This window comes from Kaistia terrae (genome assembly GCF_026344005.1).
GTDB classification, from domain to species: Bacteria; Pseudomonadota; Alphaproteobacteria; order Rhizobiales; family Kaistiaceae; genus Kaistia; species Kaistia terrae.
The window spans coordinates 228,525-284,032 of the sequence record NZ_JAPKNH010000007.1 but is presented as its reverse complement, the minus strand read 5'-3'; the positions used below and the strand labels follow the sequence as shown (position 1 = coordinate 284,032).

Annotated in this window: 56 protein-coding genes (2 of these 56 cut by a window edge); 32 read left to right on the top strand and 24 right to left on the bottom strand. The window is 62.8% G+C overall.

Annotated features, from left to right (window positions below):
- A protein-coding gene (locus OSH12_RS19640) for a carboxymuconolactone decarboxylase family protein (protein ID WP_266345300.1) crosses the window boundary here: on the top strand, positions 1-608 show its 3' portion. It extends 163 nt beyond the left edge of the window; only the last 608 of its 771 coding nucleotides appear in the window; its start codon lies off the left edge, out of view; it ends in the stop codon at positions 606-608.
- Positions 605-1,192 (top strand): hypothetical protein, encoded by a 588-nt coding sequence (locus OSH12_RS19635; protein ID WP_266345299.1) that lies wholly within the window; start codon positions 605-607, stop codon positions 1,190-1,192. The genes OSH12_RS19640 and OSH12_RS19635 overlap by 4 nt, the downstream gene beginning before the upstream one ends.
- 36 nt (positions 1,193-1,228) lie before the next feature.
- Here OSH12_RS19635 and OSH12_RS19630 read toward each other — a convergent pair whose 3' ends face one another.
- Together OSH12_RS19630 and OSH12_RS19625 are read right to left on the bottom strand one after the other, a co-directional pair.
- A complete protein-coding gene (locus OSH12_RS19630; RefSeq protein WP_266345298.1) occupies positions 1,229-2,983 on the bottom strand; it encodes a hypothetical protein in 1,755 nt (584 codons plus the stop codon).
- A 322-nt stretch (positions 2,984-3,305) separates the two neighbouring features.
- Positions 3,306-3,599, bottom strand: coding sequence for a hypothetical protein (locus OSH12_RS19625; protein WP_266345297.1), 294 nt, complete (start codon positions 3,597-3,599; stop codon positions 3,306-3,308).
- Positions 3,600-3,911: 312 nt separating this feature from the next.
- On the opposite strand from OSH12_RS19625, the gene OSH12_RS19620 reads away from it, so the two are divergent.
- From OSH12_RS19620 to OSH12_RS19605, 4 genes are all read left to right on the top strand, one after another.
- Positions 3,912-4,085 carry a hypothetical protein gene (locus tag OSH12_RS19620; protein ID WP_266345296.1) on the top strand — a complete coding sequence of 58 codons (174 nt, stop codon included), beginning with the start codon at positions 3,912-3,914 and terminating at the stop codon, positions 4,083-4,085.
- Between the two features lie 188 nt (positions 4,086-4,273).
- Positions 4,274-5,905 carry a sensor histidine kinase gene (locus OSH12_RS19615; RefSeq protein WP_266345295.1) on the top strand — a complete coding sequence of 544 codons (1,632 nt, stop codon included), beginning with the start codon at positions 4,274-4,276 and terminating at the stop codon, positions 5,903-5,905.
- A 33-nt stretch (positions 5,906-5,938) separates the two neighbouring features.
- A complete protein-coding gene (locus OSH12_RS19610) occupies positions 5,939-6,352 on the top strand; it encodes a response regulator (RefSeq protein WP_266345335.1) in 414 nt (137 codons plus the stop codon).
- Positions 6,353-6,355: 3 nt separating this feature from the next.
- Complete coding sequence (locus OSH12_RS19605; RefSeq protein ID WP_266345294.1) at positions 6,356-7,390, top strand: histidine kinase dimerization/phosphoacceptor domain -containing protein; 1,035 nt, start codon at positions 6,356-6,358, stop codon at positions 7,388-7,390.
- Positions 7,391-7,485: 95 nt separating this feature from the next.
- Here OSH12_RS19605 and OSH12_RS19600 read toward each other — a convergent pair whose 3' ends face one another.
- A complete protein-coding gene (locus OSH12_RS19600; RefSeq protein ID WP_266345293.1) occupies positions 7,486-8,532 on the bottom strand; it encodes a DNA topoisomerase IB in 1,047 nt (348 codons plus the stop codon).
- A 307-nt stretch (positions 8,533-8,839) separates the two neighbouring features.
- Here OSH12_RS19600 and OSH12_RS19595 point away from each other — a divergent pair, with 307 nt between their 5' ends.
- The 6 genes from OSH12_RS19595 to OSH12_RS19570 all read left to right on the top strand — a co-directional run bounded on the left by OSH12_RS19595 (position 8,840) and on the right by OSH12_RS19570 (position 12,387).
- On the top strand, positions 8,840-9,361 hold the full coding sequence (locus OSH12_RS19595) for a YciE/YciF ferroxidase family protein (RefSeq protein ID WP_266345292.1): 522 nt from the start codon (positions 8,840-8,842) through the stop codon (positions 9,359-9,361).
- 89 nt (positions 9,362-9,450) lie between these two features.
- Entirely contained in the window at positions 9,451-9,744 is a 294-nt protein-coding gene (locus OSH12_RS19590) for a PepSY domain-containing protein (RefSeq protein WP_266345291.1), read from the top strand.
- Between the two features lie 23 nt (positions 9,745-9,767).
- A complete protein-coding gene (locus OSH12_RS19585; RefSeq protein WP_266345290.1) occupies positions 9,768-10,355 on the top strand; it encodes a general stress protein in 588 nt (195 codons plus the stop codon).
- Positions 10,356-10,403: 48 nt separating this feature from the next.
- Entirely contained in the window at positions 10,404-10,580 is a 177-nt protein-coding gene (locus OSH12_RS19580) for a hypothetical protein (protein ID WP_266345289.1), read from the top strand.
- Between the two features lie 465 nt (positions 10,581-11,045).
- Positions 11,046-11,489 (top strand): MaoC/PaaZ C-terminal domain-containing protein, encoded by a 444-nt coding sequence (locus OSH12_RS19575; protein ID WP_266345288.1) that lies wholly within the window; start codon positions 11,046-11,048, stop codon positions 11,487-11,489.
- A 19-nt stretch (positions 11,490-11,508) separates the two neighbouring features.
- The gene (locus tag OSH12_RS19570) at positions 11,509-12,387 is read left to right on the top strand and encodes an amidohydrolase family protein (protein WP_266345287.1); all 879 of its coding nucleotides are present in this window, start codon (positions 11,509-11,511) and stop codon (positions 12,385-12,387) included.
- Positions 12,388-12,454: 67 nt separating this feature from the next.
- Here OSH12_RS19570 and OSH12_RS19565 read toward each other — a convergent pair whose 3' ends face one another.
- A complete protein-coding gene (locus OSH12_RS19565; protein WP_266345286.1) occupies positions 12,455-13,435 on the bottom strand; it encodes a LacI family DNA-binding transcriptional regulator in 981 nt (326 codons plus the stop codon).
- 165 nt (positions 13,436-13,600) lie between these two features.
- On the opposite strand from OSH12_RS19565, the gene OSH12_RS19560 reads away from it, so the two are divergent.
- The 7 genes from OSH12_RS19560 (at position 13,601) to OSH12_RS19530 (ending at position 21,159) form a co-directional block, all read left to right on the top strand.
- The gene (locus OSH12_RS19560) at positions 13,601-14,809 is read left to right on the top strand and encodes a CaiB/BaiF CoA transferase family protein (protein WP_266345285.1); all 1,209 of its coding nucleotides are present in this window, start codon (positions 13,601-13,603) and stop codon (positions 14,807-14,809) included.
- 50 nt (positions 14,810-14,859) lie between these two features.
- Positions 14,860-15,837: a substrate-binding domain-containing protein gene (locus tag OSH12_RS19555; protein WP_266345284.1), complete on the top strand. Its 978-nt coding sequence runs from the start codon at positions 14,860-14,862 to the stop codon at positions 15,835-15,837.
- Between the two features lie 183 nt (positions 15,838-16,020).
- A complete protein-coding gene (locus OSH12_RS19550; protein ID WP_266345283.1) occupies positions 16,021-17,022 on the top strand; it encodes an ABC transporter permease in 1,002 nt (333 codons plus the stop codon).
- Between the two features lie 53 nt (positions 17,023-17,075).
- A complete protein-coding gene (locus OSH12_RS19545) occupies positions 17,076-18,041 on the top strand; it encodes a sugar ABC transporter substrate-binding protein (RefSeq protein ID WP_266345282.1) in 966 nt (321 codons plus the stop codon).
- 51 nt (positions 18,042-18,092) lie between these two features.
- Positions 18,093-19,568 carry a sugar ABC transporter ATP-binding protein gene (locus OSH12_RS19540; RefSeq protein WP_266345281.1) on the top strand — a complete coding sequence of 492 codons (1,476 nt, stop codon included), beginning with the start codon at positions 18,093-18,095 and terminating at the stop codon, positions 19,566-19,568.
- A gap of 14 nt (positions 19,569-19,582) precedes the next feature.
- Positions 19,583-20,074: a D-ribose pyranase gene (gene rbsD / locus OSH12_RS19535; RefSeq protein WP_266345280.1), complete on the top strand. Its 492-nt coding sequence runs from the start codon at positions 19,583-19,585 to the stop codon at positions 20,072-20,074.
- A gap of 20 nt (positions 20,075-20,094) precedes the next feature.
- Positions 20,095-21,159: a Gfo/Idh/MocA family protein gene (locus OSH12_RS19530; RefSeq protein ID WP_266345279.1), complete on the top strand. Its 1,065-nt coding sequence runs from the start codon at positions 20,095-20,097 to the stop codon at positions 21,157-21,159.
- A gap of 328 nt (positions 21,160-21,487) precedes the next feature.
- Here OSH12_RS19530 and OSH12_RS19525 read toward each other — a convergent pair whose 3' ends face one another.
- A complete protein-coding gene (locus tag OSH12_RS19525; protein WP_266345278.1) occupies positions 21,488-22,225 on the bottom strand; it encodes a ChuX/HutX family heme-like substrate-binding protein in 738 nt (245 codons plus the stop codon).
- Positions 22,226-22,661: 436 nt separating this feature from the next.
- On the opposite strand from OSH12_RS19525, the gene OSH12_RS19520 reads away from it, so the two are divergent.
- From OSH12_RS19520 to OSH12_RS19510, 3 genes are all read left to right on the top strand, one after another.
- On the top strand, positions 22,662-23,918 hold the full coding sequence (locus OSH12_RS19520; RefSeq protein WP_380224985.1) for an NAD(P)/FAD-dependent oxidoreductase: 1,257 nt from the start codon (positions 22,662-22,664) through the stop codon (positions 23,916-23,918).
- A 152-nt stretch (positions 23,919-24,070) separates the two neighbouring features.
- Positions 24,071-24,487, top strand: a complete 417-nt coding sequence (locus OSH12_RS19515) for a nuclear transport factor 2 family protein (protein WP_323180695.1) — start codon at positions 24,071-24,073, stop codon at positions 24,485-24,487.
- Between the two features lie 364 nt (positions 24,488-24,851).
- Positions 24,852-25,136, top strand: coding sequence for a hypothetical protein (locus tag OSH12_RS19510; RefSeq protein ID WP_266345276.1), 285 nt, complete (start codon positions 24,852-24,854; stop codon positions 25,134-25,136).
- Positions 25,137-25,530: 394 nt separating this feature from the next.
- Here the strand turns inward: OSH12_RS19510 and OSH12_RS19500 are convergent, their stop codons facing one another.
- The 4 genes from OSH12_RS19500 to OSH12_RS19485 all read right to left on the bottom strand — a co-directional run bounded on the left by OSH12_RS19500 (position 25,531) and on the right by OSH12_RS19485 (position 27,338).
- Positions 25,531-25,953: a DUF6678 family protein gene (locus tag OSH12_RS19500; protein WP_323180696.1), complete on the bottom strand. Its 423-nt coding sequence runs from the start codon at positions 25,951-25,953 to the stop codon at positions 25,531-25,533.
- Positions 25,954-25,984: 31 nt separating this feature from the next.
- Positions 25,985-26,371, bottom strand: coding sequence for a DUF2750 domain-containing protein (locus OSH12_RS19495; RefSeq protein WP_266345274.1), 387 nt, complete (start codon positions 26,369-26,371; stop codon positions 25,985-25,987).
- 76 nt (positions 26,372-26,447) lie between these two features.
- Positions 26,448-26,852 (bottom strand): DUF7674 family protein, encoded by a 405-nt coding sequence (locus OSH12_RS19490; protein ID WP_266345273.1) that lies wholly within the window; start codon positions 26,850-26,852, stop codon positions 26,448-26,450.
- Positions 26,853-27,035: 183 nt separating this feature from the next.
- The gene (locus OSH12_RS19485) at positions 27,036-27,338 is read right to left on the bottom strand and encodes a hypothetical protein (protein WP_266345272.1); all 303 of its coding nucleotides are present in this window, start codon (positions 27,336-27,338) and stop codon (positions 27,036-27,038) included.
- A 616-nt stretch (positions 27,339-27,954) separates the two neighbouring features.
- On the opposite strand from OSH12_RS19485, the gene OSH12_RS19480 reads away from it, so the two are divergent.
- Together OSH12_RS19480 and OSH12_RS19475 are read left to right on the top strand one after the other, a co-directional pair.
- Positions 27,955-28,302 (top strand): hypothetical protein, encoded by a 348-nt coding sequence (locus tag OSH12_RS19480; RefSeq protein WP_266345271.1) that lies wholly within the window; start codon positions 27,955-27,957, stop codon positions 28,300-28,302.
- Positions 28,303-29,065: 763 nt separating this feature from the next.
- Positions 29,066-30,262 carry a M14 family metallopeptidase gene (locus tag OSH12_RS19475; RefSeq protein WP_266345270.1) on the top strand — a complete coding sequence of 399 codons (1,197 nt, stop codon included), beginning with the start codon at positions 29,066-29,068 and terminating at the stop codon, positions 30,260-30,262.
- A gap of 85 nt (positions 30,263-30,347) precedes the next feature.
- Here the strand turns inward: OSH12_RS19475 and OSH12_RS19470 are convergent, their stop codons facing one another.
- The 11 genes from OSH12_RS19470 to OSH12_RS19420 form a co-directional block, all read right to left on the bottom strand.
- Positions 30,348-30,608: a BrnA antitoxin family protein gene (locus tag OSH12_RS19470; RefSeq protein WP_266345269.1), complete on the bottom strand. Its 261-nt coding sequence runs from the start codon at positions 30,606-30,608 to the stop codon at positions 30,348-30,350.
- Positions 30,609-30,835: 227 nt separating this feature from the next.
- The gene (locus OSH12_RS19465; RefSeq protein ID WP_266345268.1) at positions 30,836-31,969 is read right to left on the bottom strand and encodes an amino acid ABC transporter permease; all 1,134 of its coding nucleotides are present in this window, start codon (positions 31,967-31,969) and stop codon (positions 30,836-30,838) included.
- Positions 31,966-33,132, bottom strand: coding sequence for an amino acid ABC transporter permease (locus OSH12_RS19460; RefSeq protein ID WP_266345267.1), 1,167 nt, complete (start codon positions 33,130-33,132; stop codon positions 31,966-31,968). The genes OSH12_RS19465 and OSH12_RS19460 overlap by 4 nt, the downstream gene beginning before the upstream one ends.
- Before the next feature lie 13 nt (positions 33,133-33,145).
- Positions 33,146-34,117 (bottom strand): amino acid ABC transporter substrate-binding protein, encoded by a 972-nt coding sequence (locus OSH12_RS19455; protein WP_380224981.1) that lies wholly within the window; start codon positions 34,115-34,117, stop codon positions 33,146-33,148.
- Between the two features lie 241 nt (positions 34,118-34,358).
- Positions 34,359-34,697 carry a hypothetical protein gene (locus tag OSH12_RS19450; protein WP_266345265.1) on the bottom strand — a complete coding sequence of 113 codons (339 nt, stop codon included), beginning with the start codon at positions 34,695-34,697 and terminating at the stop codon, positions 34,359-34,361.
- Positions 34,694-35,488, bottom strand: coding sequence for an ABC transporter ATP-binding protein (locus OSH12_RS19445; RefSeq protein ID WP_266345264.1), 795 nt, complete (start codon positions 35,486-35,488; stop codon positions 34,694-34,696). Before OSH12_RS19445 ends, OSH12_RS19450 begins: the two co-directional genes overlap by 4 nt.
- A complete protein-coding gene (locus OSH12_RS19440; RefSeq protein ID WP_266345263.1) occupies positions 35,482-36,480 on the bottom strand; it encodes an ABC transporter permease in 999 nt (332 codons plus the stop codon). The genes OSH12_RS19445 and OSH12_RS19440 overlap by 7 nt, the downstream gene beginning before the upstream one ends.
- Positions 36,481-36,487: 7 nt before the next feature.
- A complete protein-coding gene (locus OSH12_RS19435) occupies positions 36,488-37,522 on the bottom strand; it encodes an ABC transporter substrate-binding protein (protein ID WP_266345262.1) in 1,035 nt (344 codons plus the stop codon).
- Positions 37,523-37,569: 47 nt separating this feature from the next.
- Complete coding sequence (locus OSH12_RS19430; protein ID WP_266345261.1) at positions 37,570-38,880, bottom strand: O-acetylhomoserine aminocarboxypropyltransferase/cysteine synthase family protein; 1,311 nt, start codon at positions 38,878-38,880, stop codon at positions 37,570-37,572.
- Positions 38,881-38,919: 39 nt separating this feature from the next.
- Positions 38,920-39,963: an isopenicillin N synthase family dioxygenase gene (locus OSH12_RS19425; RefSeq protein ID WP_266345260.1), complete on the bottom strand. Its 1,044-nt coding sequence runs from the start codon at positions 39,961-39,963 to the stop codon at positions 38,920-38,922.
- 303 nt (positions 39,964-40,266) lie between these two features.
- Positions 40,267-41,697, bottom strand: coding sequence for an aldehyde dehydrogenase family protein (locus tag OSH12_RS19420; RefSeq protein WP_266345259.1), 1,431 nt, complete (start codon positions 41,695-41,697; stop codon positions 40,267-40,269).
- 452 nt (positions 41,698-42,149) lie between these two features.
- On the opposite strand from OSH12_RS19420, the gene OSH12_RS19415 reads away from it, so the two are divergent.
- The 8 genes from OSH12_RS19415 to ku all read left to right on the top strand — a co-directional run bounded on the left by OSH12_RS19415 (position 42,150) and on the right by ku (position 51,738).
- On the top strand, positions 42,150-42,239 hold the full coding sequence (locus OSH12_RS19415; RefSeq protein WP_266345258.1) for a K(+)-transporting ATPase subunit F: 90 nt from the start codon (positions 42,150-42,152) through the stop codon (positions 42,237-42,239).
- A gap of 52 nt (positions 42,240-42,291) precedes the next feature.
- Positions 42,292-43,995: a potassium-transporting ATPase subunit KdpA gene (kdpA, locus tag OSH12_RS19410; protein WP_266345257.1), complete on the top strand. Its 1,704-nt coding sequence runs from the start codon at positions 42,292-42,294 to the stop codon at positions 43,993-43,995.
- 238 nt (positions 43,996-44,233) lie between these two features.
- Positions 44,234-46,306, top strand: coding sequence for a potassium-transporting ATPase subunit KdpB (gene kdpB / locus OSH12_RS19405; protein WP_266345256.1), 2,073 nt, complete (start codon positions 44,234-44,236; stop codon positions 46,304-46,306).
- Positions 46,307-46,317: 11 nt separating this feature from the next.
- A complete protein-coding gene (gene kdpC / locus OSH12_RS19400; RefSeq protein ID WP_266345255.1) occupies positions 46,318-46,887 on the top strand; it encodes a potassium-transporting ATPase subunit KdpC in 570 nt (189 codons plus the stop codon).
- Positions 46,888-46,953: 66 nt separating this feature from the next.
- Entirely contained in the window at positions 46,954-49,656 is a 2,703-nt protein-coding gene (locus OSH12_RS19395) for a sensor histidine kinase (protein ID WP_266345254.1), read from the top strand.
- A complete protein-coding gene (locus OSH12_RS19390; protein WP_266345253.1) occupies positions 49,653-50,345 on the top strand; it encodes a response regulator transcription factor in 693 nt (230 codons plus the stop codon). The genes OSH12_RS19395 and OSH12_RS19390 overlap by 4 nt, the downstream gene beginning before the upstream one ends.
- A 63-nt stretch (positions 50,346-50,408) precedes the next feature.
- Complete coding sequence (locus OSH12_RS19385) at positions 50,409-50,861, top strand: PTS sugar transporter subunit IIA (RefSeq protein WP_266345252.1); 453 nt, start codon at positions 50,409-50,411, stop codon at positions 50,859-50,861.
- A 76-nt stretch (positions 50,862-50,937) separates the two neighbouring features.
- Positions 50,938-51,738: a non-homologous end joining protein Ku gene (gene ku, locus OSH12_RS19380; RefSeq protein ID WP_266345251.1), complete on the top strand. Its 801-nt coding sequence runs from the start codon at positions 50,938-50,940 to the stop codon at positions 51,736-51,738.
- A 58-nt stretch (positions 51,739-51,796) separates the two neighbouring features.
- Here the strand turns inward: ku and OSH12_RS19375 are convergent, their stop codons facing one another.
- The 4 genes from OSH12_RS19375 to OSH12_RS19360 form a co-directional block, all read right to left on the bottom strand.
- A complete protein-coding gene (locus tag OSH12_RS19375; RefSeq protein ID WP_266345250.1) occupies positions 51,797-52,843 on the bottom strand; it encodes a Gfo/Idh/MocA family protein in 1,047 nt (348 codons plus the stop codon).
- Positions 52,844-52,850: 7 nt separating this feature from the next.
- A complete protein-coding gene (locus tag OSH12_RS19370) occupies positions 52,851-53,684 on the bottom strand; it encodes a carbohydrate ABC transporter permease (protein WP_266345249.1) in 834 nt (277 codons plus the stop codon).
- Between the two features lies 1 nt (position 53,685).
- Positions 53,686-54,600, bottom strand: coding sequence for a carbohydrate ABC transporter permease (locus tag OSH12_RS19365; RefSeq protein ID WP_266345248.1), 915 nt, complete (start codon positions 54,598-54,600; stop codon positions 53,686-53,688).
- A 150-nt stretch (positions 54,601-54,750) separates the two neighbouring features.
- A protein-coding gene (locus OSH12_RS19360) for an extracellular solute-binding protein (protein ID WP_266345247.1) crosses the window boundary here: on the bottom strand, positions 54,751-55,508 show its 3' portion. 691 nt of this gene lie beyond the right edge of the window; only the last 758 of its 1,449 coding nucleotides appear in the window; the start codon falls outside the window, past its right edge; it ends in the stop codon at positions 54,751-54,753.

Sequence of the window (55,508 nt, the reverse complement as noted above, 5' to 3'; positions counted from 1 at the left end):
AGCTCATCAGCCTCGCCATCAACGCCGCCGCCACCAATCTCAACGCGGACGGCACGCGCCGGCATATCCACTCGGCGCTGGCGGCGGGCGCCAGCCGCGACGAAATCCTCACGATCGTGAAGATGGCGTCGGTGCTTTCGATCCATAGCTGCAGCCTGGGTGCCCCCATCCTGCTCGAGGAAGCTCGAGCCGCCGGCGTGCAGCCGGCACCACGCGAGGGACCAGCGCCTCCAACACCCGCCTGCGACCGGATGCGCGAGCTCGGGCAATGGAACGAGGCCTGGAACCCGTTCTTCGAGCTCGATCCCGTCTGGACCGACGAGTTCATGGCCGTCGGCGCAGCGATTTACGCCAGCGGCGTCCTGGAGCCAAAGCTGGTCGAACTGCTCAGCATCGCCTTCGATGCCTCCTTCACGCACATGTACGCGCCCGGCACGCGCCGGCACATCAAGGCGGCATTGAGGCTCGGGGCGACGGTCGAGGAGATCATGGAGGTGCTGAAGCTCTGCGTGGCGCAGGGTGTGCAGGCCTGCAATCTCGCCATTCCGATCATGGCGGAGGAACTGGTGCTGAGCTCCAGCGAACGCCGCGGGATCGGCCAGCCGTGACCCTCGATCCCGCCCCGCGCGACGACGGCGAGGCTCCTGAGCAGAGAGGCCGGCTCCGGCGCCTGCAAACGCGCGCCGTCGACGAGGTGAAGCGGTTCCTCGTCCTGTTCCTCTATCTCTGGATCCTGTTCGGCCTTTTCGTCCTCAACGAGCGGATCATTCTCCAGGAGCACGGGATCAATTTCCGGGCCCAGGGCTTCGCGATCATCAACGCGTTCATCCTGGCCAAGGTCATGCTGGTGCTGGAGGAGATCAACCTCAGCCGGCGGTTCTACGAGAGGCCGCTGATCTTCACTATCCTGCGTGATGCCGGCCTGTTCGCGGTCCTGTTCATCCTCTTCCATATCGTCGAAGAAATGATCGTCGGCCTCGTCAGGGGCGAGACCATCGGCTTTCCGGCCATTGGCGGTGGTGGCATTGCCGGCCTCGCCTGCGTGTCCGTGATCCTCTTTGTCGCCCTCATCCCATTCTTCGCCTTCCGCAATTTCAGCAACGCTCTCGGCCCAGGACGCATGAAGGCGATGCTGTTCCAGACGGCAGCAAGGGTGCAGACCCATTCGCGCGGGCCTCGGTCGAACGCTTGAGGCGGGACGAAAAATGAAGGGGCTTGCGTCCCTGTCCTAGTTGGAAATGGGGCTCTCGCTGGAAGGTGGGGCTATGCCGGCTTTTCGCAGCGATTGCATCAGGTGCTCGACGTCCTCGGGACGCACCACCCGGATCGCGATTTCGGGCCTGAGGTTGGCCAGCAGCTTTGGCACATGCGCCTGCAGCCATTCCCGCTCGCGGGCGGCTTTCTCGGTCTGCCCGCTCTCGCCGTAAATCGCCGCGGCGATGATGTGATAGTTGGGGTTCCCGGGCGCCGGTGTCTTGGTGATCCACATCTCGGCTTCGTTGAAATCGCTGCGGAAATAAGCGCAAAGCGCCAGCGCCGCCTCGTAATAGGCGAGCGGCCCCGGATTGCGCTGGCGCGCGCCCTCGATCATCGCGCAGCCGCGCGTCCACTCGCCGGCCAGCGCGAGGCGGAAGCCATATTCGCCGACCAGCTCCGTATCGTTCGGATTGAGGCGGAAGGCCTGCTCGCCGACCTTCAGCGCGGCGGCGAACTCGCCATGGAAAAAAAGCGCGAACATCTCCGCCTGGAGCGCGCGGATGTTTTCCGGGTCCAGCTCGACGGCCCGCCGGGCGGCCTCCAGCGCCCTGTCGATCGACGCCGGCGATGACGAAGGCTCGATCGGATAGCGAAAGCGGATCTCGTCGACATAGGTCTGGGAAAGCAGCGCCCAGGCTGTGGCGTAGTTTGGAAACCGCTGGACGGCGTCCTCCAGGCATTTGCGAACGGCCGGATGCGTCTTGGCGTCGAGGCTGGCGCGGTAGGCATAATAGGAGAGAGTACAGGCATAGGCCTGCCAGTCGTCGGGGGCGTTGTCCTGCCGCCGCGACGCATCGGCCTGGTAGATCACGCCATAGGGCTGGCCCAGCGCGGTCGCGACCTGGCGGGCGATCTCCGCCTCGATCCCGATAAGCTTCGAGGCCTGCAAATCGCCCTCATAGCTGTTCGCCCAGATCACCGAATTCTCGCCGCGCGTCAGCACGCGGGCGCGGACATGAAACTGGTTGTCGGCCAGGTTGATGTCCCCGGCCAGGATGTAGCGCGATCCCTCCGGCGTGGATCCGGCAGGTGCCCCTTGTGGATCGCCCTCGATGGTGACGATGTCCTTGAACTTGGCGAGTTGACCGATGATTTCGCGCGTCAGCCCGCGCGCGATCGCCTTCGAATTCCCTACATCGGTGAGGTCGTCGAAGGGCATGACCGTGAGGCGAGGCAGCGCCGGCGCCTGGACCGCCGCGCTCCGCGTCCAATCGACCGCCAGCCATGTGAAGAGGGCCAGCGCTAGCACGGAAGCGATTACAACTCCCGCCGCGCGCGGCCAGAGGGAGGGAGCGACGCTCGGACTTGCCATTCGCGCCGTCGGACGCGCGTCAAACTTCGGGACGTAGCTCCCCTTCGGGATCGAGATGATCAACGGATCCGACATACCGCCGGTGACGTAATAGAGGTTCAACGCACGGCGAAGATGGCCCGCCTCGATCCGGACGACAGGATCGGAATGGGCATCGAAAGAAGCATCGCGCCCAAAGACATCGGTTGCGATCGCATAGGCCTTGATACGGTCGGCACGGCCCGCGATGGCCTCCTCGACGACGTAGGTCAGGAACTTTCGCGACCGTTCGGTGACGTCGAAATCCGGGCTTCTCAGGATTCGATCGAGTTGTGATCGAATATCGTCAGCACCGGCCTCACTTGCGCTGCCGTCCTCGGTCCCTTCGCCCGTCGATGCAAGCGGTAGGGAGACTGAGCTACTCCACCATGACATGAGCTGCTCCGCCAAGAATGATGCCGGACTCGTCGGCTCATATTCCCACAAGAAATGCTCGGCCGTGCTTCGGCTGAAGTCAACTGGGATTTATTTTGAGGTCGCAGCCTGTTGATCGGCTTACGACTTGCCTCTTCTCTATGTACGAAGAGTGGCAGTAGAAGGAACGATGCTCCTAGTTGGAACCGTAGCGTTTCCACTGCGGACCACCCGCCATACAGCTCAATATGAGCCATGGGGAGAGCAGTGCCACAACGAGCCAAGTGAGCGGTGCTTCCAGTTAGCCCTGGCTTCGGAAGAGAGAGCCAAGGGACAAAGAACGTCACAATAAGGCTCGGCAGTCGACCTTCCGCTTCTTGATGGCCGTGAGCCAGTCAAAGAGCGCCTTCAGGTTGGACAACGTATGGACGACGGAAGAGGCCGAAAGCGTCTCGGCGCCGTCCTTGGAGAGGCGCTGGTGCAGATAATCGGTGAATACCTTGGCCTGCGACTTGGTGCAGATTGTCGTCAACTGCTCGAATAGGCAGTAGAAACGAGTGCCGTCCCTTCCTAGCTGACCCACCTGTTGTCCCGTCCCAAGATCGACCAGGAATTGGAAGCTCGCGAAATGAAGCATCTTTCTACCCGCGCTCTCGCAGAGGCAGGACGTACGAAGTCTCAAAGGAAGATGCTTGAAAGAGGCGCGGCGGCCCTGGAGCGTTCCGCCGTCATCCTCGACCGCCTGGAATCCACGTTGGAAAGGGTCGCAGACGATGAGGGGCGGTTGGAGCCCCGCGCTGATGCCGACCAGCAGCCGAATGACCGCCAGACGGCGAGCAAGGTCGGCAGCGTTATGACGAAATGGGTATCAAACCGTATTATATGACCCCCATGAAACTTAACGCATCCCCGCTGCGTAAGTGCCCTGGATGGGCATGAGGAGGCGGGGTTGGAATTGAAGATTCACAAATCGGGGGAAGACGAAGCTCGGACGGACAACACCGTCGATCCGACGATCGAGCGTCGTTTGGAGACGTCCATGAAGAAGGGATCCGCGGCACTACGCCGTTCGGCCGCCGCGCTCAAGAAGATCGAAGACATCCTGAAATCCCGCCAGCTCTAGAACACCGCATTGATGTCCATCGCCAGCCTGACGACAGCCCGCCAGAGCACCATCGAGCGGTGGTTCTGCGATGAGGGCGAGGCGACCTCGTCGGGATGGCGGGGCGGGACTGAAGACGGCAGCGGTCTGGGGGCTGGCTGACGGACCCACCTCGTAAATTCCAGTCGACGCGCCATGCGCACTTCCGGATGGGCAAGAGCCTGTGGGAGATCCGCGGCGCTATTCGCAGCTTGCTGTCCTCGGGCCCCAACGATAGCGTGCGGGCCAAGATGTCCAGCCACCGACTGGGCCTAAAAAGTGATCCCATGCCGATCTCAAAAAATGCTCTGGTCCGCTCGACTGTCCTGTTCATCCTGCTCGGCCTGGCCGCGCTTCTGGCCATTGTCGCGGCGATGTTCTGGCTCGTCGGCGAGACAGACGTCAACTCCAAGAATCTGATCAAGGCGCGTTCCGAGCGGTCGTCACTCATCACCCTGCGAGGTCTCGGTCAGGACGCGGAGACCGGCCAGCGTGGGTATTTGCTGACGGGAAACCCGCTCTATCTCGCTCCATTCGAGGATGCTCGAGCCAAGTTCCCGGAGCAGATGGACAAAGTTCAGGCAGCGTTTGCCGACAACCCTGAACTAGCCGGTCTGACCGCCCGCCTGCGCGAAACGCTGACGGCGAAATTTGCCGAGCTGGAGCGGACGATCGAGTTGTTCAAGAGCGGGCAGCGCGACGCGGCGCTCGCCATTGTCGACGCTGATAGTGGTCGCGAACTGATGGACGAAGCCCGTCAATTCTTCGAGCGCGCCATCGAGCGAGCCGACCAGAGTGTCATTGCCAGCATCGAGCGACAGCAGCGCGGCATCGACCTGCTGCGATGGGTGACCTTTTTCGGTGCCTTGGTCATCCTTGTCGTCGTCGGCGGATCGGCCTGGACAGTGTGGCTGTACACACGGCAGCTCGTCGCGGCACAGCGTGAGGTGGCGATCCTCAACACCGACCTTGAAAAGCGTGTCACCGAACGAACGTCCGATCTTGGGCGCGCCAACGAAGAGATCCAACGGTTCGCTTATATCGTCACGCATGACCTTCGCGCACCGCTGGTTAACATTATGGGCTTTACGAGCGAGTTGGAGGCCAGCCTGGAGGCACTGCAGGCCTATATCGGCGAGGCCGTGCCCGCTATGGAGAAGGCCACGCCGTATGGGGAAGTGGATGAGAAGGGCGAGGCGGCGCGCCTGGCCGCCTTCGAAGAACTGCCCGAAGCGATCACCTTCATCCGGTCCTCGACCCGCAAGATGGATGCTCTGATCAATGCGATCCTGAAGCTATCGCGCGAGGGACGGCGCACGTTGAAGCCCGAGGGCGTCGATCTGCAAGCACTGCTGGAAAACGCCGGGAATGCCGTGCGTCACCAGATCGTCGAGGCGGGCGGCGAACTCATCATCGAAGGCAAGCCGCCGACAGCGCTTTCCGACCGCCTCACTCTCGAACAGATCTTCGGCAACCTTCTCGACAATGCCGTCAAGTATCGCGCGCCCCAGCGTCCGCTGCGCATCCATATCCAGGCCGCCACGGGCCCGGGCAACACGATCGTGGTGAAAGTCGCGGACAATGGGCGCGGCATAGCTATCCAGGACCACGAGCGCATATTCGAGTTGTTCCGTCGGTCAGGATCTCAGGATCAGCCCGGCGAAGGCATCGGGCTAGCCCATGTCCGGTCGATGGCCCGCAATATCGGTGGCGATATCGTCGTCCGGTCGGAACTGGGCACCGGTTCGACCTTTGAACTCACATTCGCGCGCGACCTGCACAAAATCATTGGAGCTGCATAAGTGAACCAGAAAGCCAAGCCAGTCCTCATCGTCATGATCGAAGACGACGAGGGGCATGCCCGCCTGATCGAGAAGAATATTCGCCGTGCCGGCGTCAGCAACGAAATCATTCCGTTCACCAATGGCACGGATGCGCTGCGCTACCTTCTCGGCGCCGACGGCTCGGGCATCGAAAGCGCTGGCCGCCAGATCCTCGTGCTGCTTGATCTCAACCTGCCGGACATGACCGGCATCGACATCCTCGAAAAGATCAAGTCGAACCAGCACACGCGCCGCTCGCCGGTCGTCGTGCTGACGACGACCGACGACAGCCGCGAAATCCAGCGCTGCTACGATCTGGGCGCCAACGTCTACATCACCAAGCCCGTCAACTACGAAGGCTTCGCCAACGCGATCCGACAGCTCGGGCTGTTCTTTGCGGTCATGCAAGTGCCGGAAACCGAGTAAGCGATGCCGAACCGGCCGATTTCTATCCTCTATATCGACGACGATCCGGGGCTGACGCGCCTGGTGCAGAAGGCGTTGGGACGCCGTGGCTATCTGGTTGAAGCGTCATCGACGGGTGAAAGCGGACTGGCGCGGCTTGCGTTGGGGGGTATCGACGTCATCGCGCTCGACCACTACCTGCCGACTGGCACGGGCCTCGATTTCCTGCGCGAACTCGGCGCGATGCCCGATCGTCCGCCGGTAGTCTATGTCACCGCATCCGGCGACACGGCAGTGATCGTCGCGGCGCTCAAGGCCGGCGCCAGTGACTATGTACCGAAGGCGGTCGGCGACGAATTCCTGGAGATATTGGGCAGCGCCATCGACCAGGCCGTCGAGAAAGCGAGCCTGCAGCGGGCGCGCGACCTGGCCGAACAGGAGACACGGGTTGCCAAGGAGCGCGCGGAAGTGCTGCTGCATGAGGTCAACCACCGCGTCGCCAACAGCCTTGCCATTGTCGGCTCGATGATCCGCCTGCAGGCCACGGCCATCGCCGAGCCCCATGTAAAGCAGGCGCTGGGCGAGGTACAAAGCCGGATCGCGGCGATCGCTGGCGTTCACCGCCGGCTCTATTCGTCCCACGACGTGCGGACGGTCGATCTTTACAGCTATCTCGTCGGGTTGGTCAGCGAACTCGAAACGACGATGAAGGCCTCGGGGCATGCCTCAACGACGCTTTGTCATATCGATCCCGTATCCGTCCCGACAGACAAGGCGGTGAACATCGGCATCCTGGTCACCGAGCTGGTGATCAACGCCTTCAAATACGCCTATCCAAACGGGATGAGCGGCGAGATCCGCGTCATCTTGCGGGAGGATGCCGTGAACCGGCTTACCCTCGCGGTTCAAGATGATGGCATCGGCCGGGATGTTGCCGATCAGCCTCGCGGAACTGGCGTCGGAGGGCGCATCGTCACCGCGATGGCCGCCAGCCTCGGCGCTTCGATTGAGTACTCCATGCCGCCAGGCTGCTCTATCGATGTCTCCTTCGAGGTTTGAAAAGACGGGTTATGTGTTTTTGCCCAGTACAGCGGATTAGCGCCGCCAACGCGTTGAGCGCGCTGTGGTTATGGCAGATATTGAGTTGACAACCTTCAACCACTCTCTCGGCCACCGATAAGGGCGCGCAGTAGATTTTCAGCTCTATTCCGGGCTCGACCGCCTCGAACCCGCACAAGGACCTCCGCCAGTTTCCCGCTGGCGAAGGCTTCAACAACGCTGACATGAACGTAGCTTTTCCGGACGACCGCGGGCGTATTGCCTAAATTGTCCGCCACAAGCCGCATGGCCGAGTTGAGTTGCCGACGCAGCGCACTCTCGCTCGAAGCAGGTGTCAGGCGTGCGAGATGCTCGGCGGCCAGCGCATTGGCACCCAACATGCGTAAATCCTTCGCCGAAATGTCCGCCCCGGAAATACTCCGCAGATAGTCGTTGATTTCCTGCGAATGGATGGGCCGGACCTGCCCGGCGGAATCGCGAAACTGGATCAATCGCGGACCGGCCAAAGAGTGAATGCGCCGCAGGGCTCGCACGAGTGCGGCATCGCGAAGTTCGCAATTTATGGTCGTGCCCCCTTTGCCCTTGAAGCAGAGGAGCAATCTCGAGGAGGAAAGGCGCGTCTGGCGCTTCAGGAGCGTCGCGGCGCCTCGAGCGCCGCTGGTTGCGGCATAGACCTCACTACCGACGCGGATATGGCTCTGGTCGATAATGGCCACAGCGCAGGCGAGAGCCTTGGTGCAATCCAACTGGCGCCGGGCGATGTCGCGCCGGACCTGGGCCCGCAGCTTCGGTAGGGCGGCGACCAGCAGAGTTAACCGCTCGACCTTGCGGTTCTCCCGAACCTCTTGCCACCCATCATGATAGCGGTGTTGCCATCGGCCTGCAGCGTCCCGACCGATGGCCTGAAGATGCGCGTTTTTGCGAGTTGCGATCCGGACGTCGGTATAAGCTGGGGGAATGGAGAGGCTAGCTATCCTCGCGATAACGGAAGCTTCCCGGATGCGGACCCCACGAGGATCCAGATAGATGAACCCCGTCCCGCAACGTCGTCGTCGAATATCGAGATCCTCGCCCGAGACCATGACAAGGCCACCGGCACGGATGGCGGATGACTCGCTGGGCGGTTTGGATAGATCTGACATGGGCATCTAATGCCACTGAGTTCTCACCGTTCCCGTGCTTCAGTTTAAACGTGCAACAAGGCCAGTTCGATACCGGCCAATCGCCTTGCCGCTTTCAATTCAACGCGGAAATGCCGGCCACGATGATGGGTCGCAGAGCCCCGATGGGCCAATTCTGCCTCGGCAACAATTCAGTCTACGCCTTAAGCCATACAGAACGATTGTCCTGGCCGTCTTGAATTTATGGAACGAACACCGGGCGAAGGGATTGATACCAGTAATCGAGAAATCACCCCCCAAGAATAAATTTTCGTTCTGGAGGATAGTTATGCCCACAGAAAAAAATCTGTCGGACGCTTTCTATGAAACGTTGAAGGATGTCTACTTTGCCGAGAAGCAATCTGTAAAAGCATGCAAAAAATCGGCTAAGGCTGCACAGTCGACCGAGCTCAAAAAAGCTTTTGCGGATCATGGCGAGGAAAGCCAGGGTCATGTTGATCGGCTTGTGCAGGTCTTCGAAATCCTCGGGAAGCCGGTCCGTGGAAAAACCTGCGACGCCATGGTTGGCATCACCTCCGAGATGGAGGAAGACCTTGAGGACTTCGGCGGCACGACCGCGTCAGACGCTGTCCTGATCGGCTGCGGCCAAGCGATCGAGCATTATGAAATTGCCCGCTACGGCATGCTGAAGACCTGGGCTACCCAGCTCGGAATGCAAGATGCGGCCAAGCTGCTCGACCAGACGCTCCAGGAGGAGCACAAGGCCGACGCTCTTCTCACCCAGATCGCTGAATCGGGTGTGAATGCTGCAGCAGAGAACCAAAGCGCCGGCAAGTCCGCGAGAGCCTGACCGAGGCCGCAGACCCGTCTCATCCCCCGTCCCGATCGAACACGCTTTGCCCGTGAACGGGGAACCTAAGTCCAAATTCGGAGACCATCATGAACAAGATTGTATTCGCAACCCTCATGGTCGCTGCTTTTGCAGCTCCCGCCTTTGCTGAAGAAGCCAAGACCCCGGCTGTCGCTGATGAGCAGACGAACCCAGCCGCTCCGGTGGCCGGTGCGAACAGCTTCACCGAAGATCAGGCCCGCGCTCGCGTCGCCGACGCCGGCTACACAGATGTTTCGGCGCTGGTCAAGGACTCTGAAGGCATCTGGCGCGGCAAGGCATCGAAGGGCGGAGCCATGATGGACGTCGCCGTCGACTTCCAGGGCAACGTCACCAGCAAGTAAGCATCGAGCGAAAGGATACCCCTATGACTACGACCATTTCCGGACTGTTTGATACCCACGCCGATGCGACCGCCGCCGTTCGCGATCTTCAAGCATTCGGTATTCCCCACGATGATATCAGCGTCGTCGCCTCCAATGTCGACGCGGATACTGATAGCTCGGACGTCGCCGTCGATGCCAGCGCCGGTGCAGGGTTGGGCGCCGCCTTCGGTGGCCTCGGCGGCTTGCTGGCCGGCCTCGGCATCGTCGCTATCCCTGGTGTTGGCCCGGTGGTCGCTGCTGGCTGGCTGATCGCGACGGCGGCAGGTGCTGCCGCCGGTGCTGTCGTCGGCGGTGCGGCGGGCGGAATAGTCGGCGCGCTCACGGACTCCGGCGTGCCGGAAAGGGATGCTCATGTGTACGCCGAAGGTGTTCGTCGGGGCGGCACGCTTGTCACGGCTCGCGTCGCCGACGACAAGTCGGAACTGGCGCGCGGTATCCTGCATAACGCCCGTGCGGTCGACCTTGAGCGCCGGCGCACGGACTATGAAACGGCAGGCTGGACCGGCTTCGATCCGGACGTTCCAATTCCGCGCCGCGATCGCGCCGGCCTGAACAACGATCTGGTTTGAGCAAAGCGCGGGGCCCTCGGGCCCCGCGCCATTTTCGGGGATACGGGGATGCGCGAGCTGACCGATCAAGAGTGGCAAACGCTGACGGATGTTGCCAACCCGCAGGAGTGTGTTCTGCGGGAAAAAGTCGAGCAAACCAGCGACGCTTGGATGCTGGCCACCAGCGAGGGCAGGGGCCCGAACGGCTCGGAGAGATGCAGTGTCACGGTGGGCGCCGTCGACTGAAGTCGAGGTGATCGGCCCTCTACTGAGATGTTTGGATTGTTGGTCACCGGTGCAGTCGACTGGACGATGCTGATTTCGGCGGCAGCGGTGTCGAAGGCCGAGCCGTCATGGCAGACGAGGCCTTCGGGGATGGCCGGCTTGTAGATCCTGCCATCGTCGGAGGACGATCAGGATTCGGTAACTCCCGGATGGACCGTGCTGTCGCGACCTAGCGTCAGCACCGTGTCGAACACCATAGATGTTCTTAAAGGCCCTCGCCGAGGTAGTGATCCGGCACGGACCGCTGGCCTAGGTGCGACACGAGTTGATCCTCTGCTTGATCCGGATGGTGATGGCTTCGCGGGTGAACCCGCCGAATTGCGTGGCTACTTGAAGTCCGACATTGATAGCGCTAACCATAGCGAGCTCTTCGTCGTGGAATTTATGGCGTTTTGGGCGAAATATAGGTTCTGTTAGAGGACGACAATGGCCCGCTATTTCGACGACTTTCACGAGGGCGACGAACTCTGGTCGCCCGGTCGGACCATCACCGAGGCCGATGTCATGGCCTTTGCCGGCCTGTCCGGCGACTACAACCCTGCCCACACCGACTATCAGTTTGCGGCCAAGGGGCCGTTCGGCAAGCCGATCGCGCACGGATTGCTGGCGCTGATCGTCTCGGCCGGCCTCGCCGACCGCGATGGTGGGCTGGACGGGACCGCCGTGGCCTTGCTCGGCGTCAACTGGCAGTTCAAAAAGCCGGTGTTCTTCGGTGATACGATCCGCCTGAAGCTGACCGTCGCGAGCGCGCGCCGGACCAGCAAAGGCGATCGCGGCGTGATCGTGCGCGATATCGCCGTCCACAACCAGAACGACGAGATCGTGCAGACGGGCGCGTTTACGACCATGGTCCTGGCGCGACCGGCCTGACACCTACGGGGAGGAAGCAATGACCAACGAAGCATTCGAATTCGTCGACGCTCACCATCATCTCTGGGACCTGAAAAGCGGGATCCGCTATGGCTGGCTGACCGACAAGCCTTTCCACGGCCATCCTTCCGGCGACTATTCCGCCATCATGAAGGACTATCTGGTCACCGACCTGCAACGCGAGGGCGCGCCGGTCAACCTGATCAAGTCCGTGCATATCGAGACCGCCGATGGCGAGATCGATACGGTGCGCGAGACAGAATGGCTGCAGAAGGTCGCCGATGAGCATGGCATGCCGAACGGCATCATCGCCCGCGTCGATCTCGCCGCCGACAATGCCGCTTCCGAACTGGACCGGCACATGCAATACGCCAATTTCCGCGGCGTGCGCATGCTCTCCTTCATCGGTCTCGATTTCCTCGACGATCCAGCGTTTCGCCGTGGTTTTAACGCGTTGCAGAAGCGCGATCTCATCTATGACATGGATGCCGGCTGGCCGCAGATGGGCAAGGCGTTCGATCTTGCTCGGGATTTTCCGCGCTCGACCATCATTCTCGGCCATTGCGGCTTCCCGAAGCAGCGCACCGTTCCCTATTTCAACGAGTGGCGCAAAGGCATCCAGCATCTCGCCAAGGCGCCCAACGTTGCCTGCAAGCTGTCCGGCCTTGCCATGGTCGATCACGAATGGACGGTCGAGACGATCCGGCCCTGGATCGAGGTCTGCATCGAGGCCTTTGGCCCGTCGCGCTGCATGTTCGGCACCAACTGGCCACTGGACGGCCTGTTCAGCGATTATCCGGCCGTCGTGAACGCCTATCGCGAGATCGTCTCCGGCTATTCCGCCGACGAGCAGCGCCAGCTGTTCCGCACGACGGCCGAGGGCTGGTACCGGATCTAGTGTGTCTTCAAGGGATGGCGGGCAGCCGTTATCCCTTTGAAGCGAATGGGCAAAGGTCGCGGCGACGTTAGGCGCTGCCGCGACGGATCAACTGGTGCTGGAGTACGACGCTGGCGGGCTTGTCGTCGCCGTCGAGCCGCGCCAGCAGCAGCTCGGCCGAGGTGCGCCCCATCACGTCGGGCTGGATCTTCACCGTGGTCAGCGCCGGCGTCACCAGCGAGGCGAGGTCGAAATCGCCGAATCCGCAAATCGCCAATTGCTCCGGTACTCGCAGGCCACGCCGGTTGCATTCCAGCAGCGCCGAAAGCGCCAGGCTGTCGGCCGAGAAGAAGATCGCGTCGGTCATCGGCGCCCGCTGCAGCACCTGGTCGAGGCCGCCGATGCCGTCCTGCGTGCTCATCGGCAGCACCAGTTCGATCCGCAGCGGTGGCGGCAGATCCGCCTCTTCCAACGCCTTGGCAAGGCCGATGAAACGGCCATTCGCGCGCGAATCCTGATGCGCCGCGCCACCAACGAAGGCGATGCGCCGCGAGCCGCGCGCTGCCAGCAGCGAGCCGACGTCATGGCCGGCGGCGATGTTGGAGAAGCCGGCGGCGCAATCGAGCGGCGCGGTGTCGGTATCCCAGGTCTCGACCACGGGTACGCCGCTCTGGCGCAACAGGTCCATGGCGCGCGGCGTATGGTGCAGGCCTGTCAGGATGAAGCCCATCGGCCGGCGTTCCAGCAGCGTCTGGATGATCTGCTCCTCGCGCAGGACCGAGTATTCACTGTTGCCGATGATGACGGAGATGCCACGCATCTCGAGCGTATCGATCGTCGCCTTGACCTGCGCGGCGAAGGCCGAGCTGGACAGAGTCGGGATGACGACCGCGACAACGCGGCTGCTATTGGAGGCGAGGTTCCGCGCTGCTTCGTTGGGGATGTAGTTCAGTTCGCGAATCGCGTCGTTGACGCGCTTGCGGGTCTCCTCGGTGACCATCTCCGGCCGGCCGATAACGCGCGATACCGTCTGCGACGAGACGCCAGCCCGGTTGGCGACATCTGACATCGTGATGACGCCAGTCCCGGCTGGAGCATTTCCAAATCGTCTGCGACGCATTGACAGCTTCCCATGTTGGCGCTAACAAATCATAGCAACTTGTTAGCGCTATCACAATCGTGAACAAATTACGCCGCCAGAAGGCGGCGAAAACGACAAGAGTGGGAAGAGGCAATGAGCCAGGAAGAGCGGAACAAGGCCCAGATCCTTTCGGGCTACCGCGTGCTGGACTGCACGGTTGCGATGTCGGGCCCGTTCGCGGCCCAGCGCATGGGCGATATCGGTGCCGACGTGATCAAGATCGAGCCGGTTGAGGGCGAGTGGCAGCGGCGCATGCCGGCGGGCGGCGGCGATCGCAAGATCAACGCCTCGTTCCTGTCGCTGAACCGCAACAAGCGCAGCCTGGCGATCAACCTGAAGGCAGCCGAGGGCCAGGCCGCCCTGCACAAGCTGGTCAAGGATGCCGACGTCTTCATGCAGAACTATCGCCCGCATGTGGCGAAGAAGCTGGGTGTCGACTACTACACGCTGAAGGCGATCAACCCGCGCCTGATCTACGTCTCGATCTCGGGCTATGGCGCCGAGGGCCCTTATTCGGCGCGCCCCGGCCAGGACCTGCTGCTGCAGGCGCTGAGCGGCGCGATGTATTCGACCGGCCAGGCGGACGGACCGCCCCAGCCGATCGGCCAGTATGTCGTCGACGCGACTACGGCCTATGCCGCCTTCGAGGGCGCGCTGGCGGCGCTGCTGCACCGCGAGCGCACCGGGGAGGGCCAGTTGGTCGAAGTCAACATGCTTGACGCGGCGATCTCCTTCCAGATGCAGGAGCTTTCCGTCTTCACCATCGACGGCAAGCCGCAGCAGCGTACGCAGGAACCGCACGGCCACGTCTACATCCGCGCGCCCTATGGCGTGTTCAAGGCGCAGGACGGCTATGTCGCGCTCGCCTTCCCGCAGCTTGCCAAGCTCGGCGAATTGTTCAACGAGCCGATCTTCCTGTCGATGAACGACGACGTAGATTCCTTCGCCCAGCGCGACCTGATCCACCAGCTGGTTGCCAAGCACAGCGCCAACTGGAAGCAGGCCGAACTGATCGAGGCGATGCTGGCGCTCGGCCTCTGGGCCGGCCCGGTCAATGACTTTGCCAAGACGGTCGAGGATCCGCAGGTAAAGTTCAACGGCAGCTTCGTCGAATACGAACATCACTCCGAGGGGCACCTGAAGACCCCCGGATTCCCCATCCGCTTCAGCAAGACCCCGTCGACTGTGGAGAGAGGCGCGCCGCTGGTCGGCGAGCATAGTCGCGAGGTTCTGGGTGCCGCGGGTTTCAACCCCGAGGAGATCGATCGTCTGATCTCGGAGGGTGTTATCGGCGCGCCCTAGGCGCGAGAGGAAGGGCGGCGAACGCCGCCGTCGATGAGGGAGGAATAACCATGACCTATACCAAGCGTCAGTTCATCGCTCTGGCAGGCGCATTCGGCCTGCTGGCTTCTGTCGCGATGCCGGCGGCCCATGCCGAAGGCAAGCAGATCGTCTATCTGTCGGCCGGTCTCGACGCGCCTTTCTGGCGCTATGTGTCGAAGGGCGTCGAAGCGGCCGCGAAGGAGCACGGCTACGACTTCGTCGCGCTCGACAGCCGCAACAACACCCAGACCCAGCTGCAGAACACGCAGGACGCGATCGTCAAGGGCGCGACCGGCATCGTCCTGTCGCCGACCGACTCCTCGACCGCGCCGGCCGTGCTCGGTCTCGCCCAGAAGGCGGGCGTCCCGGTGAGCTTCGCCGGCATCGGCACGACTTCGGGCGAATTTGTCACCTTCGTCACCTCGAATGACGAGGCCGGCGCCTATGACGTCGGCAAGGCGCTCGCCAAGGCGTTCGAAGCCAAGGGCTGGAAGAATGCCGAAGTCGGCATGGTCACCATCTCCCAGGCGCGCCAGAACGGCGTCAAGCGCACCAACGGCTTCGTCAAGGCGATGGAAGAGGCCGGCAACAAGATCGTCGCCCGCAACGAGATGCAGACCTATACGGCCGACGAGACCTATCGCTTCGTGCAGGACATGCTGACCGCCCATCCCGAAATGCGCGGCATCTTTGTCCAGACCGACTCGCCGACATTGGGCGCCAAGCGTGCCGTGGACGCCATGCGTCGCGGCGGCGAAACCCTGATCGGCGCCTTTGACGGCGTGCCGGAATTCCTGCCGATGATCGAGGACGGCTCGATCGTCGCCAGCGGCATGCAGCAGCCCTACCTGATGGGCAAGACGGCGGGCGAGAGCGTCATTGCCAAGCTTGAAGGCGGCAAGACGGAGAAGGAAGTCGTTCTTCCGATCCTTACCGTCAGCAAGGACAACCTTGCGACCATCCTGCCGGACATCAAGCTGACCGTGTTCGCCGGCGAACTGAAGTAATCGGCCGGTCGGCGGCCTCACCCCGCCGACCCGTCCTTCCGCGCATGCCGGCAGTGGCAGCGCACCAAGCTTTCAATCGATTGAACAACCTGCGAGCCGGGCCGCTTCGCCGCGCCCTGTCTCGTGGACCATCGGATACGAAATCGTCCGCGCACTGAGCAGCGACGATGCGAGGGAGATAGGATGATGACGAACGTCGCAACGGGCAGTGCTTCGCAGAGCGGATGGATGCAATCGGCCCGAGGGCTGTTGCTGACGCGCGAAGCCGGCGTCTTCGGGGCGCTGCTGGCGCTCTGCATCGTCTTTGCCATCGCGAGCCCTGTGTTCCTGACCGGCCAGAACATCCTCAACCTGCTGCGCCAGATCTCGCTGCTCGGCGTGCTGGCGATCGGCGCCACCTATGTGCTGATCATCTCCGAGGTCGATCTCTCGGTCGGTTCGCTCTACGGCTTCGCCGGCATGGTCGGTGGCCTGCTGATCGTCAGCGGCGTGCCGGAAGTCGCAGCGATCCTGATCACGCTGCTGTTCGGCCTCGCCATCGGCGCCATGAACGGCGCCATCACGGTTGCCGGCCGCATCCCCTCCTTCATCACCACGCTCGGCACGCTCTATCTGATACGCGGCGCGACTCTGGTGATGAGCAACGGCATGCCGGTCTCCCTGCCGCATGGCCAGGGTGCCGCCCCCATCCTGACGGCGCTGGCGCAGGGCAGCCTGATCGGCAACCTGTCCAACCAGGTGCTGGTTCTGATCGTCGTCGCAGCGCTTGGCTTCTTCCTGCTGCACAAGACGACCTTCGGCTTCCACATCTTCGCCGTCGGCGGCAATGACCGCGCGGCGCGCATCGTCGGCGTGCCTGTCTCGCGCACCAAGATCATCGCCTTTGCGATCGCCGGCCTGCTCGCGTCCTTCGCCGGCATCATCAATTTCGGATTTCTCGAAAACGTTCAGCCCGTCACGGGCATCGGCCTGGAGCTGGACGTCATCGCCGCGGTCATCATCGGTGGCACGCGGCTTGGAGGCGGCGAGGGTTCCATCGCCGGAACCCTGCTGGGTGTGCTGCTGATCGGCGTCGTGCGCAACGGCCTCATCCTGCTGGGCGTCACGCCGTTCTGGCAGACGACCCTGATCGGAGCGGTCGTGCTGACGGCGGCGCTGATCGGCGGACTGACGTCGAAGAAATAGCCATTCGAAGACTGAAAATTCGAAGAACCAAAATTCACTGGGAGGAGAATGTCATGATACGCGCTTCACTTTATGCGGGCCTTGCAACGCTCGCCATGCTGGTCCCGGCCGTTGCCGCCGACTTCACGCTGTCGCCGACGATCAAGGCTCGCGCGGAAGCCAAGGAACAGCCGACCTTCGTCGTGTCCTACCATGACCCGGCGCTGTCGGTTGCCGTGCCGATGCGCAAGGGCGCCGAGCTTGCCGGCAAGGAACTGAACGTCAACGCGCTCTTCACCGGCCCTGTCGGCGGTGGCGCCGAGAAGCAGGTTGCCGAGCTCGAGAACTGGATCACCAAGGGCGTCGACGGCATCGCCGTCTCCTCGTCTTCGACCGACGCGCTCGCACCGGTCATCAACAAGGCGCTTGCCGCCGGCATTCCGGTCGTCACCTTCAACACCGACAATCCGGCCTCGCAGCGCCTGACCTTCGTCGGCCAGGACCTCGTCTACTCCGGCGTGGTCATGGGCGAGACGCTGGTCAAGGAAATGGGCGAGAAGGGCAAAATCCTGATCTTCACGGTCGACGCCGCCGCCCAATGGTCGAAGGATCGCGAGAACGGCGCCCGCCAGGCGCTCGCCAAGCACCCCGGCATCACGGTCGCCAGCCTGGTCAACACCACCAACGAGCCGCAGCAGGTCTATGCCGCGATCGAGAACGCCGTGTTGGCCAACCCGGACATCACCGGCATCATTTCGCTCGATTGCTGCTCGTTCCCGGCCATCGGCCAGTATCTCGAGCGTAATGGCATGGCCGGCAAGATCCCGGTCGTCGGTTCCGACCTGCTGCCACAGACGCGCGAACTGATCGTTTCGGGCGCGTTGACCTCGACCATCACGCAGAACCCGCAACGCCAGGGCCATGACGCCGTGCTGGTACTCAACCAGATCTACGCCGAAGGCAAGATGCCGCCGACGCACACTGACACCGGCGTCGAAGTGATCGACAAGTCCAACGTCGAAAACCACCAGGCCGAGTAAGCCTGCTGCTTTCCTGCCCTGCCAATTGATCTAGAACGAGAGTATCCGCCGATGACTTCGATGCTTCAGCTTCGCGACTTGGGAAAGTCCTTCGGGAGCTTCTGGGCGCTGCGCAAAGTCAGCATCGACTTCAAGCAAGGCGAGGTTCATGCGCTCGTCGGTGAAAACGGCGCGGGTAAATCGACGCTGATCAAGTTGATTGCCGGCGTCTACAATCCCAGCGAGGGGGCCATCATCGGCCCCCTCGGCACCGAATTGAAAATGAAGACGCCGCGCGACGCGCTCTCCTGCGGCATCGGCGTCGTTCATCAGGAACTCGACCTCTTCGACAATCTGACGGTTGCCGAAAACATTGCGCTCGGCATCGATGACAGCGGCTTCGTCAAGCCGTCCAAGGACAAGATGGCGGCGCGGGCGCGCAAGGCGCTCGACGAACTCCAGGAACAGAAAATCCTTCCCTCGATGCGGGTCGGCGACATCTCGTCCTCCGACAAGCAGCTTGTCGCCGTCGCCAAGGTGCTGACCTGGGACGCGAAGGTCATCATCTTCGACGAGCCGACCTCGGCCCTGAACGCGGCCGAAGCCGCCCGCCTGCTGGAGCGCATCCGCCATCTGCGCTCCGTCGGCGTCACCGTCATCTATGTCTCGCACAAGCTGGGCGAGATCTTCTCGATCGCCGACCGCATCTCCGTCATCCGCGACGGCACGCTGATCACCACCCGCCCGGTCGCCGAATTCGACCACGAGAAGGTCGTCGACGCGATGCTGGGCCGCCAGCCGGCCGAGATCTTCCCGCTGCAGGTCAAGCCGCGCCCGACCCAGGAAGTCCTGCTCGACGTCGCTGATGTACATGGCCGCGAACTGGCCGGCGCCTCGCTCAAGGTGCGCGCCGGCGAGATCGTCGCTCTGGCCGGGCTGCCGGATTCGGGGCCGTCGTCGCTGCTGCGCCACATCTTCGGCATGGACCACGCGAGCTCGGGGTCGATTGCCGTGGCTGGAAAGCCGATCGGCCGCTCGACGCCGCGCGCCGCCATCCGCAGCCGCGTCGCCTATCTTCCGGCCGACCGGCTTCGTGAAGGCATCCTGCCGCTGATGAGCGTGCTGCGGAACGCCGAGGCGACCGACGAAGCCATGCATACGAGTGACGGGACGACGCGCCGGCGCAAGGCCCTGGCGGCGATCAAGCGCCTTTCGGTCCGCACATCCTCGATCCTCAACCGCATCACGTCGCTTTCGGGCGGCAACCAGCAGAAGACGCTGATCGCCCGCTGGCTCGTCATGGAACCCAAGGTGCTGATGCTCGACGACCCGACGCGCGGCGTCGATATCGGCGCCAAGTCCGAGATCTATCACATCCTGCGCGGCATCGCGGATTCCGGCGCCGCCGTGGTCTTCACCTCGTCGGACTCGCTCGAACTCGCCCGCCTGTCGGACCGCATCCTGCTGTTCCGGCACGGCAAGGTCGTCGAAGAGATCGTCCGCGACGTCACCCATGCAGAACTCGATCGCGCGATCAGCGCGGCATAGCAAAGGAATAAACGATGAAGCGCTCCGGTATTCTCAACGCCGAACTCGCCGAAGCCATCGCCACGATGGGCCATGGCGACATCATGATGATCGTCGATGCGGGCTTCCCGATCCCCGCCGACGCCTGGCGCATCGACCTCGCCATCAGCGCTGACCTGCCGACGCTCGACCAGCTCTATTCGGTGATCGCGCCGGAACTGATCGTCGAGAAGGTGATGTTCGCGTCCCAGGTCGCCGAGCACAACAAGCCCCTCTACCGCTCGCTCACCACCTGGTTCGACGAGCGCGACTTCGAGGCAGTCACCTATGAGGACACGGTCGGCCCGCTGGCGCAGAAGGCCAAGGTCATCGTCCGCTCCGGCGCGCTCGACCCCTGGGGCAACATCGCGCTCGTCGGCGGCGTTGATTACAAGGCCTATTTCAACGACCCGGAATGCGCCGTGCCGGACATGTACCGCAAGTGGCTCGACCGCGAGCCCTTCGTCCCCGGCGCCAAGCGCCGCTGATCGCCCCGGGAGGAGCACATATGGCTGAGACAGCCCTGGCCGGACGCAAGGCGCGCATCGGCATCATCGGCGCCGGCTCCTGGGCCGTCGCCAACCATCTGCCGATCTTGAAGCGCCATCCGGGCGTCGAACTGGTCGGCGTCGCGCGACCGGGAGCCGCCGAGCTCGCCAGGGTCAAGGAGGCCTTCGGCTTCCCGCACGCCTACGAGACCTATGAGGAACTGCTCGCCAACGTCGAGATGGATGGCGTCATCATTGCGTCGCCACATCATCTCCACGCCGAACAGGCGATGGCGGCGCTGGCCAAGGGCAGCCACGTCATGGTCGAGAAGCCGATGGCGACGAACGCGGCCGATGCCCGCCTCCTGATCGCGGCTGCGGAAAAAGCAGGCCGTGAGATCCTCGTGCCGTATGGCTGGAGCTTCCAGCCCTATTTCAAGCGGGCGCACGAACTGGTCGCCTCGGGCCGTATCGGCCGCATCCGCCACGTCTCGGCGCAAATGGCGACGCCGATCGAGGACCTCGTCTCCGGCGGCGAGCTTCAGGGCACCGAGAACGAGATGTTCCGCCCCGAGCGCGCCACCTGGGCCCATCCCGGCACCGGCGGCTATGGCTGGGGCCAGCTGGTCCACATGCTGGGCGGCCTGTTCTACGTGACGGACCTGCAGCCGGAGGGCGTGTTCGCGCTGCTCGGCAAGTCGGCGATCGACACCGACATCCATAACGCGCTGGCCGTGACCTTCGCCGGCGGCGCGACCGGATCGCTTTCCGGCTCGGCTTCCGTGCCGCCCGGTTCCCCGTTCCAGGTCGATATCCGCCTGTTCGGTACGGAAGGCATGCTGCTGCTCGATGTCGAGCGCGAGCGGCTGTGGCTGCGTCGCCTCGACGGCCAGGACGAGGAGATGGCGATCGAGCCCGGTGCCGGAGCCTATACCTGCGTCACGCCGGTCGAGGCCTTTGTTGACATCTGTCTCGGCGCGCCGACCGAAAACTGCGGCAACGCGCTGGTAGGCCTGCGCTCGGTCCAGGTCGTAGAAGCGATGCTCGCCTCGGGTCGGTCTGGAACTATGGTCAACGTCGTCTGAGTTGGACTGCATCAGCCAGCGGTTGTCACGTCGGGAGCCCCGGGTGATGACTGCTGTCTGGCCGCGCGTGGGAGGAGGGGCCGGGACGACCACTCGGGCCGATACGTCGTTGGGGGCGGTTCGTTTTCCAGGCGGTCAGCGGCTGAGATCGGTGCGAACGATCGGTGATCTCGGGAAGATTTGGCCCAATGCCGCCAAATCTTCCCGCCAGAAGCGAGGCCCGCTTTTTCGCCGGAAGGCGACGGTACAGCACGACAAGTTCCTGCGCCTCACACACTGAAAGTGTATGGCACACGCCTGCCGCGTGAGCTTTTTCGTCGTCGGGATTTCAGTACGCGAGAGCTGCCACGATCAACGGTTCAGTACCTTCAACGCATAGCTTCAGCCCGACTTGTTTCCCATCATCGTCCACGGCAACCAGCGTGAGATGGTCGTCATCAACGCTTTGCTTCCATTCTGCGACGGTGCCCGCCCGCAAATGAAAGTGAAAATTCTCGACCATGATGTTGATGAAGCCATTCCGCGCGACGATGTTTTCGACAACGCCCTTCCAGTTTTGCCTGTAGGCTTCGCGTTCGACCGTAACGGTCACGGGGCGGTTGGATGCGGCAAGCGCTTCTAGTGCCGTCAAGCCCGGATCCCGTGGATTGATCTCGTCATCAGGCAAGCTGAATTTAAAAGGGTCTCCGTCCAACGGGGCGATATCAAAGCCCTCAAGCGCGGCGTCAAAGGGTTCCAACCCGACAAAGCTGACAGCGCTGAAAATCGTACGACCGCTGTTATCGATGAAATCAACACGCGGATACGCCTTATCGCCGTTCATGCGGCGGCGGTCGATCCGCATGTCGGCAATCGCCGACTGCGTGATGCTCGCGTCATGATCGGGACCGATACAAACGATCGTTCCTTCATTCAGCGTTACCTTGTCGAGACGACCGATCCGCTCGTGCGTAACCCCGCCTCCCGTGGTGATGAGCATCAGCCTGTCGAGCGCCCTAAGCCTTTCGAGCACCTCGGAAGCAGATGGGAGGGCTTTTGCGGCAACAGTCTGCAATATGTCGGTCAATATTTTTCTCAGGGTTGAGGGGCGAGCCAGGCGAGGCCTCACGAGTCACGCTGCATTATCGTAATTCATGAACACAGCAGTCAAGTTTCAAAGGTCATGTCTGCGACTCGCCAAGAGTGCGCAAAAGTCAAGATGACGCCGCATGGATCACGCCAAGCTCCTTTGCGGCGCCCCGGTCTATATCGAGCGCTCGGGCGGAGGGACCGCTATGGGCGCACGTTGGCGAACCTCACGGCGGCGGATGGGGACGTAGAGGTGCGGTGCTGATCCAGGAGGGCTGGCAGCGCCCTGCCGACCAGGGAAGGCCGCGAAGGCCGGTCGCATTGATCATTGGTGCGGCTCATGAAGAGCTGGTGCCAGGATGCGGCCCTTGTCTGCCCATCGCAGAAGCCACGCTTTTGCGCTACCTTCTGAAGGCCTAAGCCAGCCAGGAGAGATGATGCCGCTTCCAAGAACGGTAATTATAGGTGGCGGGTTCGGGGGGCTCAGCTGTGCAAAGAGCTTAGGGGGTGCGGCGACCGCAGTGACCTTGATCGATCAGCGAAACTACCATCTCTTCCAACCTCTGCTCTATCAAGCCGCCACGGCTCTCGTAGGTCCGTCCGACATAGCATGGCCCATCCGCTCATTGGTTCGCCGTCACAGAAACATCCGCACGTTGTTGGGCACGGTGATTGGCATCGACCGCGGGGAACGGATCGTCCGGCTCGATGACGGGAACTCCATTGCCTTCGATTTCCTCGTTGTCGCGACCGGAGCCAGGCACGCCTACTTCGGGCATGACGAGTGGGAAGCATTTGCGCCGGGCTTGAAAAACCTCGATGACGCAACGAACATTCGCCGTAAGATTCTTGTCGCGTTCGAGCGGGCGGAATTCGAGTCAGATCCTCAAAAGCGCGCCGCACTCCTGACATTCGTGATTGTGGGCGGGGGCCCCACGGGCGTTGAACTCGCCGGCATGATTGCAGAGTTGACGCGGAGAACCTTGCCCGGGGAGTTTCGAGCTTTCGACCCGCAATCGTCTCGCGTTATCCTGGTAGAATCAAATGCGAGGATCTTGGCGACTTTTGCAGAGCCTCTCTCGGCCTTTGCGACACGCTCGCTGGCTCAAATGGGGGTCGAGATTCTGACCGGGGTAGCGGTCACCCATGTCGATGCCAAAGGCATTGCGAGAGGTGACGAGCCCATTGAGGCCGCAACGGTCCTTTGGGCCGCGGGAGTGCAGGCCTCTCCTGCAGCGAAGTGGCTGGATACACTCTCCGACCGTGCCGGGCGGGTGGTGGTCGGACCGGACCTCAGCGTCGCGGACGGCATTTGGGTCATCGGAGACACTGCGGCCGTTCAAAGCAACGGTAAGCCGGTGCCGGGCTTGGCCCCAGCGGCGAAACAGCAGGGGCAATATGTCGGCCATTTAATCCGAAGGCGGCTAAGCGGCCAAACGGAAGCGCCCCAACCGTTCCGCTACCGCCATCAAGGCAACCTCGCCACAGTAAGTCGCCGAGCAGCCATAGCCGACTTTCCCCATTTGCGCCTCAAGGGGCGGCTGGCGTGGTGGCTCTGGGGAATCGCTCATATTTTCTTCCTGATAGGTGCTCGCAATCGCATCGCCGTGGCGCTCAATTGGCTATGGGCCCATGCCACTGGTGGCCGCGGGGCGCGACTGATCACACGCCATGATGACAAGGATGCGTGAGCGCGACCGCGCGCATTGCGGGGAATGGACGTTGGCCACTCGAGCTGATTGCCGGGCGCGCTGAAGTCGCGGACGCGGCTCTCGGGATATGCAGGAGCGCCGAGGCTCCGAAATCGGCTAGATAGCAGCGATCCGCACGCGAATCGTATCCGATGGAAGAGACCCGCATGGCCACCACTTCAACTAGCGCTGCTTCTTCAAGTCAGGCTGACTCGCTCCGCGAGACAGAGCGCGGCCGGCTACGAGCATTGGTGGCCGCCGATATCGAAGGGGCTAAGAAACTCCATGCCCCCGATTTTCAGCTAATCCCCCCTATCGGCGCACCTCTTTCCCGAGACGAGTATCTGGGAGCTATTGCGACGGGGCAGATTCGGTATCTCACCTGGGACCCCAACGAAATAGCAGTACGTCTCTATGAAGGCGCTGCCATCCTTCGGTATTGTGCCCGTCTTGAGGTCGTCTTCGGAGGCCACAAGGTCCCCCTGAGCGAGTACTGGCATACCGATGCGTATGAGCACCGCGATGGGCAGTGGATGGTCGTCTGGTCACAAGCGACAGCCGTACGATGATCAGCGGATCCTTGGGATGGCCCCTGCAAGGCGGATGGTATGTCGGGAGGCGTTGACCCGTGAAGACTTGGTCGTCCCTGCCGCCCAGGCGCTGTGGCGAAGGCTGGCCAAGTCTTTGAAGACGTTCTGAGCGGCAAAATCTCCCGTGAGGAGGCCGACCGTTGGGCACGTTGTGTGATGCAAGCGGCCGAGGTCCGAACCCTGACCTTTTCCCCCTAACGTGACACGGAACGCATCTGGGCGGGCGTGATGTATCTGAATGGAGTCGACTTGATGGACGCTCCGGGACAATATCTCTACACCGAAGTGGACGTCAGAGACGCAATGATTGCGGACCTGGTCGAGCAGTAGGCAAAAGCGCCAAATGGACCTGTTGGAGACAATACGGCGCGGCTCATTTCTCTATGACGGCTTTCATCCCACAGAAGTGAGAATAGTCCTCAGCCCCACTCGATATGGAACTGGCGACTACGAAGACCCGCCGGAGATTTCGGATGATGTCCAAATTGCCACTTACTACGTTGAGTATGGCTCGACCTACGAGAAGGGTGTTTTCCATGCTGGCGGAGGAGGATTTGACTCTTTCGAAGAGGCTGCGTCTGCGGTAGCTGCGGCTGTGGGCGAATCCTTGGTTTGGTCAGCTGATTGAATTCGTCTTCAGGGAGCCGACGGAAAATGACACTAACTGTAGAGATGATGCGCGACGCCGATCCTCAGGTGGTAATTGCTTTTGATTCAGAGGGGCTGGAGATTCTCATCAGGAAGCTGACCTCTCTCCGAGACCGTATCGACCACCTGCACCTGATGACGCCTGCCTGGGCGGGTGATGACCTATCGGAAGAAAGGCGGGGCGGACCCGACTACAGTTTGGTCCACAGCCTGAGGCTGGTGAGGCTTACGGACGGGTCGTAGATTGGATTCTCACAAGCATCCGTCGGAACTGCTAGGCTTGCCGGATCTTCTGCCCCCTGTCCTGCGACGCAACAGCGTCATTCCATGTCCGGATTTGGCTCTCGGCTCGACCAAGCTGGGTCTATTCTCAATCAAGCGTTGTCAAACTGAACCCCAGCGGCGTGGCCGTAGATAGTGAAGAACCCATCTTCTTCGACATATGGTACGCGAATTCTTATGAGGAGCTCTCGCAACTCGTTTGAGCAATCCTCGATGGCCGGGCTAACCAGCATTCCAATATGACGCTTGTATTGGGGGGCTACCTTGATCCACTCAATCCAGATTCCGAGTTCCCCCTCGTAGGTTTTCCCCCAGTCGCCCCAGTAGGTGGTGGCGAGGGGAATGCTCGTAGGGTAAGGCTCGTCTTCAAACAAGTTCTTGCGTTGTAAGGCTGGCGGAAACGGGAGTTCATCGATTCCTGCGCACAGCTCTCGCCATTTGGTGTCGTTCATATGCGACGCCAAACCTCGGCTCTCCAGAATCTCCCGCAACTGGGCTCTTATTTTCGCTTCCATGTCGGTAACCCTGGTCACGCCTCATCGGCGGTCATTGGTAGTTCTGCAGCTCAACCCCGAGCGCGGCAGCTAACTCTTCAGTAGGGACGGTAACTCCCTTGCCCGATGGCGTAAAGAACACTCCAACGAGGACGCCGTCATGCTTGAGCGCCGGCAGTAGTTCATCCATGAGAGTGTCGAGCGAGATTGCACTTGGCTCATGGCCGGCCCATTCGCCAGCGGCGCAGATCTGCGCATATTCCTTGGCCGGCCAAAGCGGAAAGACGGACGCGTTGTCTTCCACAGCAGTTAGTGCCCAACCGTCCCGATAGAGGCCCCACACCTGCTGCCAGTCGCCCACGACCTTCACGAAGTGCTCGAAGCGCCGAGGACCGGGCAAAGCTAGCACCGCTTCCATCTGCTTGGCGTTCACTTTCATGCCAACCCCATCCGTCGATGCCTTGCAATGTACGGCAGAATCTATGAATTTTGCCTAGGCTCTATCGTTGATCGTCCTAGCTGCCAAAGTCACGCCACGCCCTGGCGTGAGCCAAGGACATGGGGCCGAACATTGGCCATATCTTGGTCCAGTTTCCGAGGCGGTCGGTGGTTGTCACCATGGCTTCGATCATGCCCGTCGCCACGACGGTTGCCAGATACTCATCGGTCTGGCTGAGCGCATTTTCTATGGCGCCGAAGAGCGCTTCGTTAGTTGCCATACTCACGCTGTCGAAATCTTCGACGAGGCGGTCGCCCAACGCGGCCAAGAGGGTCGTTGCTGGAGGTTCATCTGGCGCCCAATAGCGGATCATTTCCTGGTGCGGACCACGAAGGCCGGGAGCGATGTCAAGCATCTCGGCGACGAATAGAAAGACCAGATCATTCAGGATCGTTGCCCGGTGGCTGGGCGTGCTAGTCACTATCCCGCGCCTCAACAGCAGCTGAGGATGAGCCCATCGTCTTGAGGAGCGCACCAACCTCCTCCAGTAGAGTGGCTACGCGCTCCCTATCGGCGCCCATGCGAGTTTCTAACTCGAATAGGTCGATTCCGTTGCAGACCTCTGCGGTCGAATTCAGAACCTTCATTCACTAGCCTCCGTCCCTTAGTGGACGCCCTGGAGCGACGCGAGATATTGATCGATAGCGCGGGCGGTCCTTTCTGCTCGCTCGTGGGTATCATCGCATACGTCCATCCCCATGTGCTCCACCTCGATGCTCGCAAGATACTGCACGCACTCATCCAGACCGGCGTCACTCGCAAGAAGCTCTGCAGCATGAAGGATATAGCTGTCGTACTCGTCGGCGCCGCCGCTATTTCTCCACTCTTCGCCCAAGCCAATCGGGTCCCACAGAGACCAGCCGATTTCACGCAAGTGAGAGAGCTGGATCCTAGCAATCATGGTCATGAATCCTTTGACCGTCGCAGGTCACGGACAAGCTGAGTTGGAGTGATGCAGGGAAACCAGTTCCGCTCCGCCGGCAGGCAAAGGCTGTGATGGCGCGCAAGCGCGGGGACGAAGATTTGCATGGATCATCCATATCCGCGTGGATCCTAGGTTGGAGCCCTTATGTCGCGGGTGCTTCTGGCTCATGCTCGCACTGGTGGCAAGGGGCGAATGCCAAGCGATCAGCTTGCTAGGCAGCGAAGGGGGAGCGGCGTGTCAATTCGATGTGGCATTCATGGGATGCAGCAGGACGCCTTCGTTTGTCAGCACATAGTCGATGGCATGAGAGTTCGTGAGCGCATTGGCTTCATTGCCAACGGATTTGAACCCAGACAACGCGAGACCTGACGCTTGGTGCAATGCCTGCGACGAGCGCGTACAGGTCACCGGCGGAGGATGGGTTGATGGAGCTCTTTCCGGCGCCGCTTATGATGCAGCAAAGCACTTCCATACCGGCGGGGACCCATGGTCATGATACTCCCTATGTCGCCACGAAAGCCTCTTCCATGGTGCTTGGTCATCCGTTCCGGTGAGCGATGTGTGCAACACTCATCATTTGACCCATGCGCGGAGCGCCTTGATCTGGGGGCTCGAAGAGTTTGCCGACGCGGAGTATCAGGAGCGTGTTTGGGCAGGCAACGGCCGCGGCGAAATGTCCAGCTTCGAAGAGGCTCTCACTGCGACTTTCGACAACTCCAGACTGGACCAAATCCTGTACACGGGCCGTGGCACTGATCAGCTTTCCCTTCAGATGCTCGCCCTTGCTCGAAAGCTGAACATCGCTGTCCAAAAGGTCCCACAGTTGGGGCCTGCAGAAGCGATTCTTGGGCACCACGCCATGGCCGATGTCCGCCTTATCGCGAAGGAGATGCTTTCCCTCATCGAGAGCGAAGGTCTTGTGCCAATTGACCGCTCCGGCGTCTAGCTGGGCGAACTGAATTCAACGGAGCCTTCGACCGTGAGAGAACTAAGTACTCAAGAAATTCCAAATTGGCTTGAGCGATTTAACTCGTTCAATGATGGGGTAGTGAGGCGATGGCGCATCGGCCTAAACAGATCTAGCCCGTTTTTTGATATCCATATCGACACTATTGATCTTGAGGCCATGGATAGCGGATGGAGCACAGTTCACTTGATACTGTCTGATGTAGTTCATTTTGAATATTTCAGATCAAGCCAGATTAGCTACGACGTCCTATCTAATGGGCTGCATATTTTGGCGCGGGATAAGTGGATCGGGGTTGAATTTGGCGATTTCGCGGATACCCCGACTTCTTTGGACGAACTAAAGAGGTCGCCCTGCCATGTCGTCGCGTCAACCATATCATGGTGTTCGAATGAGATAAGAACGCCGGGCTGATAGAAGACCGAGCAGTTGCCGCGTGCGCGTACATGCACACGCGCGAGCCAAAAGTCACATCAGGCAGAAATGGCCTACGGAGCTTGCTAGCGGGAATTCGGGGGCTAGCCGTTCTCAGGTGGCGGCCGCGAGCAGACACGGCCATCGACTCCGCCTGACTCGGGAAACGGCATTCCGGCCTACGCCGGACTGCCGACCTGGCGTCCTTCAGCGTTCCGAACGGGAGGCCGGGAAGGCTCGGCGGTGGTCGCAACGCGGGGACGTTATGTATTGTTATGGTTCAACAGTGCGACCGCCCGGATTCGGCGGCTCAGGAGGAATGTCCGTTATGCCAACCGAACCCAATGAAGGCCTTGATCGGCGCGATTTCATGATTGCCTCCCTTGCTGCGGTGAGCGCGACTGCGGCTGGCGCCAGCAGCGCTAACGCTCAGGACGCTACACCGCCGGCGGACGGGACGGCCTCTGCTGCTCCGCATGGCACCGTCTTCACAGGCGACGCCATTCAGGGGAAGAAGGTCGTCAGCACCCTCAACGTCAACGACCTGGAGCCCGGGCAGAAGCATCTTTTGTATTTTCAGGGCGTGGAGATGCAGACCGGGCAGTTCTGGTATGTGTCGGTGGCTGTCGCGAGGGGGGCAAAGCCCGGCAAGCGCGTCGTTCTGGTGAGCGGAGTGCATGGCGACGAGATGAGTTCCATCCATACGGTTCAGTCGGTGATGAATGGGCTCGATCCGGCACAGATGTCGGGCACGGTCATGGCCGTCACGGACGTCGCCCGCCCGGCGCTAGAAAACATGCAGCGCAGATGGCCCAATTTTGGCAGGGGCAATGATCTGATCGATATGAATCGGGAGTGGCCCGGGAACGAGAACGGTATCACCGCGCCGAGCCGGCACGCGGGCCTCCTGTTCAACCGACTGCTGCGGCCTAACGCCGACGCCGCAATCGACTTCCATACCGGGACAACAGGATTCGAAGTCTCGGCATTCAATATTGCCGGCATGGATGTGCCCGAGATCAAGGCAATGGTGGACCTGTACCCGGTCGGCCAGGTTTTCGACAACCATGTCTATCCGGGCGTCCTGCACAATGCGTTTGTCGACGCAGGCATCCCGGCCTTCTGCCCGGAGATCGGCGCTGCCCGTGTGCTGGACCTCGAAATGGCCTCCCTGTTCGTGGAGGGCACAATGAACGTCCTCAAGCATTACGGCATCCTGGCCGGGCCAATGGGACGTACCGGCAAGGATGTGGGAGTCTTTATCGGCAACAGTGCGCTTCCGATCCTCGCTACCCAAGGCGGCCTGGTCGAGCTTTTGGTCAAGCTCAACGACAAGATCGAAGCCGGACAAAAGGTGGCCGTTCAGCGCAACAGTTTCGGCGAAGTGGTTGCTGAATATACGAGCAGCGTAGCCGGAGAGGTCGCAGGCCTGCGTAGCGACGCAATGGCAGAGCCCGGCAATCCCTTAGCTTTCATTCTCTTCCACAAGTCGACGCCGGACGGGGTTGAGACGTATCCCGAGTGATCCGAGGTAGGTCACCGCCATCCGCGTCGCAATGTTCCCAGGACTGACTTTGATCTGCAGATCGAGAGCGCTATCCCGCCTTTGGTCAAGTCTCGGCGTCGGTGGATGTCGCGACCAGACCATCGGCGATAGCCGCGGCGCGCAACGCGTCGTTCATTCGATCCTGCCAGCCGGGACCGTCGGCTTGGAAATGCTCGACCACGTCGCGATCTATCCTGAGCGAGACGGGTTCTCTGACATTCGGGAGCGCACTCGGCTTGATGTCCGGTGCGCGCTTCTTCTTGGCGAACATCGCCTCTGCGGCCGCGAAAGGATCCTGGGGGCGACGGGGCCTGTCTGACGACATCGTTTTCTTCCTCGGTTTCATTCCGCCGTCGGCAACGTGCGGGCGCCAGTGCGGGCCGACCGGACAAGGCTTGTCCGACGCCCGCCCTGCAATCCATCAAGAGGATTGCTGTCGGCAAAGTCAAACGCCGAGCGGGCGCATGCCTGCGATGTCGCGGCTTCCATCTTCTATGCCAAGCCACATGCTCGTTGAAGTCAATTGAGCTCAGTTCGGGCACTCGTCTCTTCTCAAGCGGAGCGCGTCCTGTGGCGCGTGCCTTCGCGGTTGGCATGGCCTACCCGCAGCCGGCTTTCGAGCCAGAGGCTGTAGCGCGAGGCGGCGTAGCTCAGGCTGAAATAGATCAGCGCGGCGAAGGTGTAGGCTTCGCTATAAAAGCCGTTCCAGTTGACGTCGGTCGCTGCCACTCGCGCTGTATTCAGGAAGTCGAACAGGCCGATGACGATCACCAGCGTCGTATCGAGGAACAGGCCGATGCCGAGATTGACGAAGGCCGGAATGACCGCGCGCAGCGCCTGCGGCAGGACGACGAGCCGCATCGTCGTGGCCCAGGAAAGCCCGAGCGAGCGAGACGCTTCATATTGGCCAGCCGGCAGGGATTGCAGACCGGCGCGGACAATCTCGGCCATATAGGCGGCGACGAACAGGATGATGGCGATTTGCGCCCGGGCGAGCTTGTCGATCGCCGCACCGGCCGGCAGCATCAACGGGAAGATCAGCGTCGAGACATAAAGGACGGCGATCAGCGGCACGCCGCGCATCACCTCGATGAAGGCGACCGCCATCCAGCGCAGCAGCCGCATCTTCGACCGCCGCGCCAGCGCCAGCGCGATCCCGAGCGGAAACGCGCCGGCAAAGCCGATGACCGAGAGCAGCACCGTCAACGGGAAGCCGCCCCATTTGTCGGTCGGGACCAATTGGCGGGTGAGCGCGCCGGACATAACCGCAAGAGCCGCGCCGAGGACAACAATCCAGACGAGGACGAGGCGGCGGTTCCAGAAGCGCGGCATGCCGGTGGCGACGACAAGCGAGCCCACCAGGGCCACGGCGATCGCCGCCTGCCAATCGCGGTCGTTCGGATAGAGGCCGAACAGGATGAAGCGGCTCTTCTCGGCGATAAAGGCCCAGCAGGCGCCGGAGCGTTCGGCGCAATCCTTGGCCGTGCCGGACCAGGTGGCGTCGATGAGCGCCCAGCGCAGGAAGGGCGCGACGACGAACAGCACGAAAGCGACGAAGCCGAGCGTGATGGCCAGATTGACCGGCGAGCCGAACAGGCCGCGCCGCCAGAGCGCCCAACGCGCCGAGCCGGTGAGCCGATTGCGTTCGGGGGAGCGACGGATGGATTCCGACAGCGCCATCGTCATCGCCCGAGCCCCTTCAGGGCATAGCGCGTATTGTAGCGGTTCATGGCGAAGGAGACGGCGAAGCTGATGGTCAAATAGACCGCCGCCATGATCAAGATCGTCTCCAGCGCCTGGCCGGTCTGGTTGGCGGCGGTGTTGATGATCGAGACGAGATCGGGATAGCCGATGGCGACCGCCAGGCTCGAATTCTTGGTCAGACTCAGATAGCTCGATGTCATCAGCGGCGTGATCACCCGCATTGCCTGCGGCAACACGATCTTGCGGAAGATCAGGCCCCGATGCAGGCCGAGCGAGCGCGCTGCCTCCCATTGGCCTTGGGGAACCGACTGGATGCCGCTGCGGACGATTTCGGCGATCAGAGCCGAGGCGTTGACGACCAGCCCGACCAGCAGCGCCGCGAACTCCGGCGTCAGCGACAGGCCGCCGGTGATGTTGAACCCCTTTAGCGATGGGATTTCGGCGCGCAGATTTCCTGTCGAGGCAAGGGTAAAAATGACCAGAAAGAAGCCGGCTAAGGAAAGCGTGGCGACGATGCGGCCGGACAGCGCGAACCGGCGTCGCAGCAGAGGCAAAAGCAGCGCCGCGGCGAGGCTGATCAGGGCGATCGCCTCGGCCGCGCCGCTTTCGAAACGGAACGCCGGGATATAGATGCCGCGATTGGAGAGATAGACGCCGGCGACCGGCTCGAAGGCTTTTCGCGCGGCTGGCAGGGCGTGAAACGTGGCGCTCCAGAAGAAGAGCTGCAGCAGCAGCGGCGTGTTGCGGATCAGTTCGACATAGGCGCGGACCGAGCCGGAAAGCAGCGGATTTTCCGACATGCGGGCGAGCCCGAGTGAAACGCCAAGAATCGTCGCCAGAATGCAGCCGACGGCGGACACCAGCAGCGTGTTGAGCAGGCCGACGAGGATGGCGCGGGCAAAGCTGCTTTGCGACGAATAGGCGATCAGCGTTTCGCCGATCTCGAAATTCGACGGCCGCGAAAGGAAGGCGAAGCCGGGCGTGATGCCGACGCGGCCCATATTGGTCGCCATGGTCTGGCCGAGGAAGCCGAAGGCGGCCAGCACGCCCACAAACAGAAAGATCTGGGTGAGCGGACGCTCACCCAGAAGGTTCTTCAGGAGAGGAGAGCCGGGCGCCGTAGCGTCCGGGCCGATCGCGGTCATGGACCCTTTGCGCCTAGCGGAACGGCGGCGAATAGAGCAGGCCGCCCTGCGTCCAGGGCTGGTTGTAGCCGCGCTCGAAGCCGACCGGCGTCGACTTGCCGATATTGCGCTCGAAGATCTCGCCGTAATTGCCGAGGTTCTTGATGATGTTGTAGGCGAACTTCGGATCGAGGCCGATCGCCTCGCCAAGCGACGGATCGACGCCGAGGAAGCGCTTGATCGCGGGATCTTCGCTGGTCAGGAAGCTGTCGACATTTTCCTTGGTGATGCCGAACTCTTCTGCCTGGATCGTCGCATAGACGGTCCAGTTGACGATTTCGAGCCACTGGTCGTCGCCGGCGCGGATGGCGGGCGCCAGCGGCTCCTTCGACAGGCGCTCCGGCAGCAGCAGGAATTCATCCGGCTTGGCAAACTGCGCGCGCTTCAGCGCGAGATCGGACGCGTCCTGCGTCAGCGCGTCGACGCGGCCGGTCTCCAGCGCCGAGACGAATTCCTTGGTGTCCTCGATGACGACAGGCGTGAACTTCTTGTCGTTCTTGCGGAAGAAGTCGGCGATGTTGAGTTCTCCGGTCGTGCCGCTCTGGACGCCGATGGTGGCGCCGTCGAGTTCCGAACCCTTCGTGACGCCAAGCGACTTGGCGACCAGCAGGCCCTGGCCGTCATAGAAGATGATCGGGCCGAAATGGAAGCCGAGCTTGAACGAGCGGGTGATGGTCTGCGTCACGCCCGAGAGGAGCACGTCGAACTCGCCCGCCTGCAGGGCCGGCAAGCGCTGCTGCGGCGAGGACGAAGTGAACTCGACCTTGTCCGGATCGTTGAAGACCGTGATCGCCAGCGCACGGCCGAAATCGATGAAGAAGCCCTGCCACTTGCCGTTGCTGTCGGGCGAGAAGAAGCCGGGCAGCGTGCCGACGCCGACCTTGATCTGGCCGCGCGACTTGATCTTGTCGAGCGTCTCGCCGGCCTGCGCCGCACCAGCCAGCATCGACGCCGAGACCAGCAAGGCGCCAAGCGTAGCGACAGTCTTCGTCACAATATTTCGATTAAAAATCGCCATGATTCATCATTCCTCGAACGGGCCATGCCCGTCTGGGTTCAATCAATTGTTGTTTATTCTGCAAACCGTGCGGCTCAGCCCCGCGAGACTTCGATGATCATTCCATCAACATCGATGAATGGCGAAGCATGGCTGCTCACGAAACGGGCAAAATGCAGGAAAATCCATTTCAATTCTTCCCGCCCAGTTGCGATCCTGTTCCCGCCCTCGCCCCGACGAACTGGAATGCCGCGGCGGCCATCGTCAGCGCGGCTCCGGCCCAGAACAGTCCTTCCCAGTAGCGGGTGATGCCAAACCAGTGACCTGCGCCGCAGAGCGACATGGCGAGCGAGCAAAGGTCCGAGGTGTTGACGAGGCAAGGCACCGCCGCCTGGATCGAAAGGCTGGTATTCGCCGCCACATTGCCAAAGACGAGACCCCACCAGGCGAGTGCGACGACGAGCGACACGATCCCGGCGAAAAGTAGCGTCGTTGCAACGACATCGCTCCGGGAAACGCGCTGGCTCATATCGCCTCGCTGACGCCGAGAAGCTGCAGGATCTCGCGCCGCAGCGCGATCAGCTCGGCGCCGCCGCGATGGCGCGGATGGGGAAGCTCGACGCGCCGCTCGCCAAGGATGCGGGCCGGCCGATCGCTAAAGATGATGACGCGATCGGCGAGCAGCAGCGCCTCCTCGACATCATGGGTGACGAGCAGCGCGGTGAAGCCGGATTGCTGCCAGAGCGACAGCAATTCGCCCTGCATGGTGAGGCGGGTCAGTTGGTCGAGCTTGCCGAGCGGTTCATCGAGCAACAGCAGGCGCGGATCGTTGACGAGCGCGCGGGCAAGCGCCGCACGCTGCGCCATGCCGCCGGAAAGCTGGTGCGGAAAGGCGTCGGCGAATTCGGTCAAGCGCACGCGGGCGATCGCCTCGTCGATGCGGTGGCCTTCCGTCTTGAGCCGGCCCTGCGCCTCAAGCCCGAGCGCAACATTGCGGCGAACAGTGCGCCAGGGGAACAGCGTCGGATCCTGAAAAACCAGCACGCGGGATGGATCGGGTTTTTCCACCGGCACGCCATCGGCGAGCACGCTGCCCGTCTCCGGCTGTTCGAGCCCGGCGACGAGGCGCAACAGCGTCGACTTGCCGGAGCCGGACGGACCGAGCAGCGCCACGCAGGTGCCCGGCTCGATGACGAGGTCGATGTTTTCCAGCACCGCCAGCCGGCCGGATGGCAGGTCATAGGCGTGCGAGACGTTGCGCAGTTCGATGGCGAGGCCGGTCGTGACAGGCTCAGGAGCCGAGGCGAGGACCGCTACCATTGCACGATCCCCTTCTGCCAGCCGAGCAGGCGGTCGCGTCCGACGAAGAGCAGCTTGACCAGCCCCGAGCAAAGCAGCGCCATCAGGATCAACGCGGCATAGACATTGGCATAGGCCGAATAGGCGGTCTGGAACTGCAGATACCAGCCGAGCCCGTATTTGGCGCCGAGCATCTCGGCGATGACGAGGACGGCGAAGGAGGAATAGAGGCCCATGAACAGGCCGACGAAGACGTTGGGCAGCGCCGCCGGGATCGCCACCTTCAGCACGAGGAAACGCCGGTCGGCGCCGAGCGTTCGGGCGACGTCGTAAAGCGAGCGGTTGACTGAGGCGACGCCGGAGGCGGTCAGGATGATCACCGGAATGCCCGACGCGAGCGCCACCAGGAAGATCGACGCGCCGAAGGTGGTCGGGAAGATGAAGAAGGCGCTGGGGATCCAGGCGCTGGCAGGCACCGGTCCGATCAGTTTCAGCAGCGGCATGCCCCAATAGCTGAAGCGCTTCGACCAGCCGAGCGCGACGCCGACGATGAAGCCGATGGCGATACCGGAGAAAAAGCCGAGGCCCCAGAGGCGCAGCGAATAAAGCACGCAGACCAGCAGCCGGTCCCAGTCCGTCAGATAGACATGCAGCAGCCCCTGCGGAGGCGAGAAGAACGGTTTTGGCAGCCAGCCGAGCTTGGCGGTCGAGACCTCCCAGGCGGCCAGCCAGAGGCCGAGCGCGATCCACCACGGTCCGTAATGGACCAGCTTGCGGCCGATGGCGCCGAGACGATGGACGGTGAAGGCGAGCTCGAGGAAAGCGCCGGCGCCGATCACCAGCAGCAGGGCGAACAGCTTCGTCTGGCCCCAGGGCACGACATCGGTGAAGCCGACCGTGACGGCCGCCGCCAGTAACCAGCTTGCCGCAGCCAACAGGCCATTGCGCCAGATGTCGCCAAAAAGTGCCGAAGACGCGAGCGCGCCTCCGGCTGTTTGCGTGGTGTCGGCCATGTCTCGCTCAGGCGAGCAGATTGGCGGTGACGCGCTGTGCCAGTTCGGCCGGGTCGGTCGAGGCGTCGATCACCTTGATCAGTTGCAGATCCTCGGCCGCCCATTTTACCTGCTCGACCAGTTCCGGACCGATCGGGTGGATGTGATAGACGAAGGAACCGAGATCGTCGGAGAGATCGGCCAGTTCCAGATCGGGCTTGAGGTTTTCGAGATACCACTTCGCCACTTCTTCCGGATGCTTGCCGGTATATTCGTGGATCTCGATATTGGCCTCGGCCAGACGACGAACGGCGTCGCGGTTGGCTTCCAGGAACGGGCCGTTGACGCCGAGCACGCAGCAGACCTTGTCGGCGAAGATGCCGGTCTGGGTGTTGGCGATCTCGACCAGGTCGTATTTCTTCTTGAGCGAATAGGCCCAGGGATCGAGATGGGCGAGCGCATCCGCCTCGCCGCGATCGACCGTCGCGCCGACGAGATCGAACGGCACGGCCTTCCAGTTGACGTCCTGCTCGGGATCGATGCCGGCGCGGGCGAGCGCGATCTGGAACGAGTGCTTCGGCGGGCTGGCCGGGTCATAGCTGACGATGGTCTTGCCCTTCAGCCCTTCCAGCGTGGTGATGCCGGATGCCTTCGAAGCGAGGAGGCGGGTGCAGCCGCCATGCGAGCCGACGAAGAGCTTGACGTCTAGACCCTGCTCCAGCGGCTTGACCCAGTCGAGCAGCAGGCCGGCGCCGGCATCGGCCTTGCCGGTCGCCAGTGCCTGCACCAGCGTCTGCCCGCTGGCGCCCTGGTAGAACAGCTCGACATCGAGATCGTGCTTTTCGTAGATGCCCTTGGCGACGCCGAAGGCGATCGGCGAATGGCAGGCGGCAAACTCGGTCCAGGCGAGCCGGATCTTGGTGCGGTTGCCGGCGCGGGCCGAGAAGGTCGGCGCGACGCCGAGGAAGGCGGCGCCGGCCAGCACGCCGCCCCCTGTCAGGGCCGTGCGCCGTGAGATGCGGCGACCGAACAGCGAAGGCTTCTTTCCGTCGAGAATGCTCATGGCGATTTCCTGAAAAGGGGGTGGCAATGTCCTGAAAGGGTGGTGGGTCAGGCGCGGTCCAGCGCCTGGGCGAGGTCGGCGATGATGTCGTCGGGATGCTCGATGCCGATCGAGAGGCGCACATAGCCGGGCGTCACGCCGGTCGCGAGTTGCTCCTCGACGGAAAGCTGCGAATGGGTCGTCGTCGAGGGATGGATGGCGAGCGAGCGCGCATCGCCGATATTGGCGACGTGATAGAAGAGCCGCAGCGCGTTGATGAAGGCGCGCCCGGCATCCCGGCCACCCTTGACCTCGAAGCCGACCAGCGCACCCTTGCCGCCATTCAGGTAGCGATCGGCCCGTTCCTTGGCGACGCCGCTCTGCAAGCCCGGGAAGATCACTTTCTCGACCTTGGGATGGGCCTCGAGGAAGCTTGCGACCTTGATGGCGTTTTCATTGTGCTGGCGGATGCGCAGCGGCAGCGTCTCCAGCCCCTGGATGAACTGGAAGGCGGCAAAGGGCGAGATCGCCGCGCCGATATCGCGCAACAGCACGGCGCGGGCGCGCAGCACATAGGCGATCGGACCCAGCGGCTTTGCCTTCTCCAGCCAGGTCGCGCCGTGATGGCTCGGGTCCGGCTCGTGCAGATTGGGGAAGCGCTCCGGATGGTCCGCCCAGGGGAAATTGCCGCCATCGACGATCAGCCCGCCGATCGTCGTGCCGTGACCGCCGATATATTTCGTTGCCGAATAGACGACGATCGCCGCGCCATGATCGAGCGGACGGATGGTGAGGGGTGCCGCCGTGTTGTCGACGATCAGCGGCACGCCAAACGAACGGCCGATGGCGGCGACCTCGGCGATCGGGAACACTTCGAGACGCGGATTGGGCAGCGATTCCGCGTAATAGGCGCGGGTGCGGCTGTCGGTGGCGCGGCGGAAATTCTCCGGGTCGGACGGATCGACGAACCGCGTCTCGACGCCGAGATTCTTCAGCGTCGCGTTGAACAGCGCATAGGTGCCGCCATAGAGGCCGGTCGAGGAAACGATGTTGTCGCCCGGCCGGGTCAGGTTGAGGATCGAATAGGCTGAAGCCGCCTGGCCGGAAGCGAGCGCCAGCGCCGCGACGCCGCCCTCGATCGCCGCGATCCGCTGCTCCAGCGCGTCCTGCGTCGGGTTGCCGACGCGGGTGTAGATGTAGCCGAGTTCGTCCAGCGCGAAGAGCCGGTCGGCGTGGTCGGTGTCCTGGAACTGGAACGAGGTGGTCTGGTAGATCGGCACGGCGACGGCGCCGGTCGCCGGATCGGCGCGATAGCTTCCGCCATGCACGGCGATGGTCTCGAAGCGCTTGGTCTCGAATTTGGTCGGCTGGAAGGTCATGGTGCGTCTCCGGCTGCCGAGGGAATTTGGATGGAGGGACTAGTAGGCCGAGGCAGGTTCGCGCTTGGCCTTGGCGTCGATGAGATCGGCGTAGTGGCGCTCGGCCACGTCGGGATGCGAGCGCAGGCGTCCCTTGAGGTAGTTCTGGCCGATCTCGCGGAAGAGCGGATTGAGTGGGTCGGCGGTCGGGCCGAGCGCTTGCGCCGCGAGATCCGCGCCGAGATCGAGCAGCGGGATATGCGCGTCGAGGGCGGCGCCCAGGAAGAAGGCGACCGAGAGCCGGTCCTTGCCGGCCGGTGGCGTCACGACGCGGTGGACGGTAGCGCGGAGGAAGCCGTTCGAGGCCATCTCCAGCACTTCACCGATATTGACGATGAAGGTGCCGGGGACCGGCGGCGCATCGATCCAGGTGCCGTCATCGGCCTCGACCTGCAAGCCGCCCTGCACATCCTGCAACAGCAACGTCAGGAAGCCGCCATCCTTGTGCGCGCCGACGCCCTGGTCGCCGCCGGTGGCGTCGCGGCCGGGATAGCGGATCAGCTTGATGTGCTGGATCGCGCCTGTCTCGTAGATCGGCGCGAAAACGTCCTTGTCCTGCCGCAGCGCCAAAGCGAAGGCTTCCAGCACGCGGATACCGAGATCGGTCAGTTGGCGCTGCCATTCGAGCACGACAGGCTTCAGTTCCGGCAGCGTCGCCGGCCACTGGTTCGGTCCCTGCAAGCGCGCCCAGTCCGGCGTGCCCGGCGTGCGCGGCAGCACATCGCGCTCGGATGAAAAGTCGATTTGCTCGCGCCAATCGGCCTGGCCGCGCGTCACCTCCAGCCCAACCCGCGTATAGCCGCGGAAATGGGGCGAGTTGGCCATTTCAATCGCCAGCTTGTCTTCATCGGGCAACTGGAAGAAGCGTCGCGACAATTCTACAATCTCGCGAGTAATATTTTCGGAAATTCCATGTCCGGTCAGGTAGAAAAAACCAACATCGCGGGCCGTTACGCGAAGTTCTTCGAGAAATTTGTCTCGTTCAGCCGGTCCGGCGTCAAAGCGGGAGATGTCGAGAGTCGGCAAGGTCTTGGCTGATGTCATTTTTATCGTCCCGTGGCGCGGCCGGAATTTTCAAAGGCAGCATCAAATTCGAGACAATCTTAGAACTGCCAGTCAGGCAGTGAAGAAACGCCATTCTCTTGTTGTCGCGTCGCGGAGATCATTGTGGCCGTGAACGGCGGTCGGCGCGCAAGGACGCGCGAGCACCGGCGTGGCGACGGTCGACGATCACGGTGGTTTGTCGGCCAACATCAGGTTGGGATCTGCCGCGCCGGGCAGACGCACTCCGGCAGAACTGGTGTTGCGAGAAAGGGAACCGGCGGCGACGCCGGTTCCCTTTCTAAGTCAGGCGGCCTCGTAGCCGAGGATGCCCTTGGTCTCGAGGAAGTCTTCCAGGCCGTATTCGGCATATTCGCGGCCGTTGCCGGACTGCTTGTAGCCGCCGAACGGGATGCCCGAATCCCAGGCCGGATAGTTGATGTGGACGGCGCCCGCCCGCATTTTGGTCGCGGCGTCGCGCGCCGTCTGCAGATCGGCCGACTGGATGTAGGCGGCGAGGCCGTAGACCGTGTTGTTGGCTTCCTCGATCGCCTCTTCGACGCTGTCATAGGGCAGGATCGAAAGCACCGGCCCGAAGATCTCTTCGCGAGAAATCCGCATGTCCGGAGTCACGTCCGCGAAGACGGTCGGGCGGATGTAGTAGCCGCGGTTGAGATCGGCCGGGCGGCCGGGACCGCCGGCAACCAGCGTCGCGCCCTCGGCGATGCCGCTTTCGATCAGGCTCTGGATCTTGTCGTATTGCACCTGGCTGACGACCGGGCCGAGCTTGGTGTTCGGCGCATCGGCCGGGCCGACGACGAATTTCTCGGCCGCCTCGCGGGCATAGCCGATGACTTCATCCTGTCGGTCGCGCGGCACGAACATCCGCGTCGGCGCGTTGCAGGACTGGCCGCTATTGCCGAAGCAATTGGCAACGCCCTTCGGCACGGCGACGGAGAAATCCACATCCGGGAACAGGATGTTGGCCGACTTGCCGCCCAGTTCCTGCGCCACGCGCTTGACCGTTTCGGCTGCGGCCTTGGCCACCAGGATACCGGCGCGGGTCGAGCCGGTGAACGACATCATGTCGATGTCGGGATGGCTCGAAAGCGCCTCGCCGACCGTCGGGCCATCGCCATTGACGAGGTTGAACACGCCGGGGGGGACGCCGGCCTCGTCGAGGATCTCGGCGAAGATGATGGCGTCGAGCGGCGCGATCTCGCTCGGCTTCAGCACCATGGTGCAGCCAGCGGCCAGCGCCGGCCCGACCTTGCAGGTGATCTGGTTCAGCGGCCAGTTCCATGGCGTGATCAGGCCGACGACGCCGATCGGCTCCTTCACCACCAGCGAGGTGCCCTTGGCGTGCTGGAACGAAAAGTCCTTCAGCACCTCGATGATCTTCTCGAGATGGGCGCGGCCGATGCCGACCTGGCTGTCGAGCGCGAAGGGAAGCGGCGCGCCCATCTCGCGAGAGATGGCATAGGCGAGGTCGTCGGCGCGCTTGTTGTAGACGGAAAGGATGCTGCGCAGCAGCTCCAGCCGTTCGGCCGGCTTGGTGAAGCCGAAGGTGGCGAAGGCGCGTTTGGCGGCGGCGACGGCCTTGTCGACATCGGCCTTCGAGCCCAGCGAGATCTGCGCGAAGGCGTCCTCGTTGGAGGGGTCGATCACGTCGATGACCTTCGGAACGACCGGGTCGACCCAGGCACCATCGATATAGAACTGCAACTCGTGCGACATGGAAATCCTCCCGTTGGTTCCGTTGGCTTACAGTTTGGCGACGGACCGATCGATGTTCAACCGCCTATCGCACCCGAGGCATTCTTGCCGGGAGGTAGTCGGGTCATGCCTGCCTTCTATGGCTGGGCACCGACTGGGGATGTCCGGGCATTCCCGCCAATTCCTATAAGATTTTTATATCTTAGCCGCTTGGCCGCTCTCGAACGCCTATGCGGTTCGAGGCCATATTCCCTGCAGACTTTCATCAAGGTGGCAGAGCCTGGCGCAGTCGATGCGCCGGTCCTTGCCGCTATCGATCGTCGTCGGGGCGCACGCGATGCGTCGAGACGATGCGAAAACTGCAAGGAGCCATGATCATGGACTTTATCGTCGTGGGGATAGGCGTCGTTTTCTTCGCCATATCCTTCTTCTACGTCCGCCTCTGCGAAATTCTATAGCCGGAGGAGAGAGTTATGTTTGTTGATTACATGCTTGGCGGCGCCGTCACGGTGTTCCTGCTCATCTACCTGACCTACGCGCTGGTGCGCCCGGAACGGTTCTGATCGCCGGCGCGCGATCTCCCTCTCAAGGCGCCATTCTCGGAAAGCACGTCAAATGACCGTCAACGGTTGGATACAGATCCTGGTCTTCTGCGGGATCATCATCGCGCTCGTGAAGCCGCTCGGCGGCTACATGACCCGCGTCTTCAACGGCGAGCGCACGATACTCTCCATCATCTTCGGGCCACTCGAGCGCGGGCTGTATAAGCTTGCCGGGACCAGCGACCGCGAGGAGCAGCACTGGACCACCTATACGGGCGCGTTCCTGCTGTTCAATTTCGCCGGCTTCCTGCTGCTTTACGTGATGCAGCGGGTACAGGGCTCACTGCCCTTCAACCCGGCCGGCATGGGCGCCGTGCCGCCGGAGCTCGCCTTCAACACTGCCACCAGCTTCGTCGCCAACACCAACTGGCAGAACTATGGCGGCGAAAGCACGATGTCGTATCTCGTGCAGATGGCGGGGCTGAACGTCCAGAACTTCGTCTCCGCCGCCTCGGGCATCGCCATCGCCATCGCGCTGATCCGCGCCTTCTCGCGCAAATCGGGCAAGACGCTCGGCAATTTTTGGGCCGACCTCGTCCGCGCCACCCTCTATGTGCTGCTGCCGATCTGCGTCGTCGGCACGCTGGTTCTGGTCTGGCAGGGCGTGCCGCAGAACCTCAATCCTTATACTGTCGCCACCACGCTCGAAGGCGCGCAGCAGACCATCGCGCAGGGGCCAGTCGCCTCGCAGATGATGATCAAGCATCTCGGCACCAATGGCGGCGGCTTCTTCAACGCCAACGCCGCGCATCCGTTCGAGAACCCGACCGCATTCGCCAATTTGATCCACATGGTGATGATCTTCGCCATTGGCGCGGCGCTGACCAACGTCTTCGGCCGCATGGTCGGCAGCGAGAAGCAGGGCTGGGCGATCCTCGCCGCCATGGGCGTGCTGTTTATCGCCGGCGTCGTCATCTGCTACTGGGCGGAAGCTGCAGGCAATCCGCTTGTCCATGCCCTCGGCATCGACGGCGGCAACATGGAGGGCAAGGAGGCGCGCTTCGGCATTGTCCTCTCGGCGTTGTTCGCCGTCGTGACCACGGCGGCTTCCTGCGGCGCGGTCAATGCGATGCATGACAGCTTCATGGCGCTCGGCGGCATGATCCCGATGATCAACATGATGCTGGGCGAGATCATCGTCGGCGGCGTCGGCGCCGGATTCTACGGCATCCTGCTGTTCATCATCATTGCGATCTTCGTCGCGGGTTTGATGGTCGGTCGTACGCCAGAGTATCTCGGCAAGAAGATCGAGGCCAAGGAGGTCAAGATGGCGATGCTCGCCGTGCTTTGCCTGCCCTTGACCATGCTCGGCTTCACGGCCATCGCCATCGTGCTACCGACCGGCCTTGCCTCGATCGCCAATCCTGGTCCGCACGGCTTCTCCGAGGTGCTCTATGCCTATACCTCGGCGGCGGCCAATAACGGCTCGGCCTTTGGCGGCCTGTCGGGCAATACGCCCTGGTACAATCTGACCCTCGGCCTGGCCATGCTGATGGGCCGCTTCCTGGTCATCATCCCGGCCATGGCGATCGCCGGGTCGCTGGTGACGAAGAAGGTCTCGCCCGCTTCCGCCGGCACCTTCCCGACGCATGGGCCACTCTTCGTCGGCCTGCTGGTCGGCGTCATCCTGATCGTCGGCGGACTGACCTTCTTCCCGGCGCTGGCGCTGGGCCCGATCGTCGAGCACCTCGCCATGATCCAGGCACCGGGACTGTGAGGAGACACCATGAGCTATCGTTCGTGGCTAGCCACTCCGCACCTCGTCCGGTCTCTCCGTTCCCCTCGCGCCGGTTTGGCGCGGGGGGAGGGCGGAGCACCCCGCGCGTCCACCCTCATCCTGGGGCTGACCCTGGCGCTGTTCGCAGTCGCGCTGGTCGTTGAACTTTTCATCCGGTCGATCGCGGCGAGCTGAAGCTCGGACCGCCTGTCACCGGAACACCAAGCTGGAGTCTCCTATGAGCCAGTCCAAATCCGCGAGCATCATGGACGCTCGCATCCTCGTTCCTGCCATTAGCGGCGCGTTCAAAAAGCTCGATCCGCGCAGCCTGGCGCGCAACCCGGTGATGTTCGTCGTCGCCGTCGTGTCGGCGCTGACAACCATCCTGTTCCTGCGCGATCTCTTGACCGGCGGCGCCAATCTCGGCTTCTCGCTGCAGATCGTCATCTGGCTGTGGTTCACGGTGCTGTTCGCCAATTTCGCCGAGGCCGTCGCCGAAGGGCGCGGCAAGGCGCAGGCGGAATCGCTCCGCCGTACCCGCACCGAGACGCAGGCCAAGCTGCTTTCCGGCAGCGAGCGCGACGCATTCCGGCTCGTGCCCGGCACCAGCCTGAAAGTCGGCGATGTCGTGCTGGTCGAGGCCGGTGACATCATCCCGTCCGATGGCGAGGTCATCGAGGGCGTCGCCTCGGTCAACGAGGCGGCGATCACGGGTGAGTCCGCCCCCGTCATCCGCGAATCCGGCGGCGACCGCTCGGCCGTCACCGGCGGCACGCAGGTGCTGTCCGACTGGATCCGCGTCCGCATCACCGCCGCCGCCGGCTCGACCTTCATCGACCGGATGATTGCGCTGGTCGAGGGTGCCGAACGGCAGAAGACGCCGAACGAGATCGCACTCAACATCCTGCTCGCCGGCATGACGCTGATCTTCGTGCTCGCCGTCGTCACCATCCCGAGTTTTGCCAACTATGCCGGCGGCTATATTCCGGTCGTCGTGCTGGTGGCGCTGTTCGTCACCTTGATCCCGACGACCATCGGCGCGCTGCTTTCGGCGATCGGCATCGCCGGAATGGACCGGCTGGTGCGCTTCAACGTGCTTGCCATGTCGGGCCGCGCCGTCGAGGCGGCCGGTGATGTCGACACGCTGCTGCTCGACAAGACCGGCACGATCACGCTCGGCAACCGCCAGGCGACCGAGCTTCGCCCGGTGCGCGGCGTCACCGAGCAGGAGTTGGCCGACGCGGCGCAACTGGCCTCGCTCGCCGACGAAACGCCGGAAGGCCGCTCGATCGTCGTGCTCGCCAAGGAGAAATACGGCATCCGCGCCCGCGACATGCAGAGTTTGCATGCGACCTTCGTGCCGTTCACGGCGCAGACCCGCATGAGCGGCGTCGATTTCGATGGTTCGTCGATCCGCAAGGGCGCGGTCGAGGCGGTGCTGAAGCATGTCGACCTGGCAACGGTCGCCACCGGCGGCAACCGGGCAAGCGCCAGCACGATCCGCGAGATCCAGACGATCGCCGACGACATCGCCAAGTCGGGCGGCACGCCGCTGGCCGTGGTTCGGGATGGTCGCCTGCTCGGCGTTGTCCACCTCAAGGACATCGTCAAGGGCGGCATCAAGGAGCGTTTCGCCGAGCTTCGCCGCATGGGCATCCGCACTGTGATGATCACCGGCGACAACCCGATGACGGCGGCGGCCATCGCGGCCGAGGCGGGTGTCGACGACTTCCTCGCCCAGGCGACGCCCGAGATGAAGCTGGCGCTGATCCGCGAGGAGCAGGCCAAGGGCAAGCTGGTAGCGATGTGCGGCGACGGCACCAACGACGCTCCGGCGCTGGCGCAATCCGATGTCGGCGTGGCGATGAACACGGGTACCGTCGCGGCGCGAGAAGCCGGCAACATGGTCGATCTCGACAGCGATCCGACAAAACTCATCGAGATCGTGGAGATCGGCAAGCAGTTGCTGATGACGCGCGGCGCGCTGACCACCTTCTCGATCGCCAACGACGTCGCCAAGTATTTCGCCATCATCCCGGCGATGTTCCTGGCCTTCTACCCACAGCTCGGCGCGCTCAACATCATGGGCCTCGCAACGCCGCAAAGCGCGATCCTGTCGGCGATCATCTTCAACGCGCTGATCATCGTCGCGCTGATCCCGCTGTCGCTGAGGGGCGTCAAATACCGGGCCGTCGGCGCCGGAGCCCTGCTGTCGCGCAACCTGCTGATTTACGGGGTCGGCGGTCTCATCGTGCCATTTGCCGGCATCAAGGCCATCGACATGGCCATCACCGCCCTTGGCCTCGTCTGAAGGATATTCCCATGTTGAAACAGCTTCGCCCCGCGATCTTCATGATCGTCGCGCTCACCATCATCACCGGCCTGATCTATCCGCTGGGCATGACCGGCATCGCCCAGGCGCTGTTCCCGCACCAGGCCAATGGCAGCCTGATCGAGAAAGACGGCAAGGTGATCGGTTCGGAACTCATCGGCCAGAACTTTACCTCCGAGCGCTATTTCCACGGCCGTCTCTCGGCCGCCGGCAAGGGCTATGACGCGGCCGCCTCCGGCGGCTCCAATCTCGGCCCGAGCAACCCGGCCCTGATCGAGCGCATCAAGGCCGATGTTGAAAAGCTGAAGGCGGAAAACCCGAACGCCGCCGTGCCGATCGACCTCGTCACTACCTCGGGCAGCGGCCTCGACCCGGACATCTCGCCGGAGGCTGCCTTGTTCCAGGTGCCCCGCGTCGCCAAGGCGCGCGGGCTGGACGAAGTCACGGTCAAGGCGTTGGTCGACAGCCATGTCGAAGGCCGGCAACTCGGCTTCATGGGCGAGCCGGTCGTCAACGTACTCGCCTTGAACCTTGCGCTGGACGCTGCCGGCGCGCAATGACAGGGAGTGTCGGAACCTGTGCTCTGGCGCCGGTTCCGGCCGTTTGGACAGATGGGTCACGATTGGATGCCTGACGACAGTCGAGACGCGCCGAGCCGGCCATCGCCGGACGCCCTGCTGGAGCGCGCGACACGCGAGACGCGCGGCCGGCTGAAGATATTCCTCGGCGCGGCGCCGGGCGTTGGCAAGACCTACGAGATGCTGATGTCCGGCCGCGCCCGAAAGGCAGACGGCGTCGACGTTGTCATCGGCGTGGTCGAGACGCATGGCCGGGCGGAGACCCAAGCGCTGGTCGAAGGTTTTGAAGTCATCCCGCGCAGAATCGTCGATTATCGCGGCCGGGTGCTCGAAGAGATGGACATCGACGCCATCCTCGCGCGGCGGCCGGCGCTGGTGCTGGTCGACGAGCTGGCGCATACCAATGCCGAGGGCAGCCGCCACCCCAAGCGCTATCTCGATGTCGAGGAGATCCTGGCGCGCGGCATCGACGTCTACACGACTCTCAACATCCAGCATGTCGAAAGCCTGAACGACGTCGTCGCCCAGATCACCCGCATCCGGGTGCGGGAGACCGTGCCGGATTCGATCATCGACCGCGCCGATGACGTCGAGGTCATCGACCTGACGCCGGACGACCTGATCAAGCGCCTGCACGAGGGCAAGGTCTATTTCGCCGGCACGGCCAAGCGGGCAATCGAGAACTATTTTTCGCCCGGCAATCTGACCGCGCTGCGCGAGCTTGCGCTTCGCCGCACGGCGCAGCGGGTCGACGAGCAGCTCGTCAGCCACATGCAGGCCCATGCCATCTCAGGCCCCTGGGCGGCGGGCGACCGCGTGCTTGTCTGTATCGACGAGCAGCCCCGCAGCGCGTCGCTCATCCGCTATGCGCGGCGGCAGGCGGACCGGCTGCGGGCTCCCTGGGCAGCGCTTTACATCGAGACGGCGCGTTCGGCCGGATTGCCGGAGGCGGCGAAGGATCGTGTCGCCGCGACGTTGCGGCTGGCCGAACAACTGGGCGGCGAGGCGATCACGCTGCCGGGCCAGGATGTGGCGCGCGACATCGTCCGCCACGCGATGGCCTCCAACGCTACGCACATCATCGTTGGCAAGCCGACCAAGTCGCGCTGGCGCGAGACGGTCGAAGGTTCTGTCTCGCATGATTTGATCCGGCTTGCCGGCGACATCAGCGTCCATGTCATTTCCGGCGACGATCGCGAGGCCCCGCCGGCGCGCGAGGTGGCGCTGGCCACGCCTTCCCGGTTCAAGCCGCGGCCCTATGCGCTCGGTGTCTTCTATGTTGGCATCGCGCTCGCCTTCGCCATGCTGTTGCTGCACGTGCTCGATGTGCGCAATCTCGCGCTGGTCTTCCTGATGGCGGTGCTGGCATCGGCCGTCACGGCCGGGCTGTGGCCGGCCTTGTTCACCTCGGTGGTATCGGCGCTCGCCTTCAACTTCTTCTTCCTGCCGCCGCTCTACACGCTCGACATAGGCGACCCGGAAAGCGTCATCGCCTTCGTTTTCTTCCTCGGCGTCGCGGTCATCGCCAGCAATTTGACCGCCCGCGTCCAGCGACAGGCCGCCGCCGCGCGTCAGCGCGCCCGCACGACCGAGGGGCTGTATCTGTTCAGCAAGAAGCTGGCCGGCGCCGGTACGCTCGAGGACGTGCTCTGGGCGACCGTCTACCAGATCGCCTCGATGCTGAAGGTGCGTGTCGTCGTGCTGCTGCCGGAAAACGGCACGATCGCGGTTCGCGCCGGGTACCCACCGGACGATACGCTGGTCGACGCCGACATCGCGGCCGCGCGCTGGGCCTGGGAGCATAATCGCCCGGCCGGTCGCGGCGCCGATACGCTGCCCGGCGCCAGGCGACTCTATCTGCCGTTGCGCACCGGACGCACAGCCGTCGGCGTCGTCGGCCTCGACGATGACGGGCAGGGCCCGCTGCTGACGCCGGAGGAGCAGCGGCTGTTCGACTCGCTCGCCGACCAGGCGGCGCTCGCCATCGAGCGGATCGAGCTGGTCGCCGATGTCGACAGGGCAAGGCTCGCTGCCGAGGCGGATCGGTTGCGCTCGGCGCTGTTGACCTCAATCTCGCATGACCTGAAGACGCCGCTCGCCGCCATCATGGGCGCGGCAGAGGCACTGCGCGATTATCCGAAGGCGATCCCCGAGGAAGATCGTGTCGAACTGCTCTCGACCGTCATTGACGAGTCGGAGCGGCTGCACCGTTTCATCGCCAATCTACTCGACATGACGCGGATCGAATCCGGCGCGATGGAGCCGAATGCCTCGCCCCACTATGTCGGCGATGTCGTCGGCACGGCGCTTCGCCGCGCCACCAAGATCCTGGCGCAACACGAGGTCCAGGTGGCGATCCCTGCCGATTTGCCGATGGTGCGGCTGGATCCTGTTCTGTTCGAACAGGTGTTGTTCAACCTGTTCGACAATGCCGCGAAATATGCGCCGGACGACACGACAGTCCGGATCCAGGGTTGGACCGATGGCGGTTTTGTGCTGCTGCAGGTGATGGATGAGGGGCCGGGCATTCCGCCCGCCGACCTTGAACGCGTCTTCGATACCTTCTATCGCGTGCGCAAGTCCGATCAGGTGCGGGCTGGAACCGGGCTCGGGCTTTCGATCTGCCGCGGCTTTGTCGAGGCGATGGGCGGCACGATCCAGGCCGAAAACCGAGCGGATCGTTCCGGCGCGGTGTTCACGATCAGGATGCCGGTGTCCGCCGACATCGCCACGCTGGAAGAGCTGTCATGACCGGTCCAACGGTAAAGATCCTGGTCGTCGATGACGAACCGCCGATCCGTCGGCTGCTGCGGGTCGGGCTGACGTCGGAAGGCTTCAGCGTCGATGAAGCGACCAATGCCCGCGACGCGATCGAGCACGTCAAGGCAGAGCGGCCGGACCTGATCCTGCTCGATCTCGGCCTGCCGGACATGCCCGGCCATGATCTTCTCGGCCGCTGGCGGAGCGAATTGCTGGAACTGCCGATCGTCGTGCTTTCCAGCCGCACCGATGAGGGCGGCATCGTTCGGGCGCTGGAACTCGGCGCCGACGACTACGTCACCAAGCCCTTCGGCATGAAGGAACTGGTAGCGCGGATTCGCGTTGCCCTCCGCCACAAGCTGCAGCAGCAGGGCGAGAAGCCGATCTTCCAGACGGGCGAATTATCCGTCGATCTGGTCAAGCGGATCGTCAAACTCGGCGAGCGGGAAATCAAACTGTCACCGAAAGAGTACGACATCCTGAGAATTCTGGTACAGCACGCGGGAAAAGTCCTGACGCACCAATACCTGTTGAACCAGGTTTGGGGCGGATCGACGGATGTGCAATATCTGCGGGTCTATGTACGACAGCTCCGGCAGAAGATTGAGCGTAAGCCGGATCAGCCGGAATACATCACGACGGAAACCGGGGTTGGTTATCGGTTGCGCGAAGTCGAGTGAACGAAATTGGCACGGGTTGTGCCTGGATCTGATGCGCTACGTGGCGCCGATGCGAGTGAGACTATGAATCTTTCCGAATTCATCAAGCCCGAAAGCGTGATGATCGATTTGCCGGCGCCTTCCAAGACGAAGCTGCTGCGCAGCCTGTCGGAACAGGCCGCGCTGATGTTGGGCCTTCCGGCCGACGACATCTTCCAGGCCATCTACAATCGCGAAAAGCTGGGTTCGACCGGTGTCGGCGAGGGCGTTGCGATCCCGCATGCGCCGGTTCCGGGACTCGAAGTCCCGTTCGGCATGGTGGCCCGGCTGAAGAAGCCGATCGATTTTGAATCGATCGACGATATCCCGGTCGACATCGTCTGCCTGCTCCTGATGCCCGGCCAGAACTCCGGCGGCTATCTGAACGTGCTCGCCAGCATGGCCCGCAAGCTGCGCTCCTCCAAGGTCGTGAAGTCGATCCGCCAGGCAGGCCTGCCGGAGCAGGTCTATACGGCACTCTGCGAAGAGACGGCCTGACCGGTTCGGGCTGGGCCGGAACCTCCGGCCCGCCTGATGCATTGGTCCCCCGTTGCAACCCAACGGAGGCCGCATCATGGCGCCGCGTTCGTTCTGGAAGGGCTATCTGAAGCTCTCGCTCGTGACGTGCCCGGTGGCGATGATCCCTGCCACGACCGACAACGAGAAGGTCCGCTTTCACACGCTGAACCGCGCCACCGGCAACCGGGTGGTGAGCGAGTATGTCGACAGCGCGACCGGCGAGGCCGTCGAGGACGACGAGCAGGTCAAGGGCTACCAGCGCGGCGAGGATGAGTATTTGATGCTCGAGGATGACGAGATCGATTCCGTCGCCCTCGAGAGCACGCGCACTATCGACATCGAGATGTTCGTGCCGCGCGATGACATCGGTTGGATCTGGTACGACAAGCCGCATTATCTGGTGCCGGACGATCCAGTCGGCGAAGAGGCCTTTTCGGTCATTCGCGACGCGATGGCGGCAACCGAGACGGTCGGGATTTCAAGGCTTGTGCTCTATCGACGCGAGCGTGCCGTGATGCTGAAGCCGCGTGAAAACGGCATCGAGCTTTGGACGCTGCACTATGGCGACGAGATCCGCGACGAGACCAATTATTTCGAGGGTCTTGGCGAGGCGAAGCCTGATCCGAAATTGATGGAGATGATGCAGACCCTGATCCAGGAGCGCACCAAGCCGTGGTCGCCCGCCATGGCCACCGACCCGGTGCAGGATCGGCTTTTGGAGATCATCGCCGCCAAGAAAAAGGGCAAGAAGCCGGCCGCGCGCAAGGCTGCGCCGGAGACGAAGGGCAATGTCGTCAGCATCCTCGACGCCCTGCGCAAGAGCATCGCCTCGGAGACCAAGCCCAAAGGACGTTGAAGCGGCGGCGCGAAGCAACGCGCCGCCGCCCTTTTCCATGAGATAGGCCTGCGGACGGTCAGGCGACGCCGTCGGACAGAGTGATGGTCGTGCCGGACGCGGCTGCCTGTTCGATCGCTGCCAGTACGCGCGTCACTTGCAGGCCGTCGCGCGCGTCGGCAATGACCGGCGCATCGGTCGCGACCGCGTCAATGAAGCGGGCAATCGCTTCCATGACGAAGCCACCGATGCGACCACCGGCAGCCGGCGTGACGCCGAAGAGGTCGGCCGTGCGAAGACCGGGTCCGGTGAACTTCCGGAAAGGCCCTGCCTGGGTCGGTTCTACCTGGACCAGCCCCTTCTCGCCGACGATCTCGATCTTGAAATCGACGATGTTGGGCATGTCGTTCGGCAGCACCCAGCTGTTTTCCAGCGAGATCACCGCGCCATTCTCGAACTCCAGCACGGCGACATGCACGTCGGCGGTGTCGACGCCCTGCGAGGCGAGGAAGCCGCGGCGTACCATGGCCTGGACGCGCTTGACCTCGGAACCCATGACAAAGCGCAAGGCATCGACGGAGTGGCTGCCGAGGAACCACAGCGCCGACGATTTGCTGGCCCAGGAAAGCAGCTCGAACGGCACGAACAGCGTGTTGGAGAGGCGCGCGGCGCCATGTAGCGGCAAGCCGATGTCGCCGGCGGCAATCGTATCGCGAAGGGCGACGATGGCCGGGCTGACGCGATTGTGGAAATCGACCATCACCTTGCGACCGCTGCGATCCGCGGCATCGGCGATCGCCTCTGCTTCGGCGAGCGTCGTCGCCAGCGGCTTCTCGCTCATCACATGCTTGCCGGCCTGGATCGCCGCCAGCACGATGTCGCCATGGGCGAAATCAGGCGTCGCCACAGTGACGGCGTCGATGTCGGGGTCAGCCAACAGCTCGCGATAGTCGGTATAGGCCTTGGCCGCGCCGAACTGCTTCTGCATGTCGGCGACGCGCGCCGGGTCGAGATCGCAGACGGCGGCGAGCTCGGCGCCGTCGATGGCGCTCAGGGTCTTGCAATGGAACGAGCCCCAGAGGCCCGCCCCGACTACGCCGAAGCGAATTTTACGCGATGACGTCATTTCCGTTTCATCCTTTCACGGAACCAAAAGTCAGGCCTCGGACGACATAGCGGTCGAGCACGAGGAAGATCAGCATGGGGGGGATCATGGCGGCGACGGCGGCGGAGGCGATGAAGCCCCAGGTGACGCCGGCGGTGCCGAAATATTGCAGCGTGCCGACCGGCAGCGTCGTCGTGCTGCGATTGGCGAGAACCAGCGGGAAGGCCGCGTTGTTCCACGAGAACACGAAGGCGAACATCGAGGTGACGATCAGGCCCGGCATCACCATCGGCAGGATGAATTTCAGCAGGATCGTCGTCGTGCCGGCGCCGTCGATGCGGGCCGCTTCCTCGATCTCGATCGGCACCTCGTCGATGAACGAGCGCATCAGCCAGACCGAGAACGGAATGGTGAGAGTCTGCGAGATCAGGATCATCGAGAAGTAGGTGCCCTTGACGCCCGCCAGGCTGGCGAGGATCGAGTAGGGGATGAGAAAGGCGACCGGCGGCGCCATCAGCAGGCCGAGATACCAGAGCATGATGTGCTTGCGGCCGCGGATCTTGTAGCGCGACAGCGCATAGGCGGCCGGAAACGAGAACGGCAGGTTCAGCGCCACCGCCCCGACGGCGACGATCAGGCTGTTCAGCAGCTGCGGCGCGTTGTTGCCGGGATCGAAGAAGGTGTAGCGGATCGATTCCCAGTTCGGCTTGAACGAGAGAACGGGCGGCATGGAAAAGTAGGTTTCGGCCGGCCGGATCGCCAGCAGCACGAACCAGATGATTGGGCCGATGAATACCAGCAGCAACAGCACCATGGCTGCATAGCCGAGCAGACGGCCCGCGACGCTCTCCGAGCCTTCCATCTCAATCCCAATCCTTGAACGCGAAGAAGACAAACAGGCCGATGATCGCGTTGACGATGATCACCATCATCCACGTCATGGCGCTGGAAACGCCTATGTTGAAATCGACCATGCCGGCTTGATAAAGGCTGTAGCCAAGTGTCCGGCTCGACGTTCCGGGACCTCCCTTGGTCAGCACGACGACGAGATCGAAAGTATTGAAGATCTGCATGAAGCGCAGCATGACGATGATCAGCGCCGTCTTGCGGATCAGCGGCAGCTTGATGTGAAGCAATTGCTTCCAGGGCGAGACGCCGTCGATCTTCGCCGCCTCGACGATCTCGCCCGGAACAGCCAGCAGCGCTGCATAGAGGACGATCGCGAAGAACGGCGTCCACTGCCAGATATCGGCGAACAACACTGCCCAGAGCGCCGTCGACGGCGAGCCGAGCAGGCCGGCGGCGGGAAGCGGAATGCCGGCCGAGGTCAGCAGCCAGGGGATCAGCCCGCCATTCGGATCGTACATGTAGCGGAACAGGAACCCGACGACGATCGGCGCGATGGTCGTCGGCATGATCAGCAGCACGCGGGTCATCTTGATGCCGTGCAACCGGCGCAACAGCAGCAGCGCGATGGCGAGGCCGAGGCTGAACTGCACGGTCGTGCCGACCACCGTCATCAGCAGCGTCGTCCGCAGCGATTCCAGGAACATGCCGTTCGACAGCGCCATGCGGTAGTTGTCGAGGCCGATGAAACCCATCGGCGCAGGGCCCATCTGCAGGTTCCAGAAGTAGAAGCTGTTTTTCAGCGCGAACAGCAGCGGGAACGCGATCAGCGCCACCAGCAGCAGGATCGACGGGCTGATGAGAAGCCACGGCGTATAGTCGGGCAAGCGCCGTCGCGCCCGAGGCGGCGCGGCGATGGAAACTGCGGACATGGACGCTCCAATTGAAAAGAGAGAGCGAACGGGGCGGGGAGGGAGCACCCCGTCCGCTCTAGTCGAGCAAAGATCTTGGGACTCTTTGCTCTAGTCGTGGCCCGGAGCCGACGATCTCTTCGATATGAAGACGTCGGCTCCTAGCCAAACTCAGCTAAGCGACTTCAGCAGGCTCTTGGTCGCGTCCAGCGTGTCGGCATAGGACGCCTGCTGATACGGGATGAGGAAGTTGCCCTTCAGGATCGTCTCGAAATAGGTCGAGGTATCCGAGAGGCAGGCTTCCGGCGTCAGTTGCCCTGTCAGAACCTTGTTGAGGTTGAGGCCGTAAATGCCCTCGAGCGTCGTGTAGACCGGGGCCGGCGGACGGACGATCTTGCCGTTGCCGCGCTCGAGATCGCCGAGTTGGGCGGTCAGATGCGGATAGATCTTCAAGAGTTCCGCATCGCTGTAGAGCGACTTGCGGGCGAAGTCGGAGAACTGGTGGCCATACTTGTCGTAGAGGCCCATCGCCTTTTGCGTCTTGGCGGAGGTCGCCCATTTGACGAACTGCCAGGAAGCATCGCGGTTGGCCGAGTTGGCAGTGATGCCGAGGCTGTGGCCGCCGAGCGAAACCACCTGTTCACCCGGACCCTTGGGCAGGCGGGCCATGCCGAGCTTGTCGGCGACGACTGAGTCCTTGCCGCTCATATAGCCGTCCTTCTTGCAAAGGTAGGCATAAGGCGTCCACCAGTAGAACATGCCGACATCGCCCTTGGCGAAGCGCATGCCAGCGTCGAACCAGTTGTAACCGACCGATTCAGCCGGAGCATTCTTGTAGAGCTCGGAGAAGATCTTCAGCGCGGCGAGATTTTCCGGGCTGTTGATGGTCGGCTGGAAATCCCAGGGGGTGCCGGCCGGGAAGTCCTTGA

What these genes read in the sequence shown, in the direction of transcription:
- OSH12_RS19630 (WP_266345298.1), bottom strand. Translation starts at nt 2,983, where the DNA reads ATGTCATGGTGGAGTAGCTCAGTCTCCCTACCGCTTGCATCGACGGGC.
- OSH12_RS19625 (WP_266345297.1), bottom strand. Translation starts at nt 3,599, where the DNA reads ATGCTTCATTTCGCGAGCTTCCAATTCCTGGTCGATCTTGGGACGGGA.
- OSH12_RS19615 (WP_266345295.1), top strand. Translation starts at nt 4,274, where the DNA reads ATGGGCAAGAGCCTGTGGGAGATCCGCGGCGCTATTCGCAGCTTGCTG.
- OSH12_RS19610 (WP_266345335.1), top strand. Translation starts at nt 5,939, where the DNA reads ATGATCGAAGACGACGAGGGGCATGCCCGCCTGATCGAGAAGAATATT.
- OSH12_RS19605 (WP_266345294.1), top strand. Translation starts at nt 6,356, where the DNA reads ATGCCGAACCGGCCGATTTCTATCCTCTATATCGACGACGATCCGGGG.
- OSH12_RS19600 (WP_266345293.1), bottom strand. Translation starts at nt 8,532, where the DNA reads ATGTCAGATCTATCCAAACCGCCCAGCGAGTCATCCGCCATCCGTGCC.
- OSH12_RS19595 (WP_266345292.1), top strand. Translation starts at nt 8,840, where the DNA reads ATGCCCACAGAAAAAAATCTGTCGGACGCTTTCTATGAAACGTTGAAG.
- OSH12_RS19590 (WP_266345291.1), top strand. Translation starts at nt 9,451, where the DNA reads ATGAACAAGATTGTATTCGCAACCCTCATGGTCGCTGCTTTTGCAGCT.
- OSH12_RS19585 (WP_266345290.1), top strand. Translation starts at nt 9,768, where the DNA reads ATGACTACGACCATTTCCGGACTGTTTGATACCCACGCCGATGCGACC.
- OSH12_RS19580 (WP_266345289.1), top strand. Translation starts at nt 10,404, where the DNA reads ATGCGCGAGCTGACCGATCAAGAGTGGCAAACGCTGACGGATGTTGCC.
- OSH12_RS19575 (WP_266345288.1), top strand. Translation starts at nt 11,046, where the DNA reads ATGGCCCGCTATTTCGACGACTTTCACGAGGGCGACGAACTCTGGTCG.
- OSH12_RS19570 (WP_266345287.1), top strand. Translation starts at nt 11,509, where the DNA reads ATGACCAACGAAGCATTCGAATTCGTCGACGCTCACCATCATCTCTGG.
- OSH12_RS19565 (WP_266345286.1), bottom strand. Translation starts at nt 13,435, where the DNA reads ATGTCAGATGTCGCCAACCGGGCTGGCGTCTCGTCGCAGACGGTATCG.
- OSH12_RS19560 (WP_266345285.1), top strand. Translation starts at nt 13,601, where the DNA reads ATGAGCCAGGAAGAGCGGAACAAGGCCCAGATCCTTTCGGGCTACCGC.
- OSH12_RS19555 (WP_266345284.1), top strand. Translation starts at nt 14,860, where the DNA reads ATGACCTATACCAAGCGTCAGTTCATCGCTCTGGCAGGCGCATTCGGC.
- OSH12_RS19550 (WP_266345283.1), top strand. Translation starts at nt 16,021, where the DNA reads ATGATGACGAACGTCGCAACGGGCAGTGCTTCGCAGAGCGGATGGATG.
- OSH12_RS19545 (WP_266345282.1), top strand. Translation starts at nt 17,076, where the DNA reads ATGATACGCGCTTCACTTTATGCGGGCCTTGCAACGCTCGCCATGCTG.
- OSH12_RS19540 (WP_266345281.1), top strand. Translation starts at nt 18,093, where the DNA reads ATGACTTCGATGCTTCAGCTTCGCGACTTGGGAAAGTCCTTCGGGAGC.
- rbsD (WP_266345280.1), top strand. Translation starts at nt 19,583, where the DNA reads ATGAAGCGCTCCGGTATTCTCAACGCCGAACTCGCCGAAGCCATCGCC.
- OSH12_RS19530 (WP_266345279.1), top strand. Translation starts at nt 20,095, where the DNA reads ATGGCTGAGACAGCCCTGGCCGGACGCAAGGCGCGCATCGGCATCATC.
- OSH12_RS19520 (WP_380224985.1), top strand. Translation starts at nt 22,662, where the DNA reads ATGATGCCGCTTCCAAGAACGGTAATTATAGGTGGCGGGTTCGGGGGG.
- OSH12_RS19515 (WP_323180695.1), top strand. Translation starts at nt 24,071, where the DNA reads ATGGAAGAGACCCGCATGGCCACCACTTCAACTAGCGCTGCTTCTTCA.
- OSH12_RS19510 (WP_266345276.1), top strand. Translation starts at nt 24,852, where the DNA reads ATGGACCTGTTGGAGACAATACGGCGCGGCTCATTTCTCTATGACGGC.
- OSH12_RS19500 (WP_323180696.1), bottom strand. Translation starts at nt 25,953, where the DNA reads ATGGAAGCGAAAATAAGAGCCCAGTTGCGGGAGATTCTGGAGAGCCGA.
- OSH12_RS19495 (WP_266345274.1), bottom strand. Translation starts at nt 26,371, where the DNA reads ATGAAAGTGAACGCCAAGCAGATGGAAGCGGTGCTAGCTTTGCCCGGT.
- OSH12_RS19485 (WP_266345272.1), bottom strand. Translation starts at nt 27,338, where the DNA reads ATGACCATGATTGCTAGGATCCAGCTCTCTCACTTGCGTGAAATCGGC.
- OSH12_RS19475 (WP_266345270.1), top strand. Translation starts at nt 29,066, where the DNA reads ATGCCAACCGAACCCAATGAAGGCCTTGATCGGCGCGATTTCATGATT.
- OSH12_RS19470 (WP_266345269.1), bottom strand. Translation starts at nt 30,608, where the DNA reads ATGTCGTCAGACAGGCCCCGTCGCCCCCAGGATCCTTTCGCGGCCGCA.
- OSH12_RS19465 (WP_266345268.1), bottom strand. Translation starts at nt 31,969, where the DNA reads ATGACGATGGCGCTGTCGGAATCCATCCGTCGCTCCCCCGAACGCAAT.
- OSH12_RS19460 (WP_266345267.1), bottom strand. Translation starts at nt 33,132, where the DNA reads ATGACCGCGATCGGCCCGGACGCTACGGCGCCCGGCTCTCCTCTCCTG.
- OSH12_RS19455 (WP_380224981.1), bottom strand. Translation starts at nt 34,117, where the DNA reads ATGCTGGCTGGTGCGGCGCAGGCCGGCGAGACGCTCGACAAGATCAAG.
- OSH12_RS19450 (WP_266345265.1), bottom strand. Translation starts at nt 34,697, where the DNA reads ATGAGCCAGCGCGTTTCCCGGAGCGATGTCGTTGCAACGACGCTACTT.
- OSH12_RS19445 (WP_266345264.1), bottom strand. Translation starts at nt 35,488, where the DNA reads ATGGTAGCGGTCCTCGCCTCGGCTCCTGAGCCTGTCACGACCGGCCTC.
- OSH12_RS19440 (WP_266345263.1), bottom strand. Translation starts at nt 36,480, where the DNA reads ATGGCCGACACCACGCAAACAGCCGGAGGCGCGCTCGCGTCTTCGGCA.
- OSH12_RS19435 (WP_266345262.1), bottom strand. Translation starts at nt 37,522, where the DNA reads ATGAGCATTCTCGACGGAAAGAAGCCTTCGCTGTTCGGTCGCCGCATC.
- OSH12_RS19430 (WP_266345261.1), bottom strand. Translation starts at nt 38,880, where the DNA reads ATGACCTTCCAGCCGACCAAATTCGAGACCAAGCGCTTCGAGACCATC.
- OSH12_RS19425 (WP_266345260.1), bottom strand. Translation starts at nt 39,963, where the DNA reads ATGACATCAGCCAAGACCTTGCCGACTCTCGACATCTCCCGCTTTGAC.
- OSH12_RS19420 (WP_266345259.1), bottom strand. Translation starts at nt 41,697, where the DNA reads ATGTCGCACGAGTTGCAGTTCTATATCGATGGTGCCTGGGTCGACCCG.
- OSH12_RS19415 (WP_266345258.1), top strand. Translation starts at nt 42,150, where the DNA reads ATGTTTGTTGATTACATGCTTGGCGGCGCCGTCACGGTGTTCCTGCTC.
- kdpA (WP_266345257.1), top strand. Translation starts at nt 42,292, where the DNA reads ATGACCGTCAACGGTTGGATACAGATCCTGGTCTTCTGCGGGATCATC.
- kdpB (WP_266345256.1), top strand. Translation starts at nt 44,234, where the DNA reads ATGAGCCAGTCCAAATCCGCGAGCATCATGGACGCTCGCATCCTCGTT.
- kdpC (WP_266345255.1), top strand. Translation starts at nt 46,318, where the DNA reads ATGTTGAAACAGCTTCGCCCCGCGATCTTCATGATCGTCGCGCTCACC.
- OSH12_RS19395 (WP_266345254.1), top strand. Translation starts at nt 46,954, where the DNA reads ATGCCTGACGACAGTCGAGACGCGCCGAGCCGGCCATCGCCGGACGCC.
- OSH12_RS19390 (WP_266345253.1), top strand. Translation starts at nt 49,653, where the DNA reads ATGACCGGTCCAACGGTAAAGATCCTGGTCGTCGATGACGAACCGCCG.
- OSH12_RS19385 (WP_266345252.1), top strand. Translation starts at nt 50,409, where the DNA reads ATGAATCTTTCCGAATTCATCAAGCCCGAAAGCGTGATGATCGATTTG.
- ku (WP_266345251.1), top strand. Translation starts at nt 50,938, where the DNA reads ATGGCGCCGCGTTCGTTCTGGAAGGGCTATCTGAAGCTCTCGCTCGTG.
- OSH12_RS19375 (WP_266345250.1), bottom strand. Translation starts at nt 52,843, where the DNA reads ATGACGTCATCGCGTAAAATTCGCTTCGGCGTAGTCGGGGCGGGCCTC.
- OSH12_RS19370 (WP_266345249.1), bottom strand. Translation starts at nt 53,684, where the DNA reads ATGGAAGGCTCGGAGAGCGTCGCGGGCCGTCTGCTCGGCTATGCAGCC.
- OSH12_RS19365 (WP_266345248.1), bottom strand. Translation starts at nt 54,600, where the DNA reads ATGTCCGCAGTTTCCATCGCCGCGCCGCCTCGGGCGCGACGGCGCTTG.